This is a genomic window from Novosphingobium sp. BL-S-34, from assembly GCF_056857015.1.
The window spans coordinates 2,693,982-2,749,142 of record NZ_CM166472.1 but is presented as its reverse complement, the minus strand read 5'-3'; the positions used below and the strand labels follow the sequence as shown (position 1 = coordinate 2,749,142).

The following is a 55,161-nucleotide window of genomic DNA, read 5'->3' as shown; positions in this document are numbered from 1 at the left end:
CAATAGCGGATTGGCTGGAATATTTATCGCTCAGCATGCTGTTGAAACATGCGGGAAATGTTCGGAAACACCTGCCCGGAGCCTGAGCTGTCGGCGCTCACCCCGCGCGCTGCCTGCCCGGCCTAGTTGGCGCGACTGACGCTGTTGCCCACGCCGGTGTTGCTGACCCTCGGCGCGGCCTTGCCCGGCGCGCGCCAGCTGATCCGGTTGCTGCTGCCCACCACGCTGATCGTGGCCTTCTCGGCCAGTGCGGCCGTGACGACATTGCCCGATCCTTCGACCACGAGGCGAGTGCATGCCCCTTCAACGGTGACGCGGTTCTGCGACCCGGTGATCTCGGCGGTACCGCCGCCGCAATCGAGCGTGGAAGTCTGTCCGGCCCCTTCGAGACTTGCCTGGGCGCTGGCGGGCAGCGCCAGGCCTCCACCGGCAAGAAGGGCAAGGCCCGAATAGAGAAAGCGGCGAGAAGTGCTCATGGCCATTGCTTCATCCTCATCGTCTGCACAGGTCGAACTTGCGTGCATGACTTGCACGCTTTTCGTCCAGCATAAATGCCGATGCGGCCATAAGGCTGCCGGGTCGTGAAATGCCCGCATGGGCATTTTCAAACGAGCGTTCAGGCCGCCTTCTGGGCAAACAGGATGACGTGCTCCAGATCGTCACCGCCGATCGTGTCGCCGGTGCGCGCTTCCACGGGCACGACCGTCACCGCGAACCCCATCTGGACCAGTAGCGCCGCAAATTCGGCATCGGGCGTGGCCGACCATATGGCCAGGATACCCCCGGGCGTGAGCGCCGTCATCGCCGACTGGAGGCCCCTGCACGAATAGAGCCAGTCGTTGACCCGGCGCGTCAGCCCTTCCGGGCCGTTGTCGACGTCGAGAAGGATCGCGTCGTAAGCGCAATCCGCCGCGTCGATCAGGATGGCGACATCGTCCTGGACGAGCCGCACGCGATCATCGTCCAGGCATCCCCCGGTCCAGGCTCCCATCGGTCCCCTGGCCCAGGCGATGATTTCCGGCACGATTTCGGCGATCGTCACGCTCGCGTCCCCGCCCAGCACCGCCAGTGCGGCCCGCAGGGTGAAGCCCATGCCATAACCCCCGATGAGCCACTGCGGCGCCGGGCGCACGCCCATGCGCTCGCAGGCCATCGTCGCCAGTGCTTCTTCCGATGCGTAGAGGTCCGTGCTCATCAACTCGTGATGGTCGAGCAGGATGACGAAATCCTCGCCATTGCGGACAAGCCGCAAGCGGTCTCCGTTCGGGACATGGGCAACGTCGATCAGTTCGTCGCCGGGAAGAAGATCAAGACTGACGGCGGTCACCGGAAAGCTCCGGTGCCGCACGGGGGAAAATCATGCATTTACCGTGTCAGTTCCGGCGTGCCTTGCGCGCTGCATATCGCGCATCGCGAGCGGCCTTGCGCTCTGCTTCGGTCGGCGGCGCTGCTGCGGCGGCCTGCTCGGCCTTGAGCGCTGCGGCGCGTTCACGCTTTTCCTTGTCCGCCTTGCGCTTCTCGGCCTGGGCCTGTTCGCGGGCCTCTGCCTTGGCGATGCGTTCCGCCTGGACGGCCGGATCGATCGGCGGCTTCGCCTTCAAGGCTGCAAGCGCTTTCGCGCGCGCCTCGTTCGCGGCCTTGCGGCGGGCCTCAACCCCTGGTTCCTTGTATGCTGCCATTATGCCTTACCCGATTTGAAAGTGGTTAGCGAAAGCGCAGACGCGCCGCGCTCGGTTGAAAGTGCCGCTGATGCCTGCAGCTGCGAGATCACGCCGGCGACCGATCGACCGCAGCGGCCATGAAGCTCTGCATTGAAAACCCAGCGTTGCCGGAGATCATGGACCGATCCTTGTTCGTAGCGTCGAAAGACCAACGTCGACAGGACGCGGCCCCTGGCTCTTGCAGCGACTATGGAACGAGGAAGCCGACTGAACGGTCCAATATCCGTTTAGAGCGACATCAGCGCCGCCCCGATAGCACGATTTCCCGCAAGCGCCCAGCGACATCGAAAGGCGGCACCCCGCCTGCCTCCACGAAGCACGCGCCAGGTCATATCGTCATGCTGATGGATCTGGCTGCCGCATCTCCGCCAACAAACGCACCGGGACCATGTCGCGGAAGCGGCCTTGCAGCGAATACCGATGTCGTTGTAGGTAACTGCGCGTCGCAGTGGCTCTTGGCGGAGAGGGTGGGATTCGAACCCACGGTACGGTTTCCCGTACACTGCATTTCGAGTGCAGCGCATTCGACCACTCTGCCACCTCTCCGCTAGAGATGCGATGCAGCGGACAGAGCCGCCGGGTCAGGAAGCGCGCCGATAGCCCGGCTTATCGGACTTGCCAAGCCCCTGTTTTCAAAAAATGGGGATTGTCCACAAGGCTTGCTTGTGGGCAGGCCGCAGGAAACCTATATTTCTCCTATGAACAAGGCGTCATTTTTTTCTCCGACAGCGGGCCGCGTCATCGACGCGCCGCGTGAAACGCGTGCGCGATTCGCGATCGGGGATGTCGTTCGCCACCGGAACCACGACTTCAGGGGTGTGGTTTTCGATATCGATCCCGTCTTCGCCAACAGCGATGAATGGTACGAGTCCATTCCCCTGAACGTCCGTCCGCGACGCGATCAGCCGTATTACCACCTGCTCGCCGAGAACGAGGATTCCAGCTACGTCGCCTATGTCAGCCAGCAGAACCTGATCACGGATTCCGATGGCGGCCCGGTGGACCACCCCTCGCTCTCGCAGATCTTCGATGACTTCGACAATGGCCGCTATCACTTGCGGCGCGGGCTGACGCATTGAGGGCCTGACGGGCCGTCTCTCCAGACGCAGAAAACCCCGGCCGGAGGGTCCGACCGGGGTTTTTCGAAGACCTTGAAGTGCCGGGCGGTCAGCCCTTGATCTTCCAGCCCGACCGCAGGACCATGTAGACGATCGCTGCCAGCACCGCGTCGAGCAGGCCCATGCCCAGCGCGCTGTGCAGCACCGCCATGTTGGTATCGCCAATGTCGCTGACGCCCAGGAAGCCGAAGCGGAAGCCCGAGATCACATAGAAGAACGGGTTGAGACGGCTGACCACCTGGAAGGCGGGGGCCAGGTTGTCGATCACGTAGAACGTGCCGGACAGCAGCGAGAGCGGGGCGATCACGAAATTGGTGACGGCCGCGTTGTGGTCGAACTTCTCGGCCCAGATCGAGGACAGCAGGCCCAGCAGCGAAAGGAAGATCGAGCCGGTGAGGCCGAACCATACGGCAGCCCAAGGGTGCGCCATGGACAAGTCGACGCCGGGCCACAGCATCATCGCCGCGGTCAGCGCCAGGCCGACGAGCAAGGCGCGGGTCACGGCGGCGCCGGTCATGGCCAGCATCAGTTCGCCTTCGGTCAGCGGCGGCATCAGGTAGTCGATGATGGTGCCCTGGATCTTCCCGGCCAGGAAAGAGAAGCTGGCATTGGCGAAGGCGTTCTGCATCATCCCCATGACGATGAGGCCCGGTGCCACGAAAGTGGCGAAGTTGACGCCGAGCACTTCCCGGCCGCCGCGGCCCAGCGCGACCGTGAAGATGACGAGGAACAGCATCGTCGTGATCGCCGGTGCCCAGATCGTCTGGGTCTGGACCTTGAAGAAGCGCCGCACCTCCTTCATATAAAGCGTCTTGAGCCCCTCCCAGTTCACCTGGTGGATCAGGGCTTCTCCCTTCGCCGGGAAATGGCGCGCCGAAATTGCGGCGGGCGCGATCCCGTCGGACGTCGGCAGTTCGGTCGAATTCGTTTGATCGGGCATGGACCGGCGAGTATCGGCTGCGGCTTTCCAAGGCAAGCCGCGCCACGGAATTTTGGCGATTCTCAGGTCGCCCGATGAAGAGATGGAACACGAATGAGCTGGACGGACGAGCGGATCGAGAAGCTGACCAAGATGTGGGAAGGTGGTGCCACCGCCAGCCAGATCGCGGACGAGCTTGGCGGCGTGAGCCGCAATGCAGTGATCGGCAAGGCCCACCGCCTCGGCCTCAAGGCACGCCCTTCGCCGGTGAAGGCCAACGAGAAGCCCGCGCGCCCGGCGCCGGCCCCCAAGAAGCCGAAGCCGGTGGAAGCAGCGCCCGCTGCGCCCGAGCCTCAGGCCGAAGCCCCGGCGGTACGCGCTGCCGCGCCGCAGCCGGCCGCCGCGCCTGCTCCGCGCGCGCCGGAACCCGCCGCGCCGCCGGTTGCCGCCGACGATGCCGCTCCCGCGCCTGCCCCCAAGGGCCCGCGCGTGGTCTCGGTCGGCCCTGGCGGCTTCCTGCGTCAGGGCCCTGGCGACCAGCAGCAGCCGATCCCGCCGGCGCCGCCGCGCCGCCTGGTGCCGGCCAAGCCGAGCGCGGAAATCGCCGACAAGACCAGCCTGCTCGACCTCAACGACCGCGTCTGCCGTTGGCCGATGGGTCACCCGGGCGAGCCCGACTTCCACTTCTGCGGAGACAAGGTGAACCCCGGGTTCCCTTATTGCGTCGAGCACTGCGGCCGGGCCTATCAGGCCCAGCTGCCGCGCGGCGCGCGCCGTCCCCCTCCGCCCCTGCCCTTCGGCGGCCCGCGGGTACGCTGATCCGATGATGAAGGCGCGGCCCGTGAACCCGGCATTCCGGCTCCTGGCCGCGCCTCTTTCCGCAAGGGCATCGCTCGCTCTTGTGGCGGCCTTCGCGGCGGGTGCCATGGTGCCCCCTGCCCTGGCCCAGGAAGCGCCGGTTGCCGCACCGCCGGTGGCGGCAGCGCCTGTCGAGCATGTCTATGTGGCACTCACCACGAGCGCGGGCGTCATCGTGCTGGATCTCGACAAGACCCACGCCCCGCTGACCGTCGCCAATTTCCTGAAATACGTAGACAGCAAGCGCTTCGACGGCGCGAACTTCTACCGCGCCATGCACATCGACTGGGGCGACCAGCCCAACGGGCTGCTGCAGGGCGGGCTTCAGGGCGTCAATGTCCTCCCGCCCGTCGCCCATGAACCGACCAACATAACCGGCATCAGCCACAAGGCCGGGACGATCTCCATGGCCCGCTTTGCGCCGGGCAGCGCCACCGCCGATTTCACGATCATGCTGGGGGACATACCTTCCCTCGACGCCAAGCCGGATTCCGACAACCCGGACACCCGCGCCGGCTTCGCGGCTTTCGGCCACGTCGTCTCGGGCATGGACGTGGTGCGCAAGATCTGGGACGAGCCGCGCTCCGCCACCAAGGGTGACGGTGTGATGAAGGGCCAGATGCTGGAGCCGATGGTGAAAATCGTCAGCGCCCGCCGCCTCGCAGGTCCGCCGACGGCCCCCTGAAGGCCGGAAATGCTGCTGCGGGAGCCTTGTGAAGGCTTCCCATCCTCCGATTACCAAGAATTCACCGCCTCGCGGAGCGTTAGCTGCTATGCGCAACGCCGCCCTCGCACGCCCCCTCGGCGAATCGATTATCTTGTAATTTCAACGTCGCATCACACCGCTATCGCTCTCGGAATCTCGCCGGTTTTCCGCGGTAAGAGATGATTTACTTTAATTCCGATCGAATACGGGAAATCCCTTAGTTGGTCCTGTCGACCCCTACAGCCATTGCTCTGGCGGGGGTTGTGGAATTCCCTCTCAGGTCCGGGGGCACGGACTGCATCTATTCGGTTCGCTGTACTATTGAGAGTGCGATGGTAGAAAATTTACCTTGGAATTGCGCCGGCGAGGCCGGTCCAAATGTCGTTTCGCACGAAGAGTTCTGGTTCTCGCTGAAACTGAGGGTTGATTCAACTTCTCAGCTTTGGCAGGCGGCCGCGCTTCGCTGCATGAGCCATGCGGACATGTCCTATGAGGACGTGGACGAACTGATCGGTCCGATCGAGGATCCCTCGATCGCCGATTGCCTGATGATCCTGGCGCTGCCGGACCGTATTCCGGGCTGCACGCGGCTGGACGTGGCCCTTCAGGCCGCGGAAAGCCCCAGCCTGGCGGCCACGATCGGCAGCAGCGATTGTCGCTCCACGGTGGGCCAGGCCTGAACGAGAGCATTCGATCCCACCGCGTCGGATCGAATGCTTCAGGTTTCCGGTCTGTCGCGGTTTTCCGGGGCATCGGGTCATTCCACCTGATGGGAAAGGCTTTGGCCGGCCAAACGAAGAACACCCCTGAACCGCGTGGTTCAGGGGTGTTCTTCTTTTACGGACCGGGGCGCCGTGAGGCCCCGGTGGAAGGCCTCAGTTGTCGATGTTGGTCCCGGCCGCGGCAATCGCGACGAGGCCCGATGCCGACATGCGGATGCCGTTCACGCCGAGCATGATGTTCGTGCCGTCCGTCACCACGTCGTTGACGATCGCCACCGAGTTGATCGTGGTGTCCAGTGCATTGCCGGCGCTGTCCGTGGCCGTGACCGAGAAGGTATAGGCGCCGTCCGCAGCCTTGCTGCCGTCCGCCTTGGTACCGTCCCACGAGTAGGAACCCTGCGTTTCGGGATCGAGCGTGACGGTGTTGACGACCGCGCCAGAGGAGTCCTTGATCGTGGCGGTCATCGCGGCGGGCGTGCCGTCCACGTAATAGGTCCAGTGCGCCGGAGCATCGCCGAGACCGGACACCGGGGAATCGAAGCGCGCTTCGCGGCCGATGTAGCTGGAAGCCTGCGACATCTGCTGCGAGGAAAGCTGGCTGAGGATGTCCTTGAGCGAGCCGGTCTGCTGGATCGACTGCTCCACCTGCGAATACTGCACGAGCTGCTGCGTATATTCCGAAGTGTCCATCGGATCGAGCGGATCCTGGTTCGTCATCTGCGTGGTCAGCAGCTTGAGGAAGAGGTTGTAATCGGTCAGCAGGCCCGAAGTGGAGGCCGCGGTCGTATCGGTCGTCGCGGTGGACGAGGTGCCTGAAACGGTGGTCATTGCTCTTGTGCCTTATGCCATGAGATCGACATGGCCGCTGCTGCGCAGAGGCCGGTAGATCGGGTCGTCGCTCCCGCCGAAGCCGTCGGACAGGCCGCTTTGGGCCTGACGCTGGTTCTGTTCGCCCTGCCAGCGCTGCCCGCCGCCCTGCCCGCCAGAGCGGCTGTCAAAGCGCAGGGACTGCCCGTCGGACCGCACGCCGGCATCGGCCAGGGCACGGTTGAGATCGGTGCTTTCGCGGCGCAACATGTCCAGCGAGGACGCGCTGTCGGCCGAGACCACCGCGCGCAGGACGCCGTCGTGGTCGAATGAGAGCCGCACGTCGATCCGGCCCAGGTGGCGTGGGTCGAGGCGGATCAGCAGGTCATCGCTGCCCTTGTCGAGCGCGCGGGCGATCTCGACCCCGATGTCGTTGCCGAACTGCCCCTGCTGCACGGCAACGGTCGCGCTCTGCGGCGCGGACTGCGCGGTGGGCGCGTAAGGCAGCGCGGCGGGGCGGCTGGTGGCGGCGTTCAGCGTCTGGCTGAACAGCGGTGCGGAAAGATTGCCATCGGGCGTGGCGGCGGCCTGGTCGGGCGCCTGCGCGGTATCGACCGGGCTTGCGGCATTGGCCGCCGCGCCCTGGCCGCGAGCGCCTGCCGGTTCCGCGGCTGCGCGCTCGGCCCCCGCGAACGTCCCGGCATTTCCCGTTTTGGCCAGCTTCACCGAAGCCTTGCCCTCGCCGTCGGTGGCGGTCTTGGCGGTCTCGCCGGGCACATCCTCGGACGGCGCCGGCACGGCCTGCGGCGCGACCGCGAGTTGCGGCTGCACCGCCGTCGTCGGCGTCTGCGGGACTTGCGCCTGACCGGCCGGGATCAATGCGGAAGCGTCGGCGTCGAGGTGCTTCGCCTCCGGGGCATCGGCATCGGCATCCGCCGCCGGAGCAGCATCGCCTGCGGCTTCGCCGGTCTCGCCGGTCGGGGCTGCATCTGCCGAAGCTGCCGCCTCGGCGACGAGCTGCGGCAGAAGCGCCTCGGCTTTCGCGACAGGCGGCTTGATATGGTCGGCTTTCGCCGCATGGCTCACATCGGCGGGCTTGGCCCCCGGCGTGGACGTCGCCGGCTTCGCCAGCAGGTTCTCGGCCGGCAAGGCGCCCGCAGCGGCTGCCGCGTCCTGAGCAAGCGTATCGGCGGAAATGACAGGTGCCGGGATCAGCTCGGCAGCAGCCGGTGCCTCAACCGTGGCTGCCGTTGCTGGCGCGCCTGCCTGGACCGTGCCGGAGGCGGCACCCGCGGGCGCCGCCTGCGCTGCGCCGAGCAGCGACTGGAAGGAACCGGTGGCCTGTTCCGCGCTCTTGAAAGCCCCCCCGCCGGCAAGCGCGCCGGCAAGGCTGTCAGCGGCCGCAACTCCGGAGACGGCGGCGGCCGAGGTGCTGCCGCCCGTCGCGGCGGCCATGGGGAACAGGGAATTCACGGAAACCGGCATTAGAAGACGTCTCCCGGCCGACGATCCGCGGCCAACACTTCATCATAGAGGGATTGCAGCCTGCCCGGTCGTGCGATCCTATATTCAGGCCCCTGGCGCGGGACCGCTCAACCGACCGTGCCGAGGCTGCGCAGCCGCGCGCGCGGATGGATCTCGTTCTGCGACAGCACGACGGTCGCCGGGCGCACGCGCTCGATGATCGAGCGCACGAAGGGCCGCAGCGGCGGGCTGGTCAGCAGGCAGGGGATTTCGCCCTGCCCGGCCAACCGGTCGTAAGTGTCGCGGACCGAGGCGATGAACGCCTGGAGCTGCGAAGGCGCCATGGCCAGGTGGCGGTCGTCGCCGAGACCGACGATGGCCTCGCCGAACGCCTCGTCCCATTCGCCGCCAAGCGTGACGATGGGGATCGCGCCGTCGAAGGTCTGCTGCGCCGAAATCTGGCGGGCCAGGCGCGCGCGGACATGTTCGGTCACTTGCGTCAGGTTGCCGGTCATTGCCGTCGCCTCGGCCACGCCTTCGAGGATCGTGGGCACGTCGCGGATCGAGATACCTTCGGCCAGCAGGTTCTGCAGCACGCGCTGCACGCCGGAGATGGAGATCTTGCTGGGGATCAGGTCCGCGATCAGCTTCTCGGTATCCTTGTGGACTTCGTTCAGCAGCTTCTGCGTCTCGGTATAGGAGAGCAGGTCGGCGATGTTGTCCTTGACGATCTCGGTCAGGTGCGTCGTCACCACGGTGCCGCAGTCTACCACGGTCAGCCCGCGGAAACCGGCTTCCTGGCGCATGTCGCGGTCGATCCAGAGCGCCGGCAACTGGAACACCGGTTCCTTGGTGGGCTCGCCGCGAATGCCGATGTCCTGCCCGGCCGCGTTGATCACCAGCAACTTGCCGATGCGCAGTTCGCCGCGTGCGATCTCGGTTTCCTTGACGAAGACGATATATTCGTTCGGCTGAAGCGCCATATTGTCGAGAATGCGGACCGAAGGCAGCACGAAGCCGTAGTCGATCGCCATCTGCCGGCGCAGCGCGCGGACCTGGTCGTCGAGGCGCGGCTCGGCCTGGGAATCGTTGATCAGCGGCAGCAGCCCGTAGCCGAGTTCGATGCGCAGCGCGTCGATGGCCAGCGTGCGCGAGATCGGTTCCTCGGCCTGCGCTTCCATCTGCTGCTGCTGCGCCATCGCCTCCTGCATGCGCTCCTGCGCGGCGCTGGCCTGCGCCTTGCGCGACATCGACCAGGCCATCCATCCGCACATGCCGCCCATCGCGGCAAAGGGAATGAACGGCAGGCCCGGCATCAGCGCCAGAACCGTCATCAGCACGCCGACGATGCCGAAGGCCTTGGGGTAGCGGCCGAGCTGGTCGCCCAGCGCGGCGCCGGTCTTGCCGACCACGCCGCCCTTGGAAACGAGCAGGCCCGCCGCCGTGGAGACGATCAGCGCCGGGATCTGGCTGACGAGGCCGTCGCCCACCGTGAGGATGGTGTATGTGGTGAAAGCCTCGCCGAACGGCACGCCGTGGATGGCAACGCCGATGATCAGGCCGACGACGATGTTGATTGCCGTGATCAGCAGGCCGGCAACGGCATCGCCCTTCACGAACTTCGAGGCACCGTCCATCGCACCGTAGAAGCCGCTCTCGGCCTCGATCTCGGCGCGGCGCTCGCGCGCCTGGCTCTCGGTGATGGTGCCGGCGTTGAGATCGGCGTCGATCGCCATCTGCTTGCCGGGCATGGCATCGAGGCTGAAGCGCGCCGCCACTTCGGCAATGCGGCCCGCGCCCTTGGTGATGACCACGAAGTTGATGACGATCAGGATCGCGAAGATGGTGAGGCCGATGACGGTCTCGCCGCCCATCAGGAACTCGCCGAAGGCCGCAATCACGCCGCCCGCCGCGTGGTGCCCCTCGTGCCCGTGGCCCAGGATCAGGCGCGTCGAGGCCAGGTTGAGGCCCAGGCGCAGCATCGTCACGATCAGCAGGATCGTCGGGAAGCTCGACAGTTGCAGCGGCTTTTCGATGAACAGCGCCGTCATCAGGATCAGCACCGAGGCGGTGATCGACAGGGCCAGGCCCATGTCGAGCATCCAGCCGGGCATCGGCAGGATCAGCATGCCGATAATGGCGCTGACCCCCAGCGCCAGCGCGAGATCGCGGCTGGGGCCGAGGCGGGCCAGGAACTGGTCCAGCCTTGCAGAGACGAGTGCGTTCATCGCTTCACCGGGCTTTCAGGAGGTCAATGACGGATCAGGCCGGGCGGCACCGCGACACCGTCGGACAGGAACGTGCGGAGCTTGTTGCGCATGGTCCGGACCGAAATGCCCAGCATCGAGGCGGCGGAAGTGCGATTGCCCCGGCAATGTTCCAGGGTCTTGAGGATCAGCTCGCGCTCGACATCGGCGATGTTCTGCCCGACCAGCTCGGAGACGGCCATGGCCACGGGCTGGTTCGCCCGCTCGCCGCGCAGCCGCGAGAGCACGTCCTGCAGGTTCACCGCGATGTCCACGACCACGAGATCGTCCTTGGCGCGCTGCCAGTCCTCCAGCACGGTGGAGCTGGCGGTGCCCACGGCGATGCTGGCGGGCGAACCGCGCACCATCTCCACCGCCAGGCCCATCGCGTTGCCGAGGTCGCCGACCAGCATCAGCCGGGTCGGATCGTGTTCGGAGTAAGGCATCATGCCTCCTGCCGGACGATTTCGGTGAGCGTGATGCCCAGCGTGCTGTCGATCAGCACGACTTCGCCGCGCGCGATCAGGCGGTTGTTGACGAAGATGTCCACCGGCTCGCCGACGCGGCGGTCCAGTTCCACCACCATGCCGGGCTTCAGGCGCAGCAGGTCGCCGATGTCCATCCGCGACCGGCCCAGGACGGCCTGGACCTTGACCGGCACGTCGAACACGGCCTGCAGGTCGTCGGGCGTGGGCGGCGTGGTGGGGCGGGGAGACCAGGCGGCTGCGGCATCCTCGCTCGCTTCGCCGTTCGGGTTTTCGTCGGACAGGTGAGCAGGCGCCAGCTGGCGCGGCTCGAGCTCGTCGCTCATGGTCATACCTTTCAACTGTTCATCCACTGACGGATTACGGATGCGGATTCTCCGGGACTGGCCGAGATGGCGTCACCGATGCGGCGCAGGGCGGAGAGCTTGATGCGCCCGTCCACTTGCGCCAGGGCAATTTCCTGGTCGAGCATCTCGCCTTCGTTGGCGCGCATTTCGTCGAGCTGGCGGATGGCCTCCTCGTCGCCGGCCGCGGCCCGCTCGTTGAGGGCCATCATTTCGGCATCCTCGGCGGTCAGGCGGCGCTCCACCACGCCTTCGACCAGCGGCGGCTCGGCCAGCTTGGGCTTGAGCATGCGGATGGCGAAGAGGATGATGCCGCCCACGATCAGGATCTTCAGCACGTCGAAGATGCGGTCCATGGTCAGGCCGAAAGGCAGGCCGCCTTCGGCGCCGTCGAGATCGGTCGGCGCGTTGAAGGCCATGTTCTCGACCACCACGCTGTCGCCGCGGTCGGCATCGAAGCCGACGGCATTCTCGACCAGCCGCTGCAGGCGCTGGACCTGCGGCGCGGGAAGGCCCTGCGGCCCGCCGTCCACCATGACCGCCACGGTCAGGCGCTTGACCTGGCCGGGGGTGCGGACCGCGACCTTCTGGGTGCGGCTGTTCTGGTAGGTGGTGTCTTCCGAGGTCTCGTTCTGCGCCGAGCGGCGGGCGTCGCCGCCATTGCCGTTGACGTTGCCCTGGTTGTCGGGAAGCTGCGAGCCGACCGTCACGCCCTCGGCGCCGGCGGAATTCTCGTCGCTCTGGTTGTTCGATTCCACGGTGACCGTGTGGGCCACGACCTGGGTATCGGGATCGAAGACTTCCGATTCCTCGCGCACCTGGTCGCGTTCGAGCACGGCGGCCACTTCGGCGCGCACTTTGCCCTGGCCCACGATCGGTTCGATCATCGCCTCGATCTCGGTGCGCAGGCGCGCTTCGACGGCGTTCTGGCGGTCTTCGAGATTGCCTGCACCGGCGTCACCGCCCTCGCCCGCCCGCGCCAGCAGCGCGCCGGTCTGGTCGACGATGGAAACCGCCTCGGGATTGAGATCGGGAACGGCCGAGGAGACGAGGTAGCGGATCGCCTGGACCTGCTCGCTGGAAAGGCGCCCGTTGGTCTTCACCGTCACCGCGGCGCTGGCCTTGCGCGGTTCGGTCTCGAACATCGCATGGTCCGGCATGACGACATGGACGCGGGCCTTGCTGACCTTTTCGAGGCTCTCGATCGAGCGGACCAGTTCGCCTTCGATGGCGCGGGTCTCGTTCAGCTTCGCGCGCGAGGAAGAGATGCCGAAAGGCTCCTCCGCATCGAGCACTTCGTAGCCGATCTTGCCGCCCAGCTGCTCGGAGGCCATCGACATGCGAAGCTCCGCCAGCTTGTCGACCGGGGCCATGACCGCAGAGCCGTCGGCGGAGAGCTGGAAGGGCACGTTCTGGCCCTTGAGCTTCTCGCTGATCGACTGGGCCGCCGAAGGATCGAGATCGGTATAGAGATAGCCCATCTCAGTCGCAGGACTGCGAAACGCCATCCATCCGAGCCCGGCCAGCAGGGCAAGGGCCACGCCGCCCATCAGCAGGGCACGGCGGGGACCGACCTGCTCGATAAAGTTCCGCAACGGGTTCAAAAGTCGCCTCTTACGTCAGCGGCGTCACCCCCTGGTGTCGCCCCTGACATTATAGGATAAACGCTAGGCAACTCTTGCCGGGAACAGGAAAAGTTTATGCAGGAATTTCCGGGCCGGTAGTCGAACTTGGACACGGCCCCGTCCAGATGCCGGACGGGCTGGGGATGTCAGGGGCGCAACCAGCGCGCCGCCGTCAGCGAGGCCGCAGTCCCGCTGGCCATTGCCACGCTGTCTGCGCCCCGTTCTTTTCGGTGGAAGCGGCTCCCGGCCGATCGGGAACGTGACGGTCTGCGGCGCGCCGGAAAGCCGGCCAAGCGCCGGACCGGCTCACGCCGAGACGGCGTCGCTTTCGGGTTCCTGCCCCAGAACACCGGCGAGTTCGGCCATGACCGCGGCCCGGCGCGAGGCCGCGTCGATGTTCAGGCCGCCTTCGGCCCAGCCGATATGGGCATCGCCGGAAGGGAGCGTGTCGTCGTCGACCACGACGATGGAGATCGCCCGCCGCTCGCGCGCGCGGCGTTCCTCGACAAGGCGCTCGATATCTTCACGCATGGCCGGGTTCGCGCGGATCGACAGCGCGGTATCGCGCGAGACCTGGTCGAGCGCGCGGGTCAGCGCTTCGTCGATGGCGCGCGCGGGCTCGGCGGCAATGGCATGTCCGGCCAGCAGTTCGGCGGCCTGGAGCGCAATCGCCCCGGCCTCGGCAATGACCTGATCCATCACTGCATCGAAACGGCTCTCGACATCGTCGATCGAGGCATGAAGCGCATCGGTGGCGGCCAGCATGGCTTCCGCCCGCTCGCCCCGCGCCTGCTCCAGGCCCGCCTCGAAGCCATCGACCCGCGCCCGCGCCAGCTCGGCGACGTGGTCCTCGTGCAGGCGCTCTATACGGGCCTGGAGTTCCTCGACGTGCTCGCGCAGTTCATCGTGTCGTCGTTCGTCGACCTGCTCACTGGACGGAAAACGAAATATCCTGTCGAAACCGAATGGCTGAATGGTCATGGGATCCTCCATCATCGCCGCACCCTCGGAATTCGGACGACCTTCCGGTCGCGCATCGCGGACATGGTCCCGCGAGGCATGAAACAGTTCGAAATCGTTCGGCCGATACGCCATTGGCTTCCCCAAATGGCAAGCTCGCGACACAAGCCGCGAGCGCACCGGATACCGGAATCTTCCCTGCTCGTTCCGTACGTTAACCCGGACGAGCAGGATATCAAACAGGTCATCGCACCGATCAATAGATCATGGCGTCGTCGCTCTTGGGATCGACGAGCATGATCTCGCCCCGATCCCCAAGCGACTTGGCAAGACGCACCAGAGCCGTCTGCGCTTCCTCGCATTCGCGCGCGCGCACCGGACCCATGGCCGACATGTCGTCGCGCATCAGCTTGGCGGCACGTTCGGTCATGGCGCCGAAGAACAGCTTCTTCATCTCGTCCGGCGCACCCTTGAGCGCCAGCGCCAGTTCGCGCTTGTTGCAATTGCGCACGATCGTCTGGATCGCCCCCGGCAGCAGATTGCCGAGATCCTCGAAGGTGAACATGAGCGCGCGGATACGTTCGGCCGATTCCGGCGCCTTCTCGTCGAGCGCGCCCAGCATGGCCTCTTCGGTCGAGCGGTCCAGCGCGTTGAACAGTTCCGCCATGGTCTCGTGCGGATCGCGGCGCTGGGCGCGCGACAGGTTGGTCATGAACTCGCTCTTGAGCGTCTGCTCCACCTGAACGATCACGTCCTTCTGCACGGTATCCATCCGCAGCATGCGCATGACCACGTCGGTCGCGAAATCGCGCGGCAGTTCGGATAGCACGCGCGCGGCATGGTCCGGGCGCAGCTTGTGCAGGATCACCGCAACGGTCTGCGGATATTCGTTCTTGAGGTAACCCGCGAGCACGGCTTCGCTGACGTTGGACAGCTTGTCCCACATCGTGCGGCCGGAAGGACCGCGGATGTCCTCCATGATCTCCTTCACGCGGTCCGCCGAGAGAATGCCTTCCAGCAGCCTTTCGGTGGTCTCGTAGGAGCCATGCAGCGTCGCCATGCTCGCCACTTCGCCCGAGAACTGGACGAGCAGGTGCTCGACGACGACTGCGGGCACCCGGCCGAGCTGGGCGATCGTGGAAGACAGCTCCTTGATTTCCTCGGTGGTCAGCTGTTCCCAGATCGGACCGCCATGGTCGCGTCCAAGGGCCAGCATCAGCGCGGCAGCGCGCTGAATTCCCGAGTATTTCTTGAGCTCCGGCGGCTCAGCCACCGCGGCCATCATCGTCACTTCGATACCCCCGAAAAATTGCTCAATTCCGCACGGTTTGGGCGCTGTTCCTTCTATTTATAGGAGGAAGGCTTGCGCAACCGCCCGATGGAGACAGAATTGACGATAAATATAAACAACGGGTTGATCGGACTGTCGGTTCTGGGTGGCACCAGTGCCTATTCCGCCCTGTCGTCCTCCCTCGCCGCCCTGGACAGCGCTGCCGTTCTCAAGGCCAAGAAGGCCTTCACCCTCGCCACGCCGGAAACGACGCCGCCCTGGCAGGAGGCCGCCGATACCCGCCCGGTCAGCGCCCAGATCGTCGCGCTCAAGCGGATGCTGTCGCTGGTGGACACCACCAAGGACAGCTCGCTGGGCGATCTGCCGGATGTCCAGACCGCCTTCACCACCTACAAGGCGCTCGACCGGCTCCGCATCCTGGCCGAAAGCGCCGCCAAGGCCACGACCTCGTCCACGGAACGCGCCTCGCTCCAGAAGACGTTCGCGCAAGGGCTGCTGGACCTTCAGTCCTTCCTGGGTTCGGCCGACACCGATCTCGTCTCGCTCTATTTCGGATCGAAGACCAGCAACGCCACTTCCGTCGCAATCAAGTCCACGAACTCCAGCGGCGCGGTCATCGGTGAAGGCGTATCGGCCACGCGCAACGCGGCCATCTCCGGCATGACCGGCAGCGAAGTGCTGCAGATCAAGCTGACCAAGGGCAGCACCACCGAGACCGTCAACGTCGACCTTTCGGCAACGACACAGCCGCCCACGCTCGATTCTGTCGCAGCCGCGCTCAATGCCGCCATCGGCAGCAGCCAGGCACTGGACACCAGCGGCAATCCCGCGGTCGATGCCAATGGCGACCCGATCAGCAAGTGGAAGTCGAACTTCACCGTCGAAAAGAACGACGGCAAATGGGGGCTCGTCTTCAATCCGGCGGGCAGCGAGAAGGTCGCCATCGACCAGGTCGGCGGCGGCGACGCACTGATGGTGGCCAGCGGCGAGACCGCGAAGGATGCCGCCACCGCTGCGCGCGTGTACCGGGTGGAAGACCTGGACGATTCCCTGTCCTGGCAGCGCCTGAGCAAGCTCAACGCGGTAGACGGCACCGCCACGGCAGACGCCAAGGCGAACGCATCCTCCACTGACGACGAGGACAAGGACTATACGGTCGCCGCGGCCACCCAGGCCAAGGCGATCGCGACGGATTCCGAGGGCTTCAGCTATGTCGTCGGCACCACGGCTGGCGATGTCGGCACGCGCATCTCGGACGGCTCCGACGATCTGTTCCTCACCAAGGTAGACAGCGAGGGCAATGTCGTATGGCAGCGCAGCCTTGGCGCCGCAGGCAGCGCGCAGGGCGCCGCCGTCAGCATTGCCGCCAATGGCGACATCGTGGTCGCCGGCACGGTAGACGGTGCCTACAACGGCGGCGACGACAGCCAGACCGACATGCTGGTCGCGCGCTACAACATCAAGGGCGACCAGCTTTCCGCCACCGTCATCCGGCAGGTCGGTAACGAAACCGCAAGCGCCGTGACCGTGGGCGACGATGGCAGCATCTATGTCGCGGGCAAATCATCGACGGGCGGCGGCGATGCGTTCATCGCCAAGCTCGATGCGACCGGCAAACTTCAGGAACGCCGCGCGATCGACAGCGGCGGCCTCGATTCCGTCACCTCGCTCGCCATCGACAACGACGGCAACCTCCTTGCCCTGACCAGCGAAAGCGGCGTGGCCACGATCCATCGGATCGACTCCACCTCGCTCTCCACCGATCTCGGCTCGATCACGCTTGGCAAGGTTTCCGCACGCGCCATCGCCGTGTCCGACAGCGGCGAGATTGCCGTGGTCGGCACCACGAGTTCGGCGGTAAGCGGCACGCAGGTCAACAGCATCAATGGCGGACAGGACGCGTTCGTCACCCGCATCGATGCCGCCCTGTCCTCGGCCAGCACGACGTATATCGGCACGTCGGCCACCGATCAGGCCGACAGCGTCACGTATCTGAACGGTACGCTCTATGTCGGCGGCCGCACGGCGGGAGACCTTTCGGGAACGAAGTCCGGCACTGTCGACGGCTTCGTCGCACGGATCGATGCTTCCACGGGCGCGATCGAGAAGATTTCGCAGTGGGGCATGTATACCTCGACCACGGAGCCAGTGAAGATCTCCGCCGTGGCGGGCGGCTCCACGGTGCTGGGGGCGCTGGGCCTCAACCGCGGCACACTGAACGAGCAGGAATCGACCACCCTTTCCTCGCAGACCAACCTGCAGGCGGGCGACAAGTTCACGATCCGCGTCGATGGCGGGGCCACGCGCACCATCACCATCGGCAAGGACGAGACGATGGTCTCGCTGGCGCAGAAGATCCAGAAGATCACCGGCACCAAGGCCACCATCACCACCCCGCGCGTGAACGGCCAGACGACGCTCAAGATCCAGGTGAAGTCCGGCTACCAGGTCGAACTCGGTTCCGGACCGGACAACAAGGACGCCCTGTCCAAACTGGGCATAGACCCTGTACGCCTGGTCGCTTCCAAGGCACCCGATGCCGATGCGCCCAAGGTCACGCCCGGCGGCACCTACAGCCTGGGCCTCGCCACGACCCTGTCGGTGAAGGATGCCAAGACGGCTGCGGTCGCGCTGGCCCAGATCAAGTCCGCCCTCTCCATGACCCAGACCGCCTATCGCTCGCTCTATTGGGACTCGTCGAAGGCGACCCTGGTGGACGGCGCGATCACCGGCGGCGGCACGGTCTACCAGCAGAAACAGCTCGCCAACTACCAGGCCGCCTTGTCGCGGCTTACCGGTTCCTGAGGTAAACCTTCATGTCTTCTCTTCCTCCTATTTTCGATGGCATGGGCCAGGCCATGAAATACATGGCCGAGCACCAGCGCGTGATCGCCGAGAACATCGCCAACAACGAGACACCCGGGTTCAAGGCGCGGACCGTGGACGCGCCGGACTTCTCCTCGCTCGTCTCGCAATATGGCGTAGCGGGTACGCCCCGCGTTTCCCGGCCGAAAGTGGAGCTGTCCAGCGGCATGACCGCGCTCGGCGCCCGCCCGCCCCTGGCCGGCAGCCATGTCGTGCTGGACGGCGACACAACCGAAACCAAGCCGGACGGCAACAATGTCACGCTGGAAGACCAGTTGCTTACCCTGGGGCAGGTCCAGGCCGACTTCGCGGCCATGACCAATCTCTACCGCAAGCAGATGGGCCTCATGAAAACGGCACTCGGCCGCGGCTAAATCGCTTCGGGAGAGGGTGTCCGGGGCGCGGTACCTCACAGAGGGCCGCGCCCCGTAAAAGGACGATCCGACAAGCGAGAAATCCGGCGTGCGATACCTCGAAAGGGGTAGGCCGCCCTCTGCAGGCGAATCGCAGATCAGGCGGGTTCGTTCAGCCTGCCTTCAATCTATCCCTGCCTTATCCTAAAAAATCGACGAAGCGATTCTGATAGGAGGGAACTGGATAAGCCGCAGCACGTTCAAAAGCGAAACTATTTGTATTTCAGCTTTTTAACTCTGCCTTTGCGGGACGAGGACGCCTCCTGGACAAGCGACACTTGATAGGAAAGTTTTTCCTGCAACGAAGCTGAAATTTCCGGGAAACACCACAAGACTAGCCATTATGGTGCAAAATAGGAAGGCAACTGGTGGAAGTTATTGCCGGTCACGACAATCCGACCCACTTTGGTACGATATACATAATGGATTATTGACCAAGTGGGCGTTCCGTGGAACAAATTCCTCATTCATAGCCAGATAAGAGCTTCAATGACCCAAAAACCGCTTGGATCGCAGAAGCGGACTGGGAAGGCGCTTGCCACGGCGCCGACCGCAATCGAGATCGATGCATATCGAACACTCGTCTTTCCGAACCGCATCCGGAAATTTCGTAAGCAGCTGAATATTGGATCGCTGCTAGAGTTGTCGGAGAAGCTTCCGACGATCACCTATATTCGCCTTTCGAAGATCGAGAGGGGAGAGATCTTTGCGCGTGCCGGAGAGCTGCGCGATATCGCGGCCGCCCTCGGCATCGATGCCGGCGAACTCCTGATCGACATCGACGATCCGGAGTTCGACATCTCGGCCTGGGCGGATCCGCTCCATGGCAGCGACCGTGTCGATCCCGCTGCCGAGCGTTTCGCCGTGCTGCTGGCGGCGGCCCTGCGCACACGCCGCGCGGCGGACGATGCCCTGACGATCGCCGCTCTCGAACACGAATATGGGATCGCCCCGGTTATCCTGTCGCGTATCGAGAATGCCCTGAAGCCTTTCGATCGCTGGAACGAGGAAGTCCGTGCTTCCCTGCGCAGGCTGTTCGCGGCTGCGGACGACGGCGAACTGATCGCCATCGTCACCGAGGCGCATCAGCGCGGAGACCTGGACCCGGTGCTGCCGCTCGTGGCGAACCCGGAACTGCGGATCGCCAAGTCCCGCGGTCGCATCGCCGCCCTGCGCGACGAACTGCACGGCCCGTCTCGCGCGCAAGGCATCGCACGCGCCGTGCCGCATCCGCTGCTGGATCGTCCGCCGCTCGATCGTCCTTCCCTGGGCCGCGCCATGAGCGAGCGCCCCATGCTGGAACGCGGTGCCGGCAGGCGCCGCGCTGCGGAAGCTCTGGCGGAAGATGCCGGCGGCGATACCATGGTGGCGGAGCACCCCTCCGTTCGCCTCGTGCCCGTCTTCGGCAGCCCCCTGGCCGATGGACTGATCGCCCTCACGCCGGCCGGTGCCCAGGTCGAAGCGCCGCGCAATTCCGGGCCGCGCGCCTATGGCCTGCGCCTGGGCCGGGCCACGCTCGGTGCCGGACTTCCCGGACGCTCGGTCCTGATCGTCGATCCCGACCGCTTCCCCTCTGCCGGCGGCCTTGCCGTGGTGACGGAAGCCGAAGGGCTGCGCGTCCTCTCGGTCACGCTCGACCGTCATGGACGGATGCTCGGCTACAGCGAGAACCCCGATCTCGAAGTCGCCATAGACGAGCTGGATCCGGCCAATCTGGCCACGGTCCTGGCGGCCGTGTTCGAATAGTAACAGCAATTGACATGAGGCCGGGCCCATAGTCCCGACCGGCCCCATATAATGGTATGTGTCAGACCCCCCGGAAGGCACGATGCGCATACCTAAACTGTTCAAGCCGAATGGAAAGCGGCCCCCGCCGCGATCCACGGCCGACCCGGCGGGATTCTCCGCCGCGCGCGTTCCGCCGCTGACGCTGGTCTCGCACGCCCTCGCCCGCCTCCGGGCGCCCGATGGAGCCCGTCCTCCCGACGGCAGCGCTCTCTCTGAAAGCGCGCCTTTCACACGGGCCATGCCACCGCGGGCCGTCTCGCTGCTGATGGTCAATCTCGACCGTTTCAAGCTCATCAACGATCTCTGCGGCCCTGCTACCGGCGACTTCCTGATCGACATCGTTCACGAGCGCTGCCGCCGCGTCCTGCGCCGCTCGCATGTCATCCATCTCGGTGCCGACGAATTCGCCTGCTTCCTGCCCGAAGATCGGCCCCGCGCGGCATCAGGCATCACCGCATCCGATATCCCTGCCGAGCGCCTCGCCGCGCAGTTGCTGGAAGCGATCGGCGAACCGGTCAGCCTCGGCCGCCACATGGTGCACCTGACCGCCTCCATCGGCATCGCCACGGACCACGCGGGAACAGTCCCCGCGGAGGAACTGCTGCGCGGCGCCTCGATCGCCCTCACTCATGCCAAAGATGCAGGCGGCGATTGCGCCCGGCGCTTTTCACCCGAGATGTTCGCCAGCCTGGCCGAGCGGGCCTCGCTGGAAGAGGACTTGCGCGGCGGCCTGCTGCGCGGCGAACTCGTGCCCTATTACCAGCCCATCGTCGCGCTCGCCTCGCGCCGGGTGGTCCGCTTCGAGGCCCTGGTGCGATGGCGACATCCGCAGCGCGGCCTGCTCGCCCCGGACAGCTTCCTGCCGATCGCCGAGGACGTGGGCCTCAACGATGACCTGCTTTATGCGATGTTCCGCCAGTCCTGCCGCGATGCGCACGAGTGGGGCGGCGGCACCGGCCTCGCGCTCAATATGTCGCCATGGCAGGTCTGCGAACCGCACATCGCCTCGCGGCTGCTGCGGATCGTCTTCGCCAGCGGCCTCAGGCCCGACAGGCTGACGGTGGAGATCACCGAGAATGCAGTGATGCACGACGTCGCCGCTGCCCAGGCCACCGTTGCCGCCTTGCGCGAGGCGGGCATCAAGGTGGCGCTCGACGACTTCGGCTCGGGCTACGCCAGCCTCAGCCGCATGTGCAAGATCCCGCTGGACATGATCAAGATCGACCGCACGCTCGTCCAGTCGCTCGACAGCGATGCCGGGCGCAAGCTGGTGAAAGTGGTCGTGGATCTCGGCCAGAGCCTTGCCATGCCCGTGACGGCCGAAGGGATCGAAACCGAGCAGCAGGCACGCTATCTCGCCGATCTGGGCTGCACGTTCGGCCAGGGCTACCTGTTCGGCCGCCCGGCGCCGGCCGACGAGACCGCCGCCCTCCTGGCGGGGGGCCTGACGGTTCCGCTGGCCTGTTGATCGGCGCGCCTCGCCGCCCGTGATGTCGCACGGGGCGGGTCCGAATTCCGCATGAGAGGTGTTTGGCCGGGATTGCCAGGGGGCGTCCCGTTGGAACGCAATGGAAGCGGGTGAAGGGTCGTGCGCTTTCTGGACCGTCGGGGCCATGCCCCAGAACTTCCATCCCGCGAAGGCCGCGTGCCGCAGCTTCCGCGCGGCCGGAAGGCAGCCCTGCGCGCCGGTGTTGGCACAAGGTCCAGCCCCGACACCAGGAAAGGCCGGCCGAGAGACCGCTGGTCCCCCGCCGGGCCTTGCCGGTCAGTATTCGCTGTTGAACGAGATGGGCGTGGTCAGGTCGAGGCGCGCGATGTCGCCTTTGGAACCATAGGTATACGTGCGGTTGCCAGAGAGACGCTTGGCCTCGTTGGCGATGGCGCCCATCATTTCCATCGAGAGTTCGATCTGGCGCTCCAGCAGGGCCGAGTTCACCAGCGAGGCCGCGCGCAGTTCGCCCAGGGCTTCGGCCAGGCGCTCGCGCGTCTCGTCGTCCATCTGCTCGGTCCATTCCGGGTCGAGCCGGTTGCGCCGGGCCAGGACTTCTTCCAGCGACCCCACCAGCCGCGTCTTCGCCGCCGCCAGTTCGGCCAGTTCGAGCGCGCGCTCGCGGCCTTCGAGACGCTCGGTCTCCTCGCGCATGACCATCGAGAGCGAGGTCATGATCTCGATCAGCTCATTGGGCATGGCCATTGCCTCCCTGCAAACGGATGATCTGCGCTTCCACGGCCGAGGCGATGCCCAGGCCCTTGCCCTTGGCGATCTGGGTGCCGATCTGCTCGGCCAGGACGCCGCGGAACATTTCCTCGCCGTGGCCGCCGTTGAAATCCTCGCCCTGCTCGACGGTCTCCAGCATGATCTTGGTGATCTGCCCTGCGAAGACGCCTTCGAAATCGCGCGCCACTTTGGCGGGGCTGCGATCCGGCGTCTGGACCGCGGGACGGGAAGGAAGCGAAGCAAGAATCGGATCTGCCATCTTTACTGTACCGCTATTTCGGCCTGCAGCGCGCCCGCCGTGCGCAGCGCCTGCAGGATGGTGATGAGGTCGCGCGGGCTGACGCCCAGGGCATTGAGCCCGGCAACCAGGGTCTGGAGCGAAGTGCCGCCGTTCAGCACCGCCAGCGAGGCGCCGCTGCCGTCGTCCGCCTGGACGTTGGTGCGCGGCACCACGGTGGTCTGGCCGCTGGAGAACGGCGCGGGCTGCGAGACGATCGGCGTCTCGGTGACGCTGATGGTCAGCCCGCCCTGCGCGATGGCGACGGGGCTGACGCGCACGTCCGCGCCCATGACCACGGTGCCGGCGGCTTCGTTGATGACGATGCGCGCGGGCTGGTCCACTTGTACCGGCAGGTTCTCGACACGGGTGATGAGATCGATCACCGAGCCGCCGGCCGGGTTGATCTCCACGGTGCCGGGGTCGAGCACCTGGGCGGCGCCGGGCGCCTCGCGATTGATGGTCGCGGCGATCTGGCGGGCGGTGGTGAAATCGGGATTCTTCAGCGCCAGTTTCAGCGTCTGGGCGGAGCGCAAGTCATAGGGAACCTCGCGCTCGACGATGGCACCGCCGGCGATGCGCGCGGTGGTCATCACGCCGCGGCTGAGCTTGGCCGCCGCGCCCTGCGCCTTGAAGCCGGATACCGCAACGGGGCCCTGCGCCACGGCGTAGATCTCGCCATCGAGCGCGCGCAGCGAGGAAACCAGCAGGATGCCGCCCTGCAGGCTGGTGGAATCGCCGAGCGCGGAGACCTGCACGTCGATGGTGGAACCCGCGCGGGCGAAGGCCGGCATGGTCGCGGTCACCGTCACGGCGGCCACGTTCTGCGTCAGCATCTGCGTGCCGCGAATGTTCACGCCCATGCGCTCCAGCATGGCCTGCAAGGTCTCTTCGGTGAAGGGAACGTTGCGGATGCGGTCGCCGGTGCCCTGGAGGCCGACGACGAGACCGTAGCCGACCAACTGGTTCGACCGCACGTTCTCGACATCGACGATGTCCTTGATGCGCGGCTGGGGCCCGGCGAAAGCCGCCGTGGGCGCCAGTGCCGAAGCAAGTGCCACCAGGCCTGCCATCATGGCGAGACGCGGACCTTGCATCCTCGATTTGAAAGGCTTGGGCATCACTGTCCTTATAGGAAGAAAGAGGCGGATGGCGGCGGCGGCGGCAGGGATTTTCACGGGTATTTCCGGGCCGCACCGGCGCCGCTGCCCGTGCGCGCCAGGCGCATGACGTAGCCGATGATCTCGGCCACGGCGGCGTAGTGCTCGATCGGGATCGGCCGGTCGATGTCGACGGCGGCGTAGAGCGCGCGGGCGAGCGGCGGGCTCTCGACGATCGGCACCCTGGATTCGGTGGCGATCTCGCGGATGCGCAGGGCAATGGCGTCCACGCCCTTGGCCACCACCACCGGCGCGGCCATGGCGCCGTGGTCGTACTTCAGCGCGATGGCGTAGTGCGTCGGGTTGGTGATGATGACGCTGGCCTCGGGCACCGCGGCCATCATGCGTTTGCGCGAACGCTGCATCTGGATCTGACGGATCTTGGCCTTGATCTTGGGATCGCCGGCGCTCTGCTTGTGCTCGTCCTTCACTTCCTGGAACGTCATCATCATGCGCTTCATGAAAGCGCGGCGCTGATAGATGAAGTCGAACAGGGCCAGGGCCATGACCAGCATCAGCACTGCGCGGATCGCATCGTATGCCAGCGTTCCCGCCGCGGCGCCGATCGCGCCCGGCGCGAAGCCGACCAACTGGTCCAACCCGGTCACGCGCGGCTTCAGCACCAGGAACACCACCAGGCCGATGGCGCTGAACTTGGCCAGGGTCTTGCCGAATTCCACCAGCGCGCGCATGCCGAAGATGCGCTTCATCCCGCTGGCCGGGTTGAGCTTGGACCACTTCGGCTTCAGGCGCGACCAGCTCAGCGTGGCGCGGCCCTGAAGGAACATCGTGGCCACCGCGCAGGCGAACAGCACGCCGAACACCGGCAGCATCGAGAGCATGAAATGGCGCGCCACGCCGGTCATCAGGTTCTGCGCGCCATCGGGATCGAGCGGATAGTCCTCGGCGCTGCCCCAGAGGCGGGTCAACATCATGCCGAGATGGCGGATCGCGGAAATGCCGACCCAGCCCGTGACGATCAGCGCGCCGGCCATCATCGTGGCGTGGCGTACTTCCGGCGCCATCGCCACTTCGCCGCGCTTGCGGGCATCGTCGAGCTTCTTCTGGGTCGGCTCGTGAGTCCGCTGGTCCTTGTCGCTCTCGGCCATGGCTCTAGAGGCTCCATCCGTTCTGCATGAAGGCACCCATGGCGTTCGCGAAGGCCGTCAGCATCGTGCCGAGAGTCATCGCCAGCAAAGAGATGCCGAGCAGCAGGTTGAGGGGCTGGGTGATGAAGAAGACCTGGATCGACGGCGCCACGCGGGCGGCCAGGCCGAGGCCGACGTTGAACAGCGCGCCATAGAGGATCAGCGGCGCGGCCAGGCTGACGCCCAGCGCCAGCGACTGGCCGGTGACTTTCACCGCAAGATCGGCGAACTGCGCGGCGGGCGGCAGTCCGCCTACCGGGAACACCGAATAGGACTGGAAGATCGAGGCGATCCACAAGTGGTGGACGCCCAGGCTCATGCAGACGATCACCGCCGCGATCCCGAACAGGCGCGAGAGCAGCGGAGACTGCCCGCCCATCGAGGGGTCGGCCACGAGCGCGGAGGCCAGGCCGACCTGCAGGCTGGCAATCGATCCGGCGACGGCGGCCGCGCTGAACAGGATCTTCACGATCATGCCCATCGCGATGCCCACCAGCACTTCGCCGATCACCAGAAGCGGCAGCGAAACGTCCGACTTCACCGCCGGCGCGACCTGGCCCTGGAGCATGCCGTAAAGGCCGACCGTGAAGCCCAGCGACATCACCAGCCGGATCTGCGGCGGCACCGAATCTTCGGAGAAGGCCGGCAGCAGCATGATCACCGCACCCACCCGGCAGAACAGGATCAGGAACGTCGCCGCATCGATCGGCAGCGCCGCCAGGGTCACCATGTCGAGGGATGCGCCGGCCATGGTGTCAGCCGGTGACGATGGCGTCGGCGATGCGGTCCATGAAGGCGCCGAGGGCATGGCCGATCATGGGCAGCGAAACCAGCATGACCACGCCCAGGACCAGGATCTTGGGCACGAATGTCAGGGTCATTTCCTGCACCTGGGTAAGGGCCTGAAGCAGGCCGATGGCGACGCCGACGATCAGCGCGGCGATCAGCATGGGGCCGGCGATGGTCAGCACCAGCACCAGCGCCGCGCGCGCGATCTCGATGGCTTCGGGTGAGGTCATGACTGCCGTCTGTCTTTCGGTGGAAGGATGTGGCGGTTGCAGAATGTGGCGGTTGCAGGCCGGGATTCCGTCCCGGCCGGCCCCGCCACTGCGCGGTCGTCTAGATCTGCATCCGCATGATGTCGGAATAGGCGCTGACCACGCGGTCGCGCACGGCCACCACGGTGTCGAGCGCGCTTTCCGCTGCGCCGATGGCGGTGACGACGTCGATCAGGTCGCCCTTGCCGGCCACTTGCTTGGCGCTTTCCGCCTCGGCGGTGCGCAGCGAGGACGAGGCGTCGGTCACCATGGATTCCACCATGGTGCCGAAGTTGCCGCCGGCGCCGGATGCCGCGCCGGACAGGCCTCCGGCCATGTCGCCGAGGCCGGCGAGGCCGCCCCCGCTACCACCGACCGACGGCCCAGCCGTCTTCATCGCGCGGCCATAGGCGGCCGCGGCGTCGAGTGCTCCGATTGCCATGGAGATGTTCCTTACTTGAGCAGGTCGATAGTGCGCATGGTCATGCCGCGCGCGGATTCGATCGCATTGAGGTTGGCTTCGTAGGACCGCTGCGCCGCCTTCATGTCGGCAGCCTCGATCAGCGGGTTGACGTTGGGCTGGCTGACATAGCCCTGCGCGTCGGCGGCCGGGCTACCCGGCTGGTAGACGCGCCCGAACTGGCTCTTGTCGCCTTCGATCGACTTGACGGCGACCTGGGTGGCACCGCTGGCACGGTCGACTTCGGCAGTGAAGGTGGCGACCCGGCGGCGATAGGGATCGGCATCGGGCGTCTTCGCCACGGAATCCGAGTTCGCCAGGTTTTCCGCGATCACGCGCATTCTCAGCGACTGGGCGCGAAGGCCCGATGCCGAGACGCCGATCGAGTTCTGAAGTTCCATCAACACAGCTCCTGCCCTGCCCCTTGCGGCAGTCAGCATCCTTATAGGCATTTTTTGCCTAGCGGCGGCATGCTCCTATAAAATAATTCCTATAAGCAGGCTTGAAAGGAGACGCGTCATGTCCGTTCTCGAAGGCATTCCCATCGACATGTCGATCGTACTCGGATCGACCAGCATCCCCATCCGGCAGGTTCTCAAGATGAGCCGCGGCGCGATGATCCCGCTCGATTGCGGGCACAACGATCCCACCCGCGTCTATGTGAACGACCAGCTGGTGGCAGAAGGCAAGATCCTGGTGAACGGCGAGGTGATGTCGCTGGAGATCACCAAGGTTGTCGAACGCGAGCGCTGAGAGGATGGATTTTCTCTCTCTGCTGCGCACCATCGGCGCATTGGGCGTGGTGCTCGGCATGCTGGTCGGCGCGCTTTGGGTGGTGCGCCGCTATGACCTGAAACTGCCGCAGAAGTGGCTGAACGGCCAGCTTTTTGCCGGCATGGGCCAGGCTCGTCCCGATCGCCGGCTGGAACTGATCGAGCGCCTTGCCATCGATCCCCGCCGCTCGGTCGTCCTCATCCGCCGCGATTACCGCGAGATCAGCCTGCTGATCTCGCCCGAAGGCGTCGTCATGCTCGATTCCGCGCCGTGCATCGGCCCGGTTTCCCCGAAAAGTACACCGAAAGCCCCTGTCGATGCATAAACGCTATGCCATTGCCGCCGCGCTGTGCGGGGCGGCAATTCTTGCCGTGTTGCCCGAAGCCGCCATGGCCCAGAAGGCCGCCGGCGCCCTTGGCGAAGGCGCGATGTCCGGAAGGGTGATCCAGCTCGTCCTGCTGATGACGGTGCTGAGCCTGGCGCCCGGCATCCTGATGACGGTCACCTCGTTCACGCGCATCATCGTTGCCCTTTCGCTGCTGCGCTCGGGCCTTGGCGCCCAGGGCGTGCCGCCTAACCCGGTCATCATCAGCCTGGCGCTGTTCCTGTCGTTCTTCGTCATGGCCCCGACGTTCGATGCAGCCTGGAAAGAGGGCATGGTCCCCTACAACCAGGGCCGCATCAACGAGACCCAGGCGCTGGAACGTGCCAGCAAGCCGTTCCACACTTTCATGCTCAAGCAGGTCCGGGACGACGACGTGAAGCTGTTCGTCCAGCTCTCCGGCAAAGTGCCCGCATCGCGCGCGGAACTGCCGATGACGACGCTGATGCCCGCTTTCATGATCTCCGAACTGCGCCGCGCTTTCGAGATCGGCTTCCTGCTGCTGCTGCCGTTCCTGGTGATCGACCTGGCGGTGGCCGCCGTGCTCATGGCCATGGGCATGATGATGCTGCCCCCCGCGACGATCTCGCTGCCGATGAAGATCATCTTCTTCGTGCTGGTGGACGGCTGGGCGCTGATCGCCGGGTCGCTGGTGAAGAGTTTCGGGGTGCCCGGGTAGCGCCCCTTCGCTATCCGGTTCGCCTGAAGGGGGCGCGGCAGGATCAGGCCTGCCGCGCCCCTTTTGTCATCAGGCGCCGTAGCGCAGCACGCGGTTCATCAGCCAGGGGCCGAAGTCCGCAAAGGGCAAGGGTTCCAGGAAAGAGAGGCCATAGGCGCCCTCTCCCACCCAGCGCACCGCGGCTTCGCGTTCGCCCAGGCCCGGAAGAGTGAGCCTGACGATGCTGTCGCGCGCGATCTGCACTTCCGCGACCAGGCGTGCGCCTCCCTGCGAAAGGTCGATCAGGCGGACGTCGTGGCGCTGGTGCGCAGCCAGCAGCTCGGCGCCGCAATCGACGTCGAAGCGCGGCCCGCGCGCAATGCCCTCGGGACCGATGCGATTGGCGACATGACCGAGCAGTCCCGCAACGTCGACCGGCGCATCGAACTCCACGCCGATCCGGCCATTGAGCGACCAGCGGACTCTGCCGCGCAGCACGTCTCCGGCCTTCAGCGTCGCCTCGACCTTCTGGTCCACGGCGAAAGCACCGTGGACTTCGGCCATGAAACCGTTGTCCGAGATGTTGCGGATGCGGCAGATCGTCTCGCCCGAATGGCTGGCGAGCTTGCCGATGAGCAGGATCGTCGTGACCCGCGGCCCGCGCGCAACGCGCGGCAACACCGGCGACGATGACGGGACGGCCCCCGCAGGCTGCGGCATGGCGGACGATGACAAGGGCATCGCGTCTTTCTCCCCCGCCCCGCTCAGACCGGCGAGGCCTGCGTGACCACCACGCGGTGGACGAGATCCTTGCCGTAGACTTCCACGGCGGCGTCCATCACCACCCGGCGGAAGGCCTCCACGCCGGGGATCATGCCGTCCGGCCCGCTGGCCAGCGGCGTGCGATACGTGCGCATGTTCACGGCATTGAGCAGCAGCGGCAGCTGGCCGGTCACATCCTCGGCCTTGCCCTTGTCGACTTCGATCTGGCACTCGAACGAGACGTAGCCCGACAGGCGGCCATCCGGGAATGTCAGCGGGGCAAGGATGGTGCCCGTGGGCACGAATTCGGTCTCGACCCGGACAGGGCCAAGGTCGGGCATGACCTGCGGCAGGAAATGCCGCGCCGCATAGGCGCCGCCAATGCCGACACCGGTGCCGGCGATCAGCGCGACAAGGCCGATCACGATCCGCTTGATCACGATAGTCTCCAGTCTCGTTTATCTGAAAATACGCCGAAGGCGCATTTTGCGGCACCGGCCCAGGCCCCAATCGGTGCCGTTCTAAAAATGCGAGCCATTTTTTATGCTGACTCTCAGAACTTGAAGCTCGCATCCTGCGGCAACGCAGAAGGTTCGGCCATGACGACGATAGTGATGCGGCGGTTTTCCGGGCGGTCCGGGCGGTCGGGATAGACCGGCTCGGTCCCGGCCTTGGCCACCACTTCGGAGAAACGATCCGCCGGCAGGCCCGAGGCGACCAGGGCCGCGCGGGCCGAAAGGGCGCGCTGCGCGGAGAGGTTCCAGTTGGCCTCGCTCTGCCCGCCGGTGCTGTCCGTATGTCCTTCGATGGCGACTTGGGCGCCGGTACCGGCCAGCTTGTGAGCGATGCGGCCCAGCAGGTTGCGGGCATAGTCGTTGAGCTGGGCGGTCGGGCCCTTGAACATCGAGCGGTTGGCGTTGTCCATCAGGTGGATGCGGAAGCCGTCGCGCGAAGGCTCCACGTCGACGCTGCGCTTGCCCTCGCTGGGATCGACAGGCGGATCGAGCGAGAGCTGCATCTCTTGCGCCATGACGCGCAGCGCCGCCTCGGGCACATCGGCCGTGCCGCCGCGTGCCGCACCCTTGGTGCCGGCTTCGGCGGAAGGCTGGCCCACGGCCCGGTTGTCGGCCGACTGGTTGCGGCGGCTGTGCCCGCCGAGCCCCGGCTGCGAGCCGGGCTGGTTGGTCAGCGTCGTCGCCGGCGAAGACCGGTCGGCATTGGGCGAGAAGTATTCCGCCAGGCCCTTGAGCTGCTCCTTGTCCGGGTTGGCCAGCAGCCAGAGCAGCATGAAGAAGGCCATCATCGCGGTCACGAAGTCGGCATAGGCGACCTTCCACGCACCGCCGTGATGACCGGCGTGCGCATGCTTCTTGACCTTGCGGATGACGATCGTGGGATGATCTTCGTTGCCCCGTGCCACGCTTTGAATTCCTCAGTCCAGGGCGGCGCGAAGCCGGTCCTGCATCACGCTCAGCCGCACCTGGCCGATCGCCTCGCCGGGGCTCTGCCCGCCGGCCACGCGGTCGAGCAGCGCGGCGCTTTCATCCACATGCTGGGCGATCAGGTCGAAGGCCTGGAGCTGGTCGATATAGTCCAGCACGAAGCGCTCGTCGTTCACCAGTACGCCGGCCAGCTGTTCCAGCAGTTCGCGGGCCACGCGCATCTCGCGGGCCAGGGCCTGCCAGAGCGGGGCCGCCGGACCCTGGCCCGGTTCCGTGCCCAGTGCCGTCCCGAGTCCCTCGGATTCGATTGTCATTGCTTCCCCCTGAATGTCCGCCCGTTCCATGATCAGAACAGCTCCAGTTCGCCGGTCGGCTGGAAGACCGGCATGGGCTTGGGACGGACGACGGGCGGCAGCGGCTGGTCCATCACCAGCGTCGCGCGCACCCTGCCCTCGTAAGGCATGAATTCCACCTTGCGGGCTTGCGTGCCGCCAAGGTCGCTGTGATCGAGCGCAATGCCTTCGGTCTGCATGAAGTTGCGCGCGAACTGGCCGTTCTTGGTGCCGATCCCGCCCAGCCCGGCGACGATGTTCGCCCCGCCGTAAAGGTGGCCGCGCAGACGCGAACGCTGCGCGCCGCGCTTCATCAGGGCATTGATGAGCAGTTCCATCGCATGGACGCCGTAGCGCTGCATGTCCGCCGGGTTCACCGGCGCATCGGCGCCCGGCTCTCCCAGCAGGAAATGGTTCATGCCGCCCACCCGCGCGACGGGGTCCTGCAGGCAGGCCGCGACGCACGAGCCCAGCAGCGTCGAGATGACGACGCCGGACTGGTTGACCACATGATATTCACCCTGGACGATGGCAACGCGGCGCATGGCGTTCAGACCAGTTCGCCGAAGACGCGTTCGATCTTTTCCTTCAGCGCCGCCGGCGCGAAAGGCTTCACGACATAGTTGTTCACGCCCAGGGCCGCGGCCTTCTGGACCACTTCCTTGTCGGCGGAACCCGTGAGCATGATGAACACGGTCTTGCCGATCACCGGATCGTTGCGGACGGCTTCCAGGAATTCCAGGCCGTCCATTTCGGGCATGTTGTAGTCCGAGATGACCAGATGGACCCGGTCGGTCTTGATGGAAGCGAGTGCTTCCACCGCGCCGCCCTTGTCGCGAATGTCCTTGAAACCCAGATCCTGTAGCGTGCGACGGATCATCGCGCGCATGGACGTCTGATCGTCGACCACCATTACTTTTATTGCAGACGCTGCCGGCATGAACCGCTCCATTTACCTCCGACACGCGCCGAGGATTCCCTCGGGCATGGCGGACAAACTCAATTCCTTCTCCACCGCGCCCGCCTCGAAGGCAGCGCGGGGCATTCCGTAGACCACGCAAGTATCGCGGTTCTGCCCGAGCGTGCGGGCGCCGGCGTCGCGCATGGCCTTGAGGCCCATGGCGCCGTCCGAACCCATGCCGGTGAGGATCACTCCCACCGCGCGCGAGCCGAGCCGTGCGACCGAACGGAACAGCACGTCCACCGAAGGCCGGTGTCCGCTGACCGTGTCGCCGGCCACCAGCTTGACCTGCCCGCTGGTGCCGCCCAGCAGCTCCATGTGCTGGCCGCCGCCGGGCGCGAGATAGACCGTGCCCCGGCGCAAGTTCATGCCGTTCTGGGCCTCCACCACCTGCACCCGCGCGGTCTTGTCGAGCCGCGTGGCGAAGCTGCCGGTGAAGATCGCGGGCATGTGCTGCACCACCATGACCGGCGGGCAATCGGGCGGCAGGGCGCCGATGATCGAGAACAGGGCTTCCACCCCGCCGGTCGAGGCGCCCACCGCGATAACGACGTCGCGCAGGCTTCCCTGCGCGGCATTGACCGGGGTAGGCGGGCTGGCCGTGCGGCGCACCGACGAACGGGCCGCAGCCTTGACGATCTTGCGCAGCAGCGCCCCGTCCTGCGCGATCTCCAGCGGGTTGCCGGAAGGCTTGGCGATGCAGTCCACGGCCCCCAGGCGCATGGCCTCGATGGTCGCCTCGGTGCCGCGCGCCGTCAGGGTGGAGCACATGACCACCGGCATCGGCCGCAGGCGCATGATGCGTTCGAGGAAAGACAGTCCGTCCATCCCGGGCATCTCGATGTCGAGCGTGACCACGTCGGGATTGAGCGACTTGATCATCTCGCGCGCGGCATGGGGCTCTGGCGCCATGCCGACCACTTCGATGGCGGGGTCGTGGCTCAGCAACTTGTTCAGCAGCGCGCGCATGGCGGCGCTGTCGTCCACGATCAGGACGCGCGTCTTTTCAGGCGCCAGGGTCATGCCGCGCCTCCGTCGTTGCGGACGTAGATCGTCTGCCCCGCCGGCTTCATCAGCCGGGTGGCGGGGCCGATCAGGCGCTCCGAATGGCCGATGTAGAGATAGCCGCCGGGCGCCAGCATCTCCACGAAGCGCGCCTCCAGCTCGGCCTTGGCGGTATCGTCGAAGTAGATCATCACGTTGCGGCAGAAGATCACGTCGTACTTGCGGCGCATCGGCCAGGGCTCGAACAAGTTGAGCACCCGCGCCGCCACCAGCTCGCGCAGCGGATCGGCCACGACATGGTCGCCGTTCGCTTCGGCCCGCATCCAGCGCCGACGATAGGTCTCGGGCACCGGCTCGACCGTGGCCGCCGAATAGCGCGCTTCCTGCACGGACTGCACGACATGCGGGGCGATGTCGGTGGCGAGCAGGCGCACGTCGCCCTGCTGGAGCCAGGCCGCGCTGGTCGGCCCGTCTCCTGCCAGGCACATGGCGATCGAATAGACTTCCTCGCCGCTGGAGCAACCGGCGGACCAGATCCGCACTTTCTCGCCCTTGCGCGCACGGTCCTGCAGCTTGGGCAGGACATCGCGGCGCAAGTGGTCGAAGTGGTGGTTCTCGCGGAAGAAATGCGTGTGGTTGGTGGTCAGCGCCACCACCATGGCGTGGCGTTCCCCGGCATCGCGCTGGACCAGCGCGACGTAGTCCACGAAGCTCGTCAGCCCATGCTCGCGCAGGCGGCGGCTCAGCCGCGAGTGGACGAGCGTCATCTTGGCCTCGACCAGATGGATGCGCGCCTCTCGCTGCATGATCGCGGCAATGTCGCGGAACTGGGCGGGACGCAGCTCGGCAGTACCGCCCAACGCGCTGCCGCTCGTCGCTTCAGGGGAAGCCAGCACGGTCATTACGCGAAGTCCGGCACCTGGCGGGTGAGGCTCAGCGCGTCGAGGTCGAGCAGCAGGCACATGGCCTCGGCATTGGCCGCGGCATCATGGGTGCGGCGTTCGATCTTGACGAGACCGGCGATGGCGCCCTGCTCGTTGATCTCGACATCCGGCGCGGGCTGAATCTCGCTGCCCTGGATCACGACGATGTCCTGCACTTCGTCCACCAGGAAGCCGGCATGGCGCCCGCCGATGGTGACGACCAGGATGCACGAACGCGAGTGCAGCTCGCTGGGCGCCCAGCCCAGGCGCTCGGACAGGCCGACCACGGGAACGACCGAGCCGCGCAAGTTGGTCACGCCCTTCACATAGGGCGGCACGCTCGGCAGCGGGGTGGGTTCTTCCCACTCGCGGATTTCGATCAGCGAGCGCATGTCGATGCCGAACAGGCGGTTGCCCAGGGTGAAAGTGACGATCTTGCGTTCGTCGAGTTCGCTATCTTCGGTGCTCATGCTGCCATTCCTTTCAGCGCATACTTGGATGAGCCGCCGGTCGGCGCGACCAGGGCATCGATGTCGAGGATCAGCGCGATCGAGCCGTCGCCCAGGATTGTCGCCCCGCCGAGACCGCGGATCGGGTGGAGGTTGTCCTCCAGGCTCTTGATCACGACTTCGCGGCGGTTATCGATCGTGTCGACCATGAGGCCGACGTTCCCGGCCGTCTCGCTCTCGACGATGATGACGAGCGAGTCCTCGGGTACGCGGTGGGACCGCATGCCGAACAGCTCGCCTACGCGGCGCACCGGCAGGTACTGCCCGCGCAGTTCGATCACTTCGGAGCTGGGCGAAGTCGCCTGGACCTGGCCCGGCTCGGGCTGGACGGTCTCGATCACATTGGCCAGCGGCAGCACGAAGCGCTGGTCGCCCAGGCGCACGATCATGCCGTCGAGGATCGCCAGAGTCAGCGGCAGCGCCATGGTGAAGGTCGTGCCTTCGCCCGGCACCGAGTTGATCTCCAGCCTGCCGCCCAGCGCCTCGACGTTGGAGCGGACCACGTCCATGCCGACGCCGCGACCCGAAATGTTCGAGATCGTCTCCGCGGTGGAGAAGCCCGGCGCGCAGATCAGGCCGTCGATCTCCTCGTCGGAAATCGGTACGTCGGCGGAAATGATGCCGCGCTCGATCGCCTTGGCGCGCACCCGCTCGCGGTTGATGCCGCGTCCGTCATCGCGCACGCGCACGATGATGCGCGCGCCCTTCTGCTCGGCGGACAAGTGGATCGTGCCTTCGGCGGGCTTGCCGGCGGCAAGGCGTTCCTCGGCGCTTTCGATGCCATGGTCCACTGCGTTGCGGATCATGTGGGTGAGCGGGTCGCCGATCTTCTCGATCACGCCCTTGTCCACTTCGGTCATCTCACCGATGGTTTCGAGCACGACCTTCTTGCCGGTCTCGGCCGAAAGATCGCGCAACATGCGGGGCACGCGCGAGAACGCCTGCTTGATCGGCTGTGCGCGCAGCGACATCACGTTGTCCTGGATCTGCCGCGTCAGGCGCGAGAGTTCCGGCAGTTCGACGCGTTCCTGGTCGGCAGGCGAGAGCCGGTCCGACAGGATCGAACCGCGGATCACCAGTTCGCCCACGAGGTTGAGCAGCTGGTCCAGCTTGGACAAGTCCACGCGGATCGACTGCGCCACTTCGACGTTGCCCTGGCGGGCTTCCGCCTTGGGCTTTTCGGCCTGGGCCGGTGCCGCTTTCGCAGACGCCGCCTGCACGACAGGGGCCGATACCGCCGGAGCAGCGGCCGCGGGCACCAGCGTCAGCATCGGCTCGGCCGGTGCCAGGTCAAGATCCGGCAGGGAAACGGGCAGTGGCTCGAATACGCCGAAGCCGTCGAAGTCCTCTGCGGCCGGTTCCTCGACCACCACCATCACCACGGCGGCGGCACGCTCGATCTCGATCAGCGAGTCCGGGGCCACGAAGTCGAAGCAGTCGCGGATGTCCTGTTCGGCCACGCTGCCGGGCAGGGTCAGGGTCCAGACGAAATAGCTGTCCTCGGGATCGAGATCGCGCAGGCCCGGAAGCGCGCCGGTATCGACGGCGGTGACCGCCGCGCCCATCTCTTCCAGTTCGCGGATGACCAGCATCGGTTCGCCGCCATTGGCCAGCGCGCCGCGCGAAGGGCCGAAGCGAACGGTCCATCCGGCAGGCTCCGCCGGTCCCGGAGAGGCGAAATCGTCCAGCTCGACCGCCACCGGCTCGAAGCCGAAGGGATCGAAGTCGTCGATCACCGCCGCGACCGGCGTGAAGCCGAAATCGTCCAACTCGGCCACCGGCTCAGGCGCAGCGACGACGGGCGAGGCCTGCGAGGCAGCGCCCTTGCTTTCCAGGATCGCGTCGAGCTGTTCCAGCATGACCGCGTCGGCCGGCGGCTCGGTGCCGCCCTGTGCCGCCGTGACATGATCCGAGAGGATGTCGAAGGCGCCCAGCATGGTCTGGGTCACTTCGCCGCTGGCGGGAATGCGGCCGGCGCGCACTTCGTCAAGCACGTTCTCGAAACGGTGCGAGAAGGCGAGCAGCGCGGCATGGCCGAAAGCGCCCGAACCGCCCTTGATCGAGTGGACGGCGCGGAACACGCCGGCGATCGTCTCGGACGAGACATCGCCTTCGGCCATCGCCGAAAGACCCTGTTCGGCCACGGCAAGACCTTCGGCGCACTCCTCGAAGAAGATGCCCTGGATTTCGTCGAGTTCGTCGCTCACGGGCAGACGCGGCGGACAGCCGCTCCCAGCTTGGCGGCTTCGAACGGCTTGGTGATCCAGCCCGTGGCCCCAGCTTCGCGGGCGCGGGTCTTCTTCTCGTCCGAGAACTCGGTGGAGAGCACCAGGATCGGCGTGCCGCGGAATTCGGGCACCGAGCGGACCGCCTCGATCAGTTCGAAGCCGTCCATCTTGGGCATGTTGATATCGGTGATGAGCAGGTCGGGCTTCACCTCGTGCATGCGCTCGAGGCCGTGCTCGCCGTCATCGGCCGCTTCCACGCGGAAGCCCTGCGCGGCCAGCGAGGCCTTCAGAAGCATCCGCATCGAGGCGGAATCGTCGACGGTCAGGATGAGTTTGCTCACGACGGGAATTCCTCTTCAGATAGGCCGACGGCTTCTGCCAGTCCGCAGGCCTGCACGCGCTCGACGAAGGCCGTGCTGGGATTGACGATTTCGAATTCGTGGCCGGCGTCCAGCGCCTCGGTGCGCGCGGCGACCAGGAGTTGCAGCACGGCCTGGCCCACCGTCTCGACCCGGCTGGCGTCGATGTTCATCGCACCTTCGAAGTCGCAGGCCAGGACCATGCGGACGCGCAAGTCCTCGGCCGTCACGGTGGAGCCATGGACCGGCAGTTGCAGCGCGCGGTCCTCTCCGGCGAAATCCGCGGCAGCGGCGTCCAGTCCGAACTCTTCGAACGGCACGGGTTCAGGCAGGTTTGGCATTGAGCTGATCCTTCACTTCGTCGAGCGCGGTCTCGAGCTGCGTGAACGAAGGGGCATAGGGAGACGGCGTCATGCGGCGCGCAAGCTCGATGGCCACTTCGGTCGGCTGGCCCTGCGCGTGTCCGACGATCGCGGTCTTGACGATGAGGTAGGGCTTGAAATCGGAATCGATGATCTGCTGCAGCTTCTGCGCGATCGGCCCGACCAGGCAGTAGGCCAGCAGCACGCCCAGGAACGTACCGACCAGAGCGCCGCCGATCATCGCGCCGAGGATCTCGGTGGGCTGGTCGATCGAACTCATGGTCTTGATGACGCCCAGAACGGCGGCGACGATGCCGAGGGCAGGCAGGCCGTCGGCCATCATCTGCAGCGCGTGCTGCGGGGCCAGTTCCTCGGCATGGTGGCGCTCGATGTCACCTTCCATCGCCTCGGCCAGCTGGTGCGGGTCCTCGAAGTTGACGGTCATCATGCGCAAGTAGTCGCAGATGAACTCGATCAGCCCCTCGTCCCCCAGCAGGCGGGGATAGCGCATGAAGATGCTGCTTTCCTCGGGCGCGTCGAGATGCTTCTCGATCGAGTTCGCGCCTTCCTTGCGGAAAGTGGCGAGCAGCGTGAAGAGCAGCGCCAGGAGATCGCGGAAGTCGACCTCGGTCCAGCGTCCGCCCTTGAAGACGCGCTGAATCCCCGCCCAGGTCTTCTTGACCGTGGTCATCGAGTTGCCGAGGATGAACGCACCCACCGCCGCGCCGGCAATGGCCAGCATTTCGTGCGGCAGGGCGTGAGCGATGACCATTATGTTACCGCCCGACATCAGGAAGCTGCCGAAGACGCACAGCAAGATGACGACGAGGCCGATGGCGTTGAGCATGAAGAAGATCCGCGATTGATGGCCGCAAAAGGTTACGGGGCCGAAGCCCTGCGTTAGTTATAGGATGCTCGGGCCGGGGGCGGTGCGGGGCGATGGAAATTAGGCGCAGCGATGCCCGGCGGCGTCCTTGCGTATCCGGCAGTGGCCCCGTCCCCGCTCGCCATCGCCAGGCGCCGCGAGGAAGACGGACTTAGGCTCCTCGGCGGTCCCGGATCGGGAACGCCGCGACGGCGCATCGCAAAACGGACCGCCCTGCGACCGCTCGGTGCGTCTTTGTCCTATATGAGGGAGGCGGACGTCCTTGCTGGAGCCATCATGTCACTCAATGCCTACCAACGCGTGCAACAGATCGCCGCGACGCCTCGCCGGAACGAATACCGGCTGATGAGCCAGATCACCGGCGAAATGATCGCCGCACGCGATGCCGGCCTGCGCGGCGCACAGCTTGCGCCTGCGCTTCACCGCAATCGCCAGGCCTGGTCCACCTTCTCTTCGATGTGCGCGGGCCAGGGCAATCAACTACCGGACGACTTGCGCGCGCGGATCATCTCGATCGGTCTGTGGGTGGACAAGTATACGTCGGAAGTCATTACAGGCCATGACACCATCGACGATTTGATCGTGGTAAATCGCGCGATCATAGAAGGACTTGCAAACGAGAACGGTACTGGCAACTAAGGAAAATCACTTAACGATTTCCTTCATCTTTTTTAGAAAAGATAATCAAGCGCTTATTCGTCTGCCACCGGAAAGCACCGGATTGCCATCTCGACCGTCTATTTACAAAGATGCGTAAAGCTCTATTTGCCCGTTCGCCTTGAAGCCAAAGTGCAAGGCGCAATAAGCGGGTCGGAATGCAGGAATTGAATCCACCGCCGCAGCGCTTGGGCGGGTCGCTTCCTGTCGGGATGGCACCGGCCATTCCCGCCCTCGTCCTCGCGGCCCAACTTGTCTGCGCCATCGTCCTTTGCGGCTGGGCTTTCGGCATGCCGGGCCTTGCCGGAATCGGCACGGACGGCTTCCTCATGCAGCCGCTGACGGCCGTGGGCTGCAGCGCCATCGGCATCGGTATCCTGCTCGGCGCCGCCTCCCGGCACAGCGCCGCACGATGGGCCATGGCCATACCCCTCGTCATAGGATGTTCCTCGCTCATCCAGGAATGGGCAGGCGTCTCGCTCGGCATGGACCGCCTGCTGTTTGCCGACAGCGTCCTTCACCAGACCCGGCCCTACCCCGGCCGCCCCGGCGTGCTGCCCGCGCTCGGCCTCGTGCTGCTGGCTCTTTCCGCGCTTTCCCTCGGTTCCTCGCGCCGCGCCCTGCGCCGTCTCACCGTGGTCTTCGCCTGCATCGCCATCGCCGTCGCCGCGATTTCGGGTACGCTGCTGCCGCTGGGCATCAGCACGCCGGGCCCGGAGACCCGCCACGCGCTCATGTCCGTGCCGACGGCCGTGACGATCTGCCTGCTCGCGGTGGGCCTCATCGCCCTGCGCCGCCAGAGCGCCTGGCCGCGGCAACCCGATTGCGGGTTCGGCTCCGCCACTCTCCAGGCCTGCCTGCTGCTCTGCGTCTCCCTGCCGGTCGTCTCCGCGCTGGCGCATTTCTGGGTCGAGCGCTCAGGCGCGGTCTCTGCCGAGATGATCGAGATCGTCCAGGCCGTGGCCCAGGTGGCCCTGTCCTGCGGCCTGATCGCCTGGGCCTGGATGCGCATCGCCCGCGAGAGCGGCGCCCGCTGGGCGGTGAACCTCGCGCTCGATTCCGCCCCCGTCGCCATCACCGATGTCGACGGCAGGATCCTGCGCTGGTCGGCCGGCTGCGAGCGCCTTTACGGCTGGACCTCGGAGCAGGCACTGGGCCGCTTCCAGCAGAAGCTCACCGGCACCCCGCCGATCGCCACCAGCGACATCGAGGCGCTGCTCGCCGGCGCCCGGCAGGAGCGCGAAGTGACCGCCTACCGCAAGGACGGCACCATGCTGCGCGTCCTGCACAGCAGCCAGGCCGTGCAACCGCGCTCCGACATCGCGCCCATGGTGGTCCATGCCATGACCGACATCACCGCCCGCACCCGCGCCGAACACGCCATGCTCGCCAGTGACGCGCGCCTCTCGCTGGCGGTCGACCTCCACGAACTCGGCATCTTCGAATGGTCGCTTGCCACTGACCGCTTCGTCTTTCACGGCCATGCCGAGCGCCTGTTCGGGCTGGAGCCCGGCCTGTTCGACGGCGGGATCGACGCATGGAAACGCCATCTGCGCCAGACGTTCGGAACCTCCTTCCGCATGCCCGGCCCGCCCGAAGCCTGGAGCGCGGGCCGCTACGGCTTCCGCCTGGTCGCGGTGGAGGCAGGCGTCGTCAAAGTCGTCGAGGGAACCGCGCATATCCACCGCGGTCCGGGCGAAAACGATGTCTCGATGATCGGCATCGTGATGGATGCCACCCAGCGCGAACAGCATGCCGAAATGCTGAAATCGCGCGAATCCGAACTGCGCTCGATCCTGGAAACCGTGCCGGAGGCGATGATCACCATCGACGGGGGCGGGCAGATCCGCTCGTTCTCGACCACGGCCGAAACGCTGTTCGGCTATGCCGCGGCCGAAGTCCTGGGCAAGGACGTGCGCCTGCTGCTGCCGCGCTATGTCCGGCCCTCCACCGACCCGGCGCTGCCCGGCCAGGGCAATCCCGCGATCACCAGCATCACCGCCGGCCTCGACCGCAACGGCAACGAACTGCCGATCGAAATCGCGGTGGGCGCGGCCAATGTGGGCAACGAGCGGATCGCCATCGCCTTCATCCGCAACTTGCGCGAGCAGATGGCCACCCAGGCCCGCCTCAACGAACTGCGCGAGCAGGTGCTCCACGCCTCGCGGGTCAGCGCCATGGGCGAGATGGGCGCCGGCCTGGCGCATGAGCTGAACCAGCCGCTGACCGCCACTTCCAATCTGCTGGGCGCCATCGACCTGGCGATGGCGCGTGGCGGCGATCCCGAGCAGGTCCGCTGCATGCTGGAACTGGCGCGCCAGGAAGTGCTGCGCGCCGGCTCCATCATCCGCCGCATGCGCGCCTTCGTTTCCAAGGGCGAGCTGGAAATTCGCGCCGAGCCGCTGGACGAGGTGATCGCCGAAACCCTGCAGCTTGCGCGCTCGCGCAGCCGGGTACCGGGGGTCCGTCTCAGCTATCGCCCCAGTGTCGTGGCTCCATCCATCCTTGCCGATCGCATCCAAATGCAGCAGGTGCTGGTGAACGTCCTCAACAACGCCTTCGACGCGCTCGCGGGCCTCAACGACAGGCTGCCGGAAATCACTCTTTCAACCCGCCAACTGAACGATGGCCACATCATGATCAGTGTTATCGACAACGGCCCGGGCTTGCCCGAAGCCATCATAAACCGCCCCTTCGAGGCCTTTTCGTCTACCAAGACGACGGGCATGGGGCTTGGTCTGTCGATCTGCCGCCGCATCGTGGAAGCGCATGGCGGGCGCTTCTCCTTGCGGAACGTCCCCGATGGGGGCGCGGCGGTCGAATTCACGCTGCCCAGCTACAGCGAGCTGGAGCTCAGGGCAGGATGACGTCGCGGCGCATCTATATCGTCGATGACGACCTGGCCGTACGCACTTCGCTCGAATATCTGCTGTCGATGATCGGGGAGAGCCGGATCAGCTGCTTCGATTCCGGGGACAGCTTCCTGGAAGCGGCGCCCTTGCTGGAGCCGGGCTGCCTGCTGCTGGATTTGCAGATGCCGGGGGCGTCAGGGCTGCAAGTGCTCAGCACGGTGGGCGGGCGGCCGACCCGGTTCGTGCCGATCGTGCTCACGGGGGAAGGCGACGTCTCCGTGGCGGTACAGGCGATGAAGCTCGGTGCGATCGACTTCATCGAAAAGCCCTGCGACCATCTCAAGCTGATGAACGCGGTGGAATCCGCTTTCACCCAGCAGGCCGTCTCGACCGCGGAAGAGCGGCGCAAGGAAAAGGCGATCTCGCTGCTGGAGCAGCTTTCGCCGCGGGAGCTGGACGTGCTCAAGGGCCTGATCGACGGGCAATCGAACAAGATCATTGCCCATGCGCTCGACATCAGCCCGCGCACGGTGGAAATCTACCGCGCCAAGCTGATGGAAAAGCTGCAGGTGCGCAGCCTTTCCGAAGTGCTGCGCATCGCCTTTGCGGCGGGCCTCGTGCCGATGGATTGACCGGGCCTTTCGAAAGTCCGCCGCGCGTCTCGGATGCTCGGGCGGCGGCTTTCGCGATACCAGGGATGCCCCGCCCGGCTCAGGAGAGAGGCCGGACGGGGCAGGTCCACAGGGTACGCCGGTTATTCTTCAGAAGTCGAAATAGAGATCCACGTAGCCGTATCGGGTGTCGCCGGTCTGCGGGGCATTGGGCGCGTCCTTGAGGAAGCCGCCCTTGGCGAGATAGGCCACGCCCGTGTCGACCCGCAGCACGTCCGGGATCAGGGTGCGCCGATAGCGGGCTTCCACCTGGTTGCCGGCAAAGCTGCCGCTCCGCCCGGACACGTCCTTCACGCCGGTGTTGGAAAAGGCATCGGTCTTGGAATCCAGCCAGAGCGCGCGGTACATTACCATCACGTCCGACTTCTTGTCCGGCTTCACTTCAAGCCGCGCGCCGCCCGAAATCGTGTTGAAGCGGCCAACCGCGCCGTAGAGCCCGGTCGGGCCGAAATCGAACCGCCGGGCGCCGAACAGCGTGTCGAAGCGGTTGTAGGTCCCCGCCTTGGAACGGTCACCGCTGGCGATGTCGAAGTCGAGCGAGACGCGCGGCTTCCATCCGCCGGCGAACGTGTTGCCCGCTTCGGCGTGGATGAAGTAGGCCGAGACGTCCAGGTCGGCCCGGTCGGTGGGCGCGGTCGTCGCCCGGGTGCGGCCGAACTGGTAGGCACCCTCGACATCGTAGTCCAGATGGCCAACCTTCGGCGCGCGATAGGCACGCAGGCCCGGCGTGAAGATGTGGCGGTTGCGGGTCGGCCGGTCGGCGCTGTCGCGTTCCGCCAGGCCATAGCCGTAGACTTCCAGAGAGCCGCCGAACACGCCGGCCTTGGTCAGCGAGCCGCCATAGAACTGGAGGTCCGTGGTCTCTTCGTCACGCTTCACCGAATTGTCGTGGATGCCTTCGGAATCATCGGGCAGGCGCAACTGCGGCATCGTCCAGAGCAGGGTCAGCTGGTCTCCGCCGCGGCCCTTCCACTGGAAATTGACGCCCGTGAAGGCGTTGGTGCTGTTGCGGAATGACTGGCGCGCCACCAGGCGGCGCGATCCCAGGTTCATCGTGAAGCGACCCGCCGTGAGCTGCGCCTTGGAACCGCCGCCCATGCCGAAGTCCAGCCCGACATAGGCCTGGACCATTTCCAGTGCATCGACTTCGCCGGTGCCCGCGGAGGAATTGGACTTCTCGCCATAGGCGCGGGCGTCCCAGAGTTCGCCGCCGACCCGCCAGGGCCCGCCATCGTATTCGACCAGGAGCGAGGTCTTGAGGGAGAACATGGCGTCGTCCTCGGCCGCGGTGGGACGGAACTGTCCGTCGATCCCTTCGACGCGGGCGCGGACTTCGCCCTTGATGGTCAGCCCTTCCGGCGCGCCGACCGCGGTTTCCAGCAGGCCGTCGGCATGGGCAGTGCCGGTATGTAGGACGAGCAGCAGACCGCCGCCCATCATGCCCAGCAGCGCGCGGGCGCGCCAGGATTGCGGACCGAAATTCCAGTCCTTGCGGACCGGGTCGAACAGGCAGGCACTCATCACGATCTCCCGAAGTAGCGGTCCATTATAGGATAATGACCGCAACCGTAGGCGACCGGATCCCGGTTTTCGCCCTCAGCCCTGTCCAATTTTCCTGGCAGCTTCAAAGCACACCCGGCAACGATGAAAAAGCCCCTTGCGCCGGGTGGAGCGGGGGGTGAAGCGGCCCCGCATTACAAGGCCGCTGCGAAGTCTCTGGATCAAGCCGGGACACGCGCGATACGCGCATTTCCCGGCGGCGGCGCCCCAGGTCGCGCCGGCGCGCTCAGTGCGCGGCGGCCGGCGCCAGCATCGACTGACGGTATTCCGCCATCATCGTGAAGCGCGGATCGGCCACGGCCAGGTCGCTCATGGTCTTGGCGGCGCGCTTGGCGATCTGGCGCACGCGCTCCTTGGCCACGCCGTTTTCATCGTCCGCCGTCTCAAGCGCGGTCATCTCGAAGAGACGGCCTTCCACGACCTTGCGGTTGTGCTCCAGGCGCTCTTCCAGTTCCGCCAGTTCGGTGGGATCGAGCATGGACTTGCCGGTGCGCCAGACCGAGCGGCGCGTGCCGGCCTCGGCACGGGGCGCCTTCTTGGGCTGAGCCTTGCGGCGGATGCGCTCCACGCCGATGTTGCGCAAGTGATCGACATAGCTGTCGGTCAGCGAGGCCATGGCCTGACGGGCAAGATAGTCCGAAGCGCCCGATTCCGTGCGGCCCAGGGCATCCTCGTCCTCGATGGAGGCCACGATCGACTGACCCTCGCCGTCCTCGCCCCCGGCGATCGCGTCGAGCGATACAGTGACCGCCTCGACCTTCTTGGCGGAAGGACGCTGGTCGGTCATCAGGCGGAAGCGCAGGCTCTGCAGCTCGCCGCGGATCTGCCAGTTCACGAAAGTGGTGAACTGCGCCTTTTCGGGATCGTAGGCCTGGATGCCGCGGTGCACCGCGATGGCGCATACCTGCTCGGCGTCGTCCCAATGGGCGACCAGACCGTACTGGCGGATGAAGTGGCGGATGCGCGGCGCGATCAGCTTGATGATCTGCGCGAAGGCGCGGTCCACGAGCACGCGTTGACGTGCGGACTGCGGCTGGCCATCGGCCGGCATGTTCGCTCTGACGGCGGCGACCGCGGCTTCCAGAGCGATTGTGATCTTCGACATGTTGAACCCCCGGTTAGAGAGGAGCCTCGGGCGCCCATCGCCGCTGCTCCACTTCAACAAGACCTGTTGTCTCGTGAATTTCTGAACGCGAGGTTAATCCTATAAACGTGTTTCCTATATTTCCTATAATTTTTTTCACTTCGTCGGGAACCAAGTGCATTTTGCCGTAATATCAGCCCGCGAAACGGTCCGGACGGATGTTGCGGCCGACATAATCGAGCAGCCAAGAACGGTGCGCAGCCGTTGCGCTGCCCGCCATTTCGATGCGGCGATTCGCACTGGCGGTGCCGACCTGGGCATTGAGCAGGGTGCGCGCGCGGTCGGGAGAAAGCCCGCCCTTCAGGAAACGCACCGCATCGCCCAGGCCGAGATGGTGGCCGAGATAAGCTGCCTGCGCGACTTCGACCACGTCTCCGCCGATCCGCACGCCCGATCCGCGCAAGGCGTCGAGGTTGGTGCGGGCATAGTCCGCAATCGTCTCGATCGCGGCCTGGGGATCGTAGCGCAGCGCCAGCAAGGCACCGCGGCTCTCGCCGCGAACGTGCCCGCGCTCGTTGAGCCAGCCGTTCTGCTGGGCCATGGCATGAAGCCAGGTACCCTGGCGCTCTGCCTGCCCTTCCCAGGTCCGGTTGAGAAACTGGCCGAGCCCGGCAGCGCTGGATCGCGGGTTGCGCGAATAAGGGAGCCACCGGCCATCGGAGCCTTTCGCCGCCTCGGCATTCACGATCGTGGCGAGTGCCGCCGCCGGAATGCCGGTGCGCGAAGCCGCCGTACCGAGCGCACCGGCGTAGCGGGCATTGGGCCCTTCCTGCATGGCCAGGGCGCCGCTTGCGTCATCGTTGCGGCCGCCCCTGCCCTCGCCGCTGTCGCGCCGCGCCTCGCGGTCCCAGCCGCCGGCAGCCGATCCGCAGGACGGATCCTCCACCGGAGCCTTGGGCATGGCCGGATCGGCCACGGAGGCCTGTCCGCTCGCCGCTCTGGTGCGTTCGTCCAACAGGGTGAGCAAACCGTCCAGTCCCAGCGGGTCGGAACGCTTGTCGGCCAGTCCTCTCGACTGCGTGTCGTCTCCTCCGCCCAGCGCCGCACGCCAGAGCCGGCCCGACAGTTCGCTGCGGGCCTGGCTGTAGATCAGCTGCGCCTTCTGCGCCGGCGTCATGCCCTGGAGGCTGCCGGCCTGAGCGCCATGGGCGGTTGCGCCCTCGATCATCACGAGGTCTCGCGCCGAACGGCGCGGCGGGCCTTGATGAAGGACATGGCGGCGAAGTCGTCGATCCCGGCCTGCTCGGCATTGGCGAGCACCCGCTCGGCGTCCTGCCGGTAGCCGTCCGCGGCCGTCTCGATGGCGCGGAACGTGCCATAAGCATCGACCGCCTGATCGCGCAGCTCGTCGAGCCGGGCCTTGAGCTGCACCTGGCGGACCGTCAGCAGCCGGCGCTCGCCGCGCATCCGCTGCAGATAGGCGTGCGAGCAGACCGCCAGATCGCCGGCCGCCAGATCGGCCTCGCGGCTCATCGACACGGCCACGCGGTCCCGCGCCTTTTCCACTTCGCCCAGCACACCGGACTGGTTGCTGATCGCCGCGCTCATTTCGTCGATCTCACGCTGCTGCACGCGCAGCGCGGCGTCATAGGGTGTCTTCATCCGGGACCTCCATCAGCGCCGCCAGCGCGTCGAAACTCTCCTGCGCGAAACCGCGATCCTGCTTGCCCTGCTTGAGCAGGTCCTCGATGCGCGGGGCCAGCGCCACGGCACGATCCACTTCCGCGCTCGACCCGGCGCGATAGGCACCGAGGCGGACCATTTCTTCCATGTCCTTGTACGTCGCCATCTCGCGACGGGCGGCCAGGCGGATATGGTTTTCCTCCTCGCCCAGGCAGTGCGGCAGGGTTCGCGAGACGGACTTGAGCACGTCGATCGCGGGATAGCGCCCACGTTCCGCAATCTGGCGGGTAATGACGATGTGACCATCGAGAATGCCGCGGACGGCGTCCGCCACCGGCTCGTTATGATCGTCGCCGTCGACAAGCACGGTGAACAGGCCGGTGATCGCGCCCTGCCCCGGAAGCCCGGGCCCGGCGCGCTCCAGCAGGCGCGGCAGTTCGGCGAAGACGGTGGGCGTGTAGCCCTTGGTCGCGGGCGGCTCACCGCTGGCCAGGCCGATCTCGCGCTGCGCCATGGCGAAACGGGTGACCGAGTCCATCAGGCACAGGACATTGAGCCCCTGGTCGCGAAAATGTTCGGCCACGGTCAAGGTGGTCCATGCCGCCTGGCGGCGCATCAGGGCGGGCTCGTCGGAAGTGGCGACCACCACGACGCTGCGGGCCAGGCCTTCCTCGCCGAGGTCGTCCTGCACGAATTCCTGAACCTCGCGCCCGCGCTCGCCGATCAAACCGATCACGGCGACATCGCACTCGGTCCAGCGCGCCAGCATCGACAGCAACACCGACTTGCCCACGCCCGAGCCTGCAAACAGGCCGAGCCGCTGGCCGCGGCACAGCGGCGCGAAAAGATCGAGCGCGCGAACGCCCGTGGAAAGCCGCGAGCCCACGCGCGCACGCGCCGAAGCGGGCGGCGGCGAGGCCTTGATCTTGCGCAGCAGGGCGCCCTGTTCGAGCGGCCCCTTGCCGTCGACCGGGCGGCCGAGGCCGTCCACCATGCGACCGAGCCAGGCGCTCGATGGGCGCAAGGCGAACTGGCTGGCGGAAAGGTCTGCGCGCGATCCGGAGGCGATGCCCTGCGGCTCGCTGAACGGCATGCAGTGTGCAATGCCCCGGTCCAGTCCGGTGACTTCCGCCTCGACTTGTCCGGTCGGCGAATTCAGCGTCACGCGGGAGCCGATCTGCGCCGCGCCCGAAAGGCCCTCGACCTCGATCAGGGCGCCGCGCACGGCCACGACCCGGCCATAGCGTTGGTCGGGGGTAAGCAGGCGAAGACCTGCAGCGGCGGCGGCGAGACTGGCCATCGGAGGAGCGCTTCTTCGCGTCAGGCGGCCGGCGTGGCCGCGATGGCCGAGGCCACCTCCACGACGGGCGCGGCTTCCACCGCCGGTGCAGGTTCGGCAGGTGCCGGCTTCGGCGCCACCACGATGCGCGAAAGCGCGTCGGATTCGTAACCGATCAGCCAGCGGCAGTCGGCCAGGGCATTATAGAACTGGCCGGTCGCCACCTTCTGGGCGAAGCGGATGCAGACGGCCTTGGCCTCCGCGGTCTCCAGCGCCAGCATCAGCGCTTCCAGCCGGGCCAGCAGCACCTGCTGGTGCCGCGAAAGGTCGGCCGGGTCGATATAGGCCATCATGCAGGCGAAATAGAGCTGCCGAGCCGGAGAAGTCGCTTCCTCCGGCTTCATGACGTCGCGTCCGCGCAGGATGGTGGCCTCGTTCTCCACGACGAGATCGGTGCGGCCGACAGCGCGCAGAACCGCGCCGTTCACGATCACCGGCTCTCCGTTGCGAAGCGAAATACGAAGTGTCATGTCAATTGCCCCCAAGACATCTGCATCAGTTATAGGATGACTGAGACAGGTCCGTGGCGAAGCGCCATAAATTTTCGTGCGCCTGCGAACGCGGGCCGCGCCATTCTTCCTACAATGCCTCTGTTCGGTGGCCGGTACGCCACTTTTCCCGGCCGACACGCACAGGAGAATGAAATGAGCCTTTATTCAGCTCTTTACGCCGGCGTTTCCGGCCTCGGCGCGCAGGCGAGCGCCATGGCCACCGTCGCGGACAACATTACCAACGTCAACACCATCGGCTACAAGGGCGTTTCCGCCCAGTTCCAGACGCTCGTCACCGATGGCAAGATGAAGAGCAGCTATTCGGCCGGCGGCGTCACCGCCGCGCCCAAGGCGCTCATCTCGAAGCAGGGCCTGCTCCAGGCTTCGAGCAGCCTGACCGACATCGGCGTCGACGGCGCCGGCTTCTTCGTCGTGCGCTCCAGCTCGGATACCAGCGGCCAGATTTCCTATACCCGCGCCGGCTCCTTCACGCCCGACGCCGACGGCTATCTGCGCAACACGGCCGGCTATTACCTGACCGGCTGGCCGCTCGACGCCAACGGCAGCTATACCAACAATGGCAGCATGAACTCGCTGGAACCGATCAAGCCGAATTCGCTGACCGGCGCCGCCCAGCCCACCACCAAGATTTCCATGCGCACCAACCTGGACTCGACGGCCGCCGAACTGGCGGGCGGCAGTGCAGGCTACGTGCGCGGCTCGATGGCATCGGGCGCGGTCGCGGAGCAGTTCTCCCGCCCGATGGAAGTCTATGACGCGCAGGGCACCTCGCACAGCCTGACCTTCAACTTCGTCAAGACCGGCCCCAACGAGTGGGTTGCAGAAATCTCCGGCACGCCCGGCGAAATCACCAGCTCGAACGGCACCGGCATCACCGATGGCGTCCTGGCCAGCGGCGTGGTGAAGTTCAATCCCGACGGCAGCCTCGACCTGGCCGGTTCGGACCCCTCGCTCTTTGCCAACCTGGACATCGGCTGGGCCAATGGCGCCGGTTCGACGCCGATCACCCTCGGCCTCGGCACCAACGGCGGCCTTGACGGCCTGACCCAGTTCGGCAGCGATTCCGCCCTGCTTTCATCGAGCGTCAACGGCGGCGTGCTGGGCACCGTGTCCTCGGTGGAAATCTCGGACACGGGCATCGTCAGCGCCGTCTTCGACGACGGCACCACCCGCGCGATCTACCAGCTGCCGATCGCCACCTTCCAGAACCCGGACGGCCTGACCCGCATCAGCGGCAATGCCTACGTCGCCTCGGCCACTTCGGGCAACGTCGCGATCAACCAGCCCGGCGCCCTTGGCGGCGGCTCGATCTCGGCCGGTACGCTGGAAGCCTCGAACGTCGATCTGGCGGCCGAGTTCTCGAACATGATCCTCTTCCAGCGCGCCTACAGCGCCTCGTCGAAGATCATCACCACGGTCGACGACATGCTTCAGGAAGTCAGCAACCTGAAGCGCTGATCTCGGCCCTTACCCTCAAGACCTTCCCTCTCCCGGCGATATTTTCAGGAAGACCAGCACCGTGTCCCTCAACCAGATACTCAATTCCGCCATGTCCGGCCTTTCGGCCTCGCAAGCCGGAATGCAGACGGTCTCCAACAATATCGCCAACGTCAGCACGGTGGGCTACGCCCGCCAGAAGCCGACGCTCTCCACGGCAGTGGCCGGAGGGAAGGTCAACGGGGTCGTGGTCGGCGAACCTTCGCGCGTGGCGGACAAGTTCCTGGAGAACGCCGTCTACCAGCGCGCGGGCAACGCCGGGCGCAGCGAGGCGGCTGCCACTTACCTCGACCGTCTCCAGTCGCTGCTCGGCGCCACCGATTCCAAGTCCGGCATCGCGTCGAGGCTGACCGCCCTTTCCACGTCGGTATCGCAGATCGCCAGCCTCCAGGGCTCGGCGCAGTCGATCGCGCTGTTCACCGGCAACGTGTCCGACACCATCGACAGCCTGAACCAGCTCCGGGGCGACGTCTCCAACCTTCAGGCCGATGTCGAGAGCGAAGTCTCCGACACGGTCGAGCGCACGAACGTGCTTCTCAAGAAGATCCACGACCTCAACAGCGAAGTCGCCCGGCTCCAGGGCCTGGGCAAGAGCGTGTCCGGCCCGGCCGACGAGCGCATGTCCGCGCTGGAGGAACTCAGCGGCCTCGTCGACGTGACCGTGCGCGAACAGAGCGACGGCCGCGTGACCATCGACACCGCCTCGGGCCAGGTCCTGCTCGACAAGCGCCTGCGCCAGCTCAGCTATCCTTCCGGCGCCGCGTCCTCGCAGGCGACCTATCCGGCGATCGACATCCGCTTCGCGTCCGACAGCGGCGTGATGGGCGCTTCCACCGGCGAGAAGATCGATTCCACCGCCGTCGGCGGCAAGCTGGGCGGACTGCTGGACATCCGCGACCGCGCGCTGCCCAATTTCTCGGAACAGCTGGGCCAGCTGTTCAGCGGGCTTGCCGAGACGCTGAACAAGGTTTCCAACGCGGGCACCACCCTGCCCCCGCCGAACACGATGACCGGCGAGCCGAACGGCCTGATCGGCACGGACCGCCTGGGCTTCACCGGGAAGGCCACGTTCGCGGTCGTCGGCAAGGACGGCACGCTGGTTTCCAAGACGACCGTCGACTTCGATGCGCTGGGCCCCACGGCCACCGTCGATGACGCCATTGCCGCGATCAACGCCGGCCTCTCGCCCGACGGCACCGCGAGCTTCACCAACGGCGTCCTGTCGATCGGCGCCGCATCGAGCGCGAACGGCATCGCCATCGCCCAGGACCCCGACAGCCCGAGCGACCGCGCTGGCGTGGGCTTCTCGCAGTTCTTCGGCCTCAACAACCTGATCCGCTCGGACACGAGCGCATTGGCGCCTTCAGGCTTCACCGCCAGCGATCCCCACGGCTTCGGCACCGGCGAGACCGCGCAGATCGTCCTGCGCGATCCCACCGGCAAGGTCCTGACCCAATATACCCTCACCGGTTCCACCGGATCGACCTGGGGCGACCTGGTGGGCGAACTCAACGCCAGCCCGCTTTCCGCCTATGGCAGCTTCGAACTCGACGACCGCGGCCGCATCCAGTTCAACACCAATGCGGCAAGCTCGGGATCGACGATCTCGATCCCTTCGGATTCGACCGACCGGAACGGCACCGGCCTGTCCTTCTCCTCGCTTTCGGGTCTCACCGGCGCGGCGAGCGGCCTCGCTTCGGCCGAAGTGCCCGCCAGTCTGCTGGCGGACACCACGCGGCTGCCGCTGGCCCAGCTCCAGCTGACGGCCGCGGTGGGCGAAAAGGCCATCGGCTCGGGCGACATCCGCAATGTCTCCGGCTTCGTCGACGCGCTTTCCGGCGCGGTCGATTTCGGCAAGGACGGCAGCCTCACCATCGGCACTTTCGCCAACCGCCTGCTCGGCAGCGCCGGTTCGCAGGCCTCGCTGGCGCTGACCAATTACAACGACGCCTCCTCGCGGCTGAGCGACGCGCTCGACCGCCGCGATTCCTTCTCCGGCGTCAATGTCGACGAGGAACTCGCGCAGATGGTGATCCTGCAGAACAGCTATTCGGCCGCGGCACGCGTGATGACCACGGCCTCGGACATGTACGACACCCTGATCGGCATGCTCCGCTGAGTTAGAGAGAGGATACGAAGATGACCCGCGTAGCCACCATCCCCCTGCAGCGCACGCTTGCCAGCGCCATCACGCGCTCGCAGGAGAACCTTGCCACCAGCCAGCTGCAGTTGACGTCGGGCAAGAAGGCCACCGACTATGCCGGCCTCGGCCTCGATGCCGTGCGTACGCTCTCGGCCCGGTCGATGCTGGCCCAGCAGGAATCGTACAAGGACAATGCCGGCCGGGTCTCGACCACGCTGTCGCTCTACGATGCCAACCTCAACCAGGTCGATTCCTCGCTGTCGGATCTCAGCACCCAGCTTCTGAGCGCAATCGGCACCGGGGATTCGCCGGGGCTTCAGGCCGCCATCGAAAGCGCCTTCGGTGACTTGCGCACCGCGCTCAACGCCAACGAAGGCGGCATTCCCCTCTTCGCCGGCTCGCAGACCTCGGGCTCCCCGTTCCTGCCCAAGACGCTGCAGGACACCGTCGGCCTCGACGCCGCGGACGCCTTCGCCAACGACGACGTGCGCCAGTCGACCCGCGTGGGCGAGAACATCGAGCTTGAATACGGCATCGGCGCCAGCGACGTCGCCACCAACCTGATCCCCGCGTTCCGCACCCTGGCCGAGGCCGGTCCTTTCGGCGAGAAGCTGACGGATACGCAGAAGCAGGCCATCACCGATGCGCTGGCGCAGCTGGACACCGGCGTCACCGACTTGCGCAACGTCAACGCCACCAATGGCCGCAACCAGAACAAGATCGACAATCTGACCGACCGCGCGGACGACCGGATCAACTTGTTCAAGGAAGTGATCGGTTCGGTGGAAGACGCCGATCTCGGCCAGGTCGCGATCGACATCACGCAGCGACAGACCATCCTGGAAGCGAGCTATTCGGTCTTCGCCCAGCTCAATTCGATGTCGCTGGCCCAGTTCCTCAAATAAGCACCGGGCGGCAGCGCAGCGCATGAGAAAGGGCGCCGGGATCTCGATCCCGGCGCCCTTTTCCGTTCGGCAAAGCTCGGTTCGACGAAGCCGGGGCCGGCTTGCAGCGCGCCCCCGGCGCCGGTCAGCCCTTGGGCGCGGCGCTTCCGGGTGCGCGCTCCAGCAGGTCGGCAAAGTCGCCCGCCGGGCTGGCCGAGGGCATGGCCGCCATGGCCCGCGCCAGTTGCGGCCCGTTGCTTTCTGCCGGACGCCCGGTCAGCATCTCGAAGACGGGTGCGGAAGGCAGGCCCTGGAAGGCCGCGGCATAGCGCGCATGGAGGCCGGCAAGGCCTTCCTCGCGGCCCAGCATGGCCAGGGAGATGGCATGGCGCAGCACGACGGCCTGCGCCACTTCGTCCAGCCCCCGGCCCTTGGGCAGTCCACCGGCCGAAGCCTCGGCATAGCGGGACCAGTCGCGCTGCTTCCACAGGATCTCGGCGCGCAGGGTATCCGCATCGGGCACGTCCTGAAGCACGGCCATGGCCTCGTCGATACGGCCGATCTGGCTGAGCGCGGCGGCCTCCACGCGCTTGCGCGCGGCGATCATGGCATCGGGGAACGAGGGATCGTCCGACTTGCGCAAGGTTTCCAGCGCGCGGTCCGGGCGGCCCGCCAGGATGAACAGCGTCGCCACCCGCGCCGATAGCGGCCCGCGGGCAAGATCGCCCGCCCGCACGAAAAGCTGGTAGGTGAGCAAGTCGCCTGCACGTTCGTAGAGCCCGGCCTGCTGGAGCCGCTCGGCAAGATGGCTGGCCATGAGGTCTCCCTCGGCGCCGCCCGGTGCGATGTCGCGGTAATCCCAATAGAGCCCGGCCGCCTTGTCCAGCGGCAGCTTGCGCGCCGGGTCCAGCGCGGTCGTCAGCTTGGTCCGGAGGCCGGGCAGGAAGTCCGCCCCCTGCCGCGTCGCATCGTGGTAGCGGAACAGGGCCGCCCCCGCCGCCAGCGCGCCGGACAAGTCGCCCCGCGCATCGTAGAGCCGGTAAGTGAGGCGCAGGGCGCGCTCCTCGATGGCATCGCCCCGCCAGGCATAGCGGATCGCGTCGAGTCGCTTGAGCGCCGCTTCGGGGCCGACCGCCTTGTGAGCGACTTCGGATTCGATCTCGCTGAGGCGCGCGTCCATGCGCTGCTCCATCGTGCCCGAGCGCTCGACGCGGGCGAAGCGCAGGCGGGCCTGGTCGGCATGGCCCTGCGCCAGCTCGGCGCGGCCGCGATAGAGATTGGCCGCCGGATCGCGGTCAGGCAGCGGCGCCAGCCATTGCAGCGCCTTGTCCGGCGCCCCGCCTTCCACGCCGGCGCGGGCCGCCGCGAGCACGAAGGCCTTGGGCCGCGGCGTCTTGAGCGCGGACCTTGCGCAATCGAGCTGCTGCAGCGCCTGTTCCCCCAGCGCGCTCTGGGCCAGCGCCCGCAGACGCCAGGCACAGGCCTCGGGATTGGTACCGAGCCCGGGCGCGCCCAGCGCGGACAATGCCTCGGGATAGCGGCCCAGGAGCGTCAACGTCGCGCCTTGCGCCAGGCGGAAGGTATCGACCATCACCAGGTCCGGATCGTCCTGCCGCATCACTTCGAGCACGCCGAAGGCCTCGCCCCCGCGCTCCTGCCCGATCAGGCTGCGCGCGTAGTTCCAGCGCGCCTGCTGCCGTTCGGGGCGCGGTACGCGCGCCAGTCGGGTCCAGGCGTCGGCGTCGGAAATCCGGGTCCAGGCGGCCGGTCCCACGATCGCGGGCTGCTGCGCGAGATCGGCGGCGAAGCCGGGCAGGCGCGGCGCGGGCGGCAGCAACGCCGCCTTCGGCGCAGCAGCGCCCGGCGGCGTCAGCGACGCCTGCGCGGCAGGAGCAGGAGTGGGGGCAGAAGCGGCCGCAGAAGCAGGCAATGAGGCCAGCGGGGCGGCAGGCGGCGACGCTGCCGGGGCAGCGAGCAGCGCCGCGCCGGGGACGAGTGCGGCCGTGGCCAGCAGACGGGTAAGGATCACAGCAGGGCTCCGGGAAACAGGACCGAGGTCGCAAA

At 66.4% G+C, this 55,161-nt stretch carries 58 protein-coding genes and 1 tRNA gene (1 of these 59 cut by a window edge); 17 read left to right on the top strand and 42 right to left on the bottom strand.

Annotation, left to right across the window (positions count from 1 at the left end; genetic code table 11):
- Nucleotides 1-122: 122 nt before the first annotated feature.
- The 4 genes from AC1VV3_RS13215 to AC1VV3_RS13200 form a co-directional block, all read right to left on the bottom strand.
- The gene (locus AC1VV3_RS13215; RefSeq protein ID WP_165921299.1) at nt 123-476 is read right to left on the bottom strand and encodes a DUF3060 domain-containing protein; all 354 of its coding nucleotides are present in this window, start codon (nt 474-476) and stop codon (nt 123-125) included.
- Nucleotides 477-616: 140 nt separating this feature from the next.
- Nucleotides 617-1,327: a spermidine synthase family protein gene (locus tag AC1VV3_RS13210; protein WP_134095171.1), complete on the bottom strand. Its 711-nt coding sequence runs from the start codon at nt 1,325-1,327 to the stop codon at nt 617-619.
- A gap of 46 nt (nt 1,328-1,373) precedes the next feature.
- Nucleotides 1,374-1,679 (bottom strand): DUF6481 family protein, encoded by a 306-nt coding sequence (locus AC1VV3_RS13205; protein WP_132261622.1) that lies wholly within the window; start codon nt 1,677-1,679, stop codon nt 1,374-1,376.
- A 498-nt stretch (nt 1,680-2,177) separates the two neighbouring features.
- Nucleotides 2,178-2,267: transfer RNA gene (locus AC1VV3_RS13200), tRNA-Ser, on the bottom strand.
- A gap of 152 nt (nt 2,268-2,419) precedes the next feature.
- On the opposite strand from AC1VV3_RS13200, the gene hspQ reads away from it, so the two are divergent.
- Entirely contained in the window at nt 2,420-2,800 is a 381-nt protein-coding gene (gene hspQ / locus AC1VV3_RS13195; RefSeq protein ID WP_132268793.1) for a heat shock protein HspQ, read from the top strand.
- An 88-nt stretch (nt 2,801-2,888) separates the two neighbouring features.
- Here the strand turns inward: hspQ and AC1VV3_RS13190 are convergent, their stop codons facing one another.
- Nucleotides 2,889-3,779 carry an ABC transporter permease gene (locus tag AC1VV3_RS13190; protein WP_431568630.1) on the bottom strand — a complete coding sequence of 297 codons (891 nt, stop codon included), beginning with the start codon at nt 3,777-3,779 and terminating at the stop codon, nt 2,889-2,891.
- Between the two features lie 93 nt (nt 3,780-3,872).
- Here AC1VV3_RS13190 and AC1VV3_RS13185 point away from each other — a divergent pair, with 93 nt between their 5' ends.
- The 3 genes from AC1VV3_RS13185 (at nt 3,873) to AC1VV3_RS13175 (ending at nt 6,002) form a co-directional block, all read left to right on the top strand.
- A complete protein-coding gene (locus AC1VV3_RS13185) occupies nt 3,873-4,577 on the top strand; it encodes a GcrA family cell cycle regulator (protein ID WP_465128040.1) in 705 nt (234 codons plus the stop codon).
- Nucleotides 4,578-4,599: 22 nt separating this feature from the next.
- A complete protein-coding gene (locus AC1VV3_RS13180; RefSeq protein WP_431567287.1) occupies nt 4,600-5,301 on the top strand; it encodes a peptidylprolyl isomerase in 702 nt (233 codons plus the stop codon).
- A gap of 488 nt (nt 5,302-5,789) precedes the next feature.
- On the top strand, nt 5,790-6,002 hold the full coding sequence (locus tag AC1VV3_RS13175) for a hypothetical protein (RefSeq protein ID WP_431567286.1): 213 nt from the start codon (nt 5,790-5,792) through the stop codon (nt 6,000-6,002).
- A 195-nt stretch (nt 6,003-6,197) separates the two neighbouring features.
- Here AC1VV3_RS13175 and AC1VV3_RS13170 read toward each other — a convergent pair whose 3' ends face one another.
- The 8 genes from AC1VV3_RS13170 to AC1VV3_RS13135 form a co-directional block, all read right to left on the bottom strand.
- A complete protein-coding gene (locus tag AC1VV3_RS13170; protein WP_132268667.1) occupies nt 6,198-6,872 on the bottom strand; it encodes a flagellar hook assembly protein FlgD in 675 nt (224 codons plus the stop codon).
- Nucleotides 6,873-6,884: 12 nt separating this feature from the next.
- Complete coding sequence (locus AC1VV3_RS13165; protein ID WP_482961911.1) at nt 6,885-8,336, bottom strand: flagellar hook-length control protein FliK; 1,452 nt, start codon at nt 8,334-8,336, stop codon at nt 6,885-6,887.
- A 107-nt stretch (nt 8,337-8,443) separates the two neighbouring features.
- Nucleotides 8,444-10,543 carry a flagellar biosynthesis protein FlhA gene (gene flhA / locus AC1VV3_RS13160; RefSeq protein WP_132268663.1) on the bottom strand — a complete coding sequence of 700 codons (2,100 nt, stop codon included), beginning with the start codon at nt 10,541-10,543 and terminating at the stop codon, nt 8,444-8,446.
- A gap of 23 nt (nt 10,544-10,566) precedes the next feature.
- Nucleotides 10,567-11,007 (bottom strand): helix-turn-helix domain-containing protein, encoded by a 441-nt coding sequence (locus AC1VV3_RS13155; RefSeq protein WP_134094049.1) that lies wholly within the window; start codon nt 11,005-11,007, stop codon nt 10,567-10,569.
- Complete coding sequence (gene fliN, locus AC1VV3_RS13150; RefSeq protein ID WP_207913050.1) at nt 11,007-11,372, bottom strand: flagellar motor switch protein FliN; 366 nt, start codon at nt 11,370-11,372, stop codon at nt 11,007-11,009. Before fliN ends, AC1VV3_RS13155 begins: the two co-directional genes overlap by 1 nt.
- A gap of 11 nt (nt 11,373-11,383) precedes the next feature.
- Complete coding sequence (gene fliF / locus AC1VV3_RS13145; RefSeq protein WP_132268657.1) at nt 11,384-12,994, bottom strand: flagellar basal-body MS-ring/collar protein FliF; 1,611 nt, start codon at nt 12,992-12,994, stop codon at nt 11,384-11,386.
- A 327-nt stretch (nt 12,995-13,321) separates the two neighbouring features.
- Nucleotides 13,322-14,110, bottom strand: a complete 789-nt coding sequence (locus tag AC1VV3_RS13140) for a FliH/SctL family protein (protein WP_243840985.1) — start codon at nt 14,108-14,110, stop codon at nt 13,322-13,324.
- A gap of 121 nt (nt 14,111-14,231) precedes the next feature.
- The gene (locus AC1VV3_RS13135; RefSeq protein ID WP_431567290.1) at nt 14,232-15,260 is read right to left on the bottom strand and encodes a flagellar motor switch protein FliG; all 1,029 of its coding nucleotides are present in this window, start codon (nt 15,258-15,260) and stop codon (nt 14,232-14,234) included.
- 105 nt (nt 15,261-15,365) lie between these two features.
- Here AC1VV3_RS13135 and AC1VV3_RS13130 point away from each other — a divergent pair, with 105 nt between their 5' ends.
- From AC1VV3_RS13130 to AC1VV3_RS13115, 4 genes are all read left to right on the top strand, one after another.
- Nucleotides 15,366-18,071, top strand: coding sequence for an SBBP repeat-containing protein (locus AC1VV3_RS13130; RefSeq protein ID WP_314463882.1), 2,706 nt, complete (start codon nt 15,366-15,368; stop codon nt 18,069-18,071).
- Between the two features lie 11 nt (nt 18,072-18,082).
- Nucleotides 18,083-18,505, top strand: coding sequence for a flagellar biosynthesis protein FlgB (locus AC1VV3_RS13125; protein WP_431567283.1), 423 nt, complete (start codon nt 18,083-18,085; stop codon nt 18,503-18,505).
- Nucleotides 18,506-19,186: 681 nt separating this feature from the next.
- Entirely contained in the window at nt 19,187-20,290 is a 1,104-nt protein-coding gene (locus tag AC1VV3_RS13120; protein ID WP_431567282.1) for an XRE family transcriptional regulator, read from the top strand.
- A gap of 280 nt (nt 20,291-20,570) precedes the next feature.
- A complete protein-coding gene (locus AC1VV3_RS13115; RefSeq protein WP_431567281.1) occupies nt 20,571-21,800 on the top strand; it encodes a putative bifunctional diguanylate cyclase/phosphodiesterase in 1,230 nt (409 codons plus the stop codon).
- Between the two features lie 297 nt (nt 21,801-22,097).
- Here the strand turns inward: AC1VV3_RS13115 and AC1VV3_RS13110 are convergent, their stop codons facing one another.
- The 8 genes from AC1VV3_RS13110 to flgC all read right to left on the bottom strand — a co-directional run bounded on the left by AC1VV3_RS13110 (nt 22,098) and on the right by flgC (nt 27,033).
- Complete coding sequence (locus AC1VV3_RS13110) at nt 22,098-22,520, bottom strand: flagellar biosynthesis protein FlgN (protein ID WP_132268648.1); 423 nt, start codon at nt 22,518-22,520, stop codon at nt 22,098-22,100.
- Nucleotides 22,510-22,809 (bottom strand): rod-binding protein, encoded by a 300-nt coding sequence (locus tag AC1VV3_RS13105; protein ID WP_134094046.1) that lies wholly within the window; start codon nt 22,807-22,809, stop codon nt 22,510-22,512. The genes AC1VV3_RS13110 and AC1VV3_RS13105 overlap by 11 nt, the downstream gene beginning before the upstream one ends.
- A 2-nt stretch (nt 22,810-22,811) precedes the next feature.
- Nucleotides 22,812-23,900 (bottom strand): flagellar basal body P-ring protein FlgI, encoded by a 1,089-nt coding sequence (locus AC1VV3_RS13100; protein WP_431567280.1) that lies wholly within the window; start codon nt 23,898-23,900, stop codon nt 22,812-22,814.
- 101 nt (nt 23,901-24,001) lie between these two features.
- Nucleotides 24,002-25,096 carry a flagellar biosynthesis protein FlhB gene (flhB, locus tag AC1VV3_RS13095; RefSeq protein WP_465128039.1) on the bottom strand — a complete coding sequence of 365 codons (1,095 nt, stop codon included), beginning with the start codon at nt 25,094-25,096 and terminating at the stop codon, nt 24,002-24,004.
- A 4-nt stretch (nt 25,097-25,100) separates the two neighbouring features.
- Nucleotides 25,101-25,886, bottom strand: coding sequence for a flagellar biosynthetic protein FliR (gene fliR, locus AC1VV3_RS13090; protein ID WP_132268641.1), 786 nt, complete (start codon nt 25,884-25,886; stop codon nt 25,101-25,103).
- Nucleotides 25,887-25,890: 4 nt separating this feature from the next.
- Nucleotides 25,891-26,154 carry a flagellar biosynthetic protein FliQ gene (locus tag AC1VV3_RS13085; RefSeq protein WP_132268639.1) on the bottom strand — a complete coding sequence of 88 codons (264 nt, stop codon included), beginning with the start codon at nt 26,152-26,154 and terminating at the stop codon, nt 25,891-25,893.
- 100 nt (nt 26,155-26,254) lie between these two features.
- A complete protein-coding gene (gene fliE / locus AC1VV3_RS13080; RefSeq protein WP_482962101.1) occupies nt 26,255-26,509 on the bottom strand; it encodes a flagellar hook-basal body complex protein FliE in 255 nt (84 codons plus the stop codon).
- A 116-nt stretch (nt 26,510-26,625) separates the two neighbouring features.
- Nucleotides 26,626-27,033 (bottom strand): flagellar basal body rod protein FlgC, encoded by a 408-nt coding sequence (gene flgC / locus AC1VV3_RS13075; RefSeq protein ID WP_132268636.1) that lies wholly within the window; start codon nt 27,031-27,033, stop codon nt 26,626-26,628.
- Between the two features lie 118 nt (nt 27,034-27,151).
- Between flgC and AC1VV3_RS13070 the strand changes: the two genes are divergently transcribed.
- The 3 genes from AC1VV3_RS13070 to fliP are packed head-to-tail and all read left to right on the top strand — an operon-like array spanning nt 27,152 to nt 28,467.
- Entirely contained in the window at nt 27,152-27,385 is a 234-nt protein-coding gene (locus AC1VV3_RS13070; RefSeq protein ID WP_132268634.1) for a FliM/FliN family flagellar motor switch protein, read from the top strand.
- Between the two features lie 4 nt (nt 27,386-27,389).
- Entirely contained in the window at nt 27,390-27,731 is a 342-nt protein-coding gene (locus tag AC1VV3_RS13065) for a FliO/MopB family protein (RefSeq protein ID WP_132268633.1), read from the top strand.
- Nucleotides 27,724-28,467 carry a flagellar type III secretion system pore protein FliP gene (gene fliP / locus AC1VV3_RS13060; protein ID WP_134094043.1) on the top strand — a complete coding sequence of 248 codons (744 nt, stop codon included), beginning with the start codon at nt 27,724-27,726 and terminating at the stop codon, nt 28,465-28,467. The genes AC1VV3_RS13065 and fliP overlap by 8 nt, the downstream gene beginning before the upstream one ends.
- A 69-nt stretch (nt 28,468-28,536) precedes the next feature.
- Here the strand turns inward: fliP and AC1VV3_RS13055 are convergent, their stop codons facing one another.
- From AC1VV3_RS13055 to motA, 13 genes are all read right to left on the bottom strand, one after another.
- Entirely contained in the window at nt 28,537-29,127 is a 591-nt protein-coding gene (locus AC1VV3_RS13055; RefSeq protein ID WP_465128037.1) for a PilZ domain-containing protein, read from the bottom strand.
- 83 nt (nt 29,128-29,210) lie between these two features.
- A complete protein-coding gene (locus tag AC1VV3_RS13050) occupies nt 29,211-29,648 on the bottom strand; it encodes a hypothetical protein (protein WP_314463893.1) in 438 nt (145 codons plus the stop codon).
- 113 nt (nt 29,649-29,761) lie between these two features.
- On the bottom strand, nt 29,762-30,628 hold the full coding sequence (locus tag AC1VV3_RS13045) for a flagellar motor protein MotB (protein WP_431567276.1): 867 nt from the start codon (nt 30,626-30,628) through the stop codon (nt 29,762-29,764).
- A 12-nt stretch (nt 30,629-30,640) separates the two neighbouring features.
- Complete coding sequence (locus tag AC1VV3_RS13040) at nt 30,641-30,964, bottom strand: hypothetical protein (protein ID WP_243654383.1); 324 nt, start codon at nt 30,962-30,964, stop codon at nt 30,641-30,643.
- A gap of 32 nt (nt 30,965-30,996) precedes the next feature.
- On the bottom strand, nt 30,997-31,527 hold the full coding sequence (locus AC1VV3_RS13035; protein ID WP_132268626.1) for a chemotaxis protein CheD: 531 nt from the start codon (nt 31,525-31,527) through the stop codon (nt 30,997-30,999).
- A gap of 5 nt (nt 31,528-31,532) precedes the next feature.
- Entirely contained in the window at nt 31,533-31,922 is a 390-nt protein-coding gene (locus AC1VV3_RS13030; RefSeq protein WP_207913048.1) for a response regulator, read from the bottom strand.
- A 12-nt stretch (nt 31,923-31,934) separates the two neighbouring features.
- On the bottom strand, nt 31,935-32,966 hold the full coding sequence (locus AC1VV3_RS13025) for a protein-glutamate methylesterase/protein-glutamine glutaminase (RefSeq protein ID WP_431567275.1): 1,032 nt from the start codon (nt 32,964-32,966) through the stop codon (nt 31,935-31,937).
- A complete protein-coding gene (locus AC1VV3_RS13020) occupies nt 32,963-33,850 on the bottom strand; it encodes a CheR family methyltransferase (RefSeq protein ID WP_132268620.1) in 888 nt (295 codons plus the stop codon). The genes AC1VV3_RS13025 and AC1VV3_RS13020 overlap by 4 nt, the downstream gene beginning before the upstream one ends.
- Nucleotides 33,850-34,341, bottom strand: a complete 492-nt coding sequence (locus AC1VV3_RS13015; protein WP_132268618.1) for a chemotaxis protein CheW — start codon at nt 34,339-34,341, stop codon at nt 33,850-33,852. Before AC1VV3_RS13015 ends, AC1VV3_RS13020 begins: the two co-directional genes overlap by 1 nt.
- Nucleotides 34,338-36,587, bottom strand: a complete 2,250-nt coding sequence (locus tag AC1VV3_RS13010) for a chemotaxis protein CheA (RefSeq protein ID WP_465128036.1) — start codon at nt 36,585-36,587, stop codon at nt 34,338-34,340. The genes AC1VV3_RS13015 and AC1VV3_RS13010 overlap by 4 nt, the downstream gene beginning before the upstream one ends.
- The gene (locus tag AC1VV3_RS13005; RefSeq protein WP_132268615.1) at nt 36,584-36,949 is read right to left on the bottom strand and encodes a response regulator; all 366 of its coding nucleotides are present in this window, start codon (nt 36,947-36,949) and stop codon (nt 36,584-36,586) included. Before AC1VV3_RS13005 ends, AC1VV3_RS13010 begins: the two co-directional genes overlap by 4 nt.
- Nucleotides 36,946-37,308 (bottom strand): STAS domain-containing protein, encoded by a 363-nt coding sequence (locus AC1VV3_RS13000; protein WP_132268614.1) that lies wholly within the window; start codon nt 37,306-37,308, stop codon nt 36,946-36,948. Before AC1VV3_RS13000 ends, AC1VV3_RS13005 begins: the two co-directional genes overlap by 4 nt.
- Entirely contained in the window at nt 37,292-38,176 is an 885-nt protein-coding gene (motA, locus tag AC1VV3_RS12995) for a flagellar motor stator protein MotA (protein ID WP_021233049.1), read from the bottom strand. The genes AC1VV3_RS13000 and motA overlap by 17 nt, the downstream gene beginning before the upstream one ends.
- 315 nt (nt 38,177-38,491) lie before the next feature.
- Here motA and flaF point away from each other — a divergent pair, with 315 nt between their 5' ends.
- The 3 genes from flaF to AC1VV3_RS12980 all read left to right on the top strand — a co-directional run bounded on the left by flaF (nt 38,492) and on the right by AC1VV3_RS12980 (nt 42,356).
- Nucleotides 38,492-38,854 (top strand): flagellar biosynthesis regulator FlaF, encoded by a 363-nt coding sequence (gene flaF, locus AC1VV3_RS12990; protein ID WP_132268612.1) that lies wholly within the window; start codon nt 38,492-38,494, stop codon nt 38,852-38,854.
- A 230-nt stretch (nt 38,855-39,084) separates the two neighbouring features.
- Nucleotides 39,085-41,739: a PAS domain S-box protein gene (locus AC1VV3_RS12985; protein WP_482961910.1), complete on the top strand. Its 2,655-nt coding sequence runs from the start codon at nt 39,085-39,087 to the stop codon at nt 41,737-41,739.
- Complete coding sequence (locus AC1VV3_RS12980; protein WP_132268609.1) at nt 41,736-42,356, top strand: response regulator transcription factor; 621 nt, start codon at nt 41,736-41,738, stop codon at nt 42,354-42,356. Before AC1VV3_RS12985 ends, AC1VV3_RS12980 begins: the two co-directional genes overlap by 4 nt.
- A 129-nt stretch (nt 42,357-42,485) precedes the next feature.
- On the opposite strand, the gene AC1VV3_RS12975 is transcribed toward AC1VV3_RS12980, so the two are convergent.
- The 6 genes from AC1VV3_RS12975 to AC1VV3_RS12950 all read right to left on the bottom strand — a co-directional run bounded on the left by AC1VV3_RS12975 (nt 42,486) and on the right by AC1VV3_RS12950 (nt 48,531).
- Entirely contained in the window at nt 42,486-43,916 is a 1,431-nt protein-coding gene (locus AC1VV3_RS12975; protein WP_482961909.1) for an alginate export family protein, read from the bottom strand.
- Nucleotides 43,917-44,181: 265 nt separating this feature from the next.
- Nucleotides 44,182-45,060, bottom strand: a complete 879-nt coding sequence (locus AC1VV3_RS12970; RefSeq protein ID WP_134094037.1) for a sigma-70 family RNA polymerase sigma factor — start codon at nt 45,058-45,060, stop codon at nt 44,182-44,184.
- Nucleotides 45,061-45,232: 172 nt separating this feature from the next.
- Nucleotides 45,233-46,267, bottom strand: a complete 1,035-nt coding sequence (locus AC1VV3_RS12965) for a peptidoglycan-binding protein (RefSeq protein WP_465128033.1) — start codon at nt 46,265-46,267, stop codon at nt 45,233-45,235.
- Nucleotides 46,267-46,701: a hypothetical protein gene (locus AC1VV3_RS12960; RefSeq protein WP_132268604.1), complete on the bottom strand. Its 435-nt coding sequence runs from the start codon at nt 46,699-46,701 to the stop codon at nt 46,267-46,269. The genes AC1VV3_RS12965 and AC1VV3_RS12960 overlap by 1 nt, the downstream gene beginning before the upstream one ends.
- On the bottom strand, nt 46,685-48,022 hold the full coding sequence (gene fliI / locus AC1VV3_RS12955) for a flagellar protein export ATPase FliI (RefSeq protein WP_132268602.1): 1,338 nt from the start codon (nt 48,020-48,022) through the stop codon (nt 46,685-46,687). The genes AC1VV3_RS12960 and fliI overlap by 17 nt, the downstream gene beginning before the upstream one ends.
- A 20-nt stretch (nt 48,023-48,042) precedes the next feature.
- Nucleotides 48,043-48,531 (bottom strand): flagellar biosynthesis repressor FlbT, encoded by a 489-nt coding sequence (locus AC1VV3_RS12950; protein WP_132268601.1) that lies wholly within the window; start codon nt 48,529-48,531, stop codon nt 48,043-48,045.
- A gap of 174 nt (nt 48,532-48,705) precedes the next feature.
- Here AC1VV3_RS12950 and flgE point away from each other — a divergent pair, with 174 nt between their 5' ends.
- The 3 genes from flgE to AC1VV3_RS12935 all read left to right on the top strand — a co-directional run bounded on the left by flgE (nt 48,706) and on the right by AC1VV3_RS12935 (nt 53,118).
- Entirely contained in the window at nt 48,706-50,031 is a 1,326-nt protein-coding gene (gene flgE / locus AC1VV3_RS12945; protein ID WP_132268599.1) for a flagellar hook protein FlgE, read from the top strand.
- A gap of 61 nt (nt 50,032-50,092) precedes the next feature.
- A complete protein-coding gene (gene flgK / locus AC1VV3_RS12940) occupies nt 50,093-52,189 on the top strand; it encodes a flagellar hook-associated protein FlgK (RefSeq protein WP_166675224.1) in 2,097 nt (698 codons plus the stop codon).
- 20 nt (nt 52,190-52,209) lie between these two features.
- On the top strand, nt 52,210-53,118 hold the full coding sequence (locus AC1VV3_RS12935; RefSeq protein WP_132268598.1) for a flagellin: 909 nt from the start codon (nt 52,210-52,212) through the stop codon (nt 53,116-53,118).
- Between the two features lie 124 nt (nt 53,119-53,242).
- Here the strand turns inward: AC1VV3_RS12935 and AC1VV3_RS12930 are convergent, their stop codons facing one another.
- Nucleotides 53,243-55,126, bottom strand: a complete 1,884-nt coding sequence (locus tag AC1VV3_RS12930; RefSeq protein ID WP_465128031.1) for a tetratricopeptide repeat protein — start codon at nt 55,124-55,126, stop codon at nt 53,243-53,245.
- Nucleotides 55,123-55,161 carry the end of a hypothetical protein gene (locus AC1VV3_RS12925; RefSeq protein ID WP_465128030.1) on the bottom strand. The gene runs 255 nt beyond the window's last position, so the window shows 39 of its 294 coding nt (coding positions 256-294); its start codon lies off the right edge, out of view; it ends in the stop codon at nt 55,123-55,125. The genes AC1VV3_RS12930 and AC1VV3_RS12925 overlap by 4 nt, the downstream gene beginning before the upstream one ends.

What these genes read in the sequence shown, in the direction of transcription:
- AC1VV3_RS13215 (WP_165921299.1), bottom strand. Translation starts at nt 476, where the DNA reads ATGAGCACTTCTCGCCGCTTTCTCTATTCGGGCCTTGCCCTTCTTGCC.
- AC1VV3_RS13205 (WP_132261622.1), bottom strand. Translation starts at nt 1,679, where the DNA reads ATGGCAGCATACAAGGAACCAGGGGTTGAGGCCCGCCGCAAGGCCGCG.
- hspQ (WP_132268793.1), top strand. Translation starts at nt 2,420, where the DNA reads ATGAACAAGGCGTCATTTTTTTCTCCGACAGCGGGCCGCGTCATCGAC.
- AC1VV3_RS13190 (WP_431568630.1), bottom strand. Translation starts at nt 3,779, where the DNA reads ATGCCCGATCAAACGAATTCGACCGAACTGCCGACGTCCGACGGGATC.
- AC1VV3_RS13185 (WP_465128040.1), top strand. Translation starts at nt 3,873, where the DNA reads ATGAGCTGGACGGACGAGCGGATCGAGAAGCTGACCAAGATGTGGGAA.
- AC1VV3_RS13175 (WP_431567286.1), top strand. Translation starts at nt 5,790, where the DNA reads ATGAGCCATGCGGACATGTCCTATGAGGACGTGGACGAACTGATCGGT.
- AC1VV3_RS13170 (WP_132268667.1), bottom strand. Translation starts at nt 6,872, where the DNA reads ATGACCACCGTTTCAGGCACCTCGTCCACCGCGACGACCGATACGACC.
- AC1VV3_RS13165 (WP_482961911.1), bottom strand. Translation starts at nt 8,336, where the DNA reads ATGCCGGTTTCCGTGAATTCCCTGTTCCCCATGGCCGCCGCGACGGGC.
- flhA (WP_132268663.1), bottom strand. Translation starts at nt 10,543, where the DNA reads ATGAACGCACTCGTCTCTGCAAGGCTGGACCAGTTCCTGGCCCGCCTC.
- AC1VV3_RS13155 (WP_134094049.1), bottom strand. Translation starts at nt 11,007, where the DNA reads ATGCCTTACTCCGAACACGATCCGACCCGGCTGATGCTGGTCGGCGAC.
- fliN (WP_207913050.1), bottom strand. Translation starts at nt 11,372, where the DNA reads ATGAGCGACGAGCTCGAGCCGCGCCAGCTGGCGCCTGCTCACCTGTCC.
- AC1VV3_RS13140 (WP_243840985.1), bottom strand. Translation starts at nt 14,110, where the DNA reads ATGGCGTATCGGCCGAACGATTTCGAACTGTTTCATGCCTCGCGGGAC.
- AC1VV3_RS13135 (WP_431567290.1), bottom strand. Translation starts at nt 15,260, where the DNA reads ATGATGGCCGCGGTGGCTGAGCCGCCGGAGCTCAAGAAATACTCGGGA.
- AC1VV3_RS13125 (WP_431567283.1), top strand. Translation starts at nt 18,083, where the DNA reads ATGTCTTCTCTTCCTCCTATTTTCGATGGCATGGGCCAGGCCATGAAA.
- AC1VV3_RS13115 (WP_431567281.1), top strand. Translation starts at nt 20,571, where the DNA reads ATGCCACCGCGGGCCGTCTCGCTGCTGATGGTCAATCTCGACCGTTTC.
- AC1VV3_RS13110 (WP_132268648.1), bottom strand. Translation starts at nt 22,520, where the DNA reads ATGCCCAATGAGCTGATCGAGATCATGACCTCGCTCTCGATGGTCATG.
- AC1VV3_RS13105 (WP_134094046.1), bottom strand. Translation starts at nt 22,809, where the DNA reads ATGGCAGATCCGATTCTTGCTTCGCTTCCTTCCCGTCCCGCGGTCCAG.
- AC1VV3_RS13100 (WP_431567280.1), bottom strand. Translation starts at nt 23,900, where the DNA reads ATGGCAGGCCTGGTGGCACTTGCTTCGGCACTGGCGCCCACGGCGGCT.
- flhB (WP_465128039.1), bottom strand. Translation starts at nt 25,096, where the DNA reads ATGGCCGAGAGCGACAAGGACCAGCGGACTCACGAGCCGACCCAGAAG.
- fliR (WP_132268641.1), bottom strand. Translation starts at nt 25,886, where the DNA reads ATGGCCGGCGCATCCCTCGACATGGTGACCCTGGCGGCGCTGCCGATC.
- AC1VV3_RS13085 (WP_132268639.1), bottom strand. Translation starts at nt 26,154, where the DNA reads ATGACCTCACCCGAAGCCATCGAGATCGCGCGCGCGGCGCTGGTGCTG.
- fliE (WP_482962101.1), bottom strand. Translation starts at nt 26,509, where the DNA reads ATGGCCGGAGGCCTGTCCGGCGCGGCATCCGGCGCCGGCGGCAACTTC.
- flgC (WP_132268636.1), bottom strand. Translation starts at nt 27,033, where the DNA reads ATGGAACTTCAGAACTCGATCGGCGTCTCGGCATCGGGCCTTCGCGCC.
- AC1VV3_RS13070 (WP_132268634.1), top strand. Translation starts at nt 27,152, where the DNA reads ATGTCCGTTCTCGAAGGCATTCCCATCGACATGTCGATCGTACTCGGA.
- AC1VV3_RS13065 (WP_132268633.1), top strand. Translation starts at nt 27,390, where the DNA reads ATGGATTTTCTCTCTCTGCTGCGCACCATCGGCGCATTGGGCGTGGTG.
- fliP (WP_134094043.1), top strand. Translation starts at nt 27,724, where the DNA reads ATGCATAAACGCTATGCCATTGCCGCCGCGCTGTGCGGGGCGGCAATT.
- AC1VV3_RS13040 (WP_243654383.1), bottom strand. Translation starts at nt 30,964, where the DNA reads ATGACAATCGAATCCGAGGGACTCGGGACGGCACTGGGCACGGAACCG.
- AC1VV3_RS13035 (WP_132268626.1), bottom strand. Translation starts at nt 31,527, where the DNA reads ATGCGCCGCGTTGCCATCGTCCAGGGTGAATATCATGTGGTCAACCAG.
- AC1VV3_RS13030 (WP_207913048.1), bottom strand. Translation starts at nt 31,922, where the DNA reads ATGCCGGCAGCGTCTGCAATAAAAGTAATGGTGGTCGACGATCAGACG.
- AC1VV3_RS13025 (WP_431567275.1), bottom strand. Translation starts at nt 32,966, where the DNA reads ATGACCCTGGCGCCTGAAAAGACGCGCGTCCTGATCGTGGACGACAGC.
- AC1VV3_RS13020 (WP_132268620.1), bottom strand. Translation starts at nt 33,850, where the DNA reads ATGACCGTGCTGGCTTCCCCTGAAGCGACGAGCGGCAGCGCGTTGGGC.
- AC1VV3_RS13015 (WP_132268618.1), bottom strand. Translation starts at nt 34,341, where the DNA reads ATGAGCACCGAAGATAGCGAACTCGACGAACGCAAGATCGTCACTTTC.
- AC1VV3_RS13000 (WP_132268614.1), bottom strand. Translation starts at nt 37,308, where the DNA reads ATGCCAAACCTGCCTGAACCCGTGCCGTTCGAAGAGTTCGGACTGGAC.
- motA (WP_021233049.1), bottom strand. Translation starts at nt 38,176, where the DNA reads ATGCTCAACGCCATCGGCCTCGTCGTCATCTTGCTGTGCGTCTTCGGC.
- flaF (WP_132268612.1), top strand. Translation starts at nt 38,492, where the DNA reads ATGTCACTCAATGCCTACCAACGCGTGCAACAGATCGCCGCGACGCCT.
- AC1VV3_RS12985 (WP_482961910.1), top strand. Translation starts at nt 39,085, where the DNA reads ATGGCACCGGCCATTCCCGCCCTCGTCCTCGCGGCCCAACTTGTCTGC.
- AC1VV3_RS12980 (WP_132268609.1), top strand. Translation starts at nt 41,736, where the DNA reads ATGACGTCGCGGCGCATCTATATCGTCGATGACGACCTGGCCGTACGC.
- AC1VV3_RS12975 (WP_482961909.1), bottom strand. Translation starts at nt 43,916, where the DNA reads ATGAGTGCCTGCCTGTTCGACCCGGTCCGCAAGGACTGGAATTTCGGT.
- AC1VV3_RS12970 (WP_134094037.1), bottom strand. Translation starts at nt 45,060, where the DNA reads ATGTCGAAGATCACAATCGCTCTGGAAGCCGCGGTCGCCGCCGTCAGA.
- AC1VV3_RS12965 (WP_465128033.1), bottom strand. Translation starts at nt 46,267, where the DNA reads ATGATCGAGGGCGCAACCGCCCATGGCGCTCAGGCCGGCAGCCTCCAG.
- AC1VV3_RS12960 (WP_132268604.1), bottom strand. Translation starts at nt 46,701, where the DNA reads ATGAAGACACCCTATGACGCCGCGCTGCGCGTGCAGCAGCGTGAGATC.
- fliI (WP_132268602.1), bottom strand. Translation starts at nt 48,022, where the DNA reads ATGGCCAGTCTCGCCGCCGCCGCTGCAGGTCTTCGCCTGCTTACCCCC.
- AC1VV3_RS12950 (WP_132268601.1), bottom strand. Translation starts at nt 48,531, where the DNA reads ATGACACTTCGTATTTCGCTTCGCAACGGAGAGCCGGTGATCGTGAAC.
- flgE (WP_132268599.1), top strand. Translation starts at nt 48,706, where the DNA reads ATGAGCCTTTATTCAGCTCTTTACGCCGGCGTTTCCGGCCTCGGCGCG.
- AC1VV3_RS12935 (WP_132268598.1), top strand. Translation starts at nt 52,210, where the DNA reads ATGACCCGCGTAGCCACCATCCCCCTGCAGCGCACGCTTGCCAGCGCC.